This is a genomic window from Aequorivita viscosa (genome assembly GCF_900106795.1).
Lineage (GTDB): Bacteria > Bacteroidota > Bacteroidia > Flavobacteriales > Flavobacteriaceae > Aequorivita > Aequorivita viscosa.
The window spans coordinates 1-57671 of the sequence record NZ_FNNS01000021.1; the positions used below are offsets into that span (position 1 = coordinate 1).

Genomic DNA, 57671 nt, shown 5'->3' on the forward strand with positions numbered 1-57671 from the left:
CTTACTGTAATATTTGCAGTAGCATTACCACAAGGAGCATTGCCTATTACGGTGTATGTATAAGTTCCTGCAGCATCAACACTTGGGTCAAAAACACCTGTACCGCTTGTGAGAACAGGGCTCCAAGTTCCGCCAGCATCGGGTGTGCCACCTAAAACTGTAAATAAATCTAATGGATCATCATTGTTACATAAATCAATTGTTCCGTCTACACCTGCATCAGGTGCTGGATTTACGGATACTGTTACTATTGCACTATCATCACCGCACGGAGCTGTTCCCAAAATGGTATATGTATAAACTCCTTCAGGATCAACACTTGGGTCAAAAACCCCTGTACCACTTGTAAGCACTGGACTCCAAGTTCCACCAACATCGGGTGACCCGCCTAGAATTGTAAACAAATCTACTGGAGCATCGATGTTACAGCTAACTAAGGCGCTATCAACACCTGCAGATAACGAATTCGTTAAAGTAACTGTAACATTTGCACTCTTATCTCCACACGGCCAAACTCCACTAATAGTATAAGTATAAATTCCTGCGGTATCAACACTTGGGTCAAAAACACCTGTACCACTAGAAAGTGTAGGGCTCCAAATGCCTCCTGGATCAGGATTACCTTCCAAAATTGTAAATAAATCGACTGAATCATTGTTGTCACAAAGATGTATGGAAGCGTCAATCCCTGGATCAAATTCTTCGATTATAGAAACAGATACTGTCGAAGAACTAGGATCGCATAAAACAGATGAACTAACAGTGTATGTGAAAACATATGGGCTTCCCAAAACAGTCATTTCTGTAACATCCACTGTTCCAAAACCACCGTTGGTAGTTGGGAGAGGCCCTGTCCAAACACCATCATTCCAAGGAGCTCCCCCTAAAACAGTAAGCAAATCCAAAGTCTGATTAGGTGTAATAGCTGTTTCACAAAAAGCGATATTGCCGTCTTGACCCGAATTGTTTGGAGCAAAAAGAATAGCAATAACTTCAAAACGCTCTATACTTTCGCATGGAGAATCTACAGTACTCGCAAAATAAGATGTTCCATTGACTAAAGGCGTATTAGGATCTAACGGTATTGCAGATGTTGAAGTGGCATACCAATTATTTTGATCTTCACTCGTTACGAGATCGGCTATCGTTGGTGGCGATTGGGGATCATCGCAAAACTCCTGAATTCTATCACCCGTTGATACAGGAACAACACCAACATTAACAAACACATTTAATCTAGAGGTCCTACATCCTGTTATAGGATTTCCTTGATCTGCATAATACAAAGTATTGTCTACTAAAACTGTGGAAGGAGGTAAAGGGACGCCTCCTACAGGTGTGGCATACCACCTTACGTTGTTGCCAACAACAAAGAGGTCGGAGATTGTAGCGTCATTTGGGTTATCAACACAAACTCCTTGAAAATTTAGACCAACAGGCGGTCCTAAAATATCAACAACCACAGAAACCCTTGTGCCACAAACACCCGTAATATCGTCTGCATAATAAGTTCTTCCATTAATTAATGGAACTGTACTCGCGATTGGTTGTTGGGAAGTTGGAGTAGCAAACCATTGCACACCGCCTCCATTGTCGGTTGCAACAAGGTCAGCAATTAAAGGAGTTGGAATGTTACAGAATGATTGTATCGGTTCAGTTACAGAAGGACATTGCGAGTAGGAATAAAAACTACCAGCAAACAACATCAGAAAAAGTACAGAAAAGAATTGCAATCTGCTTAGGGGATTCATTTTTCGCATGAAAAGCTCATAATTTTAAGCACTTAAACATTAGATTTTTTAAAATACAATCTCTACTTATTTAAAGATATAAACGTCAATCTATTTAACTTGTAAACGTGTATCATTGGTTTCAAATTGAAATATACTTACGCCGGAATTACTATAATATCCTTGCTCATTTTTTGAATATTTAAACCACAATGTATTATATACTGTTATTTTTTCAGAAACATTTTCAAAACTATCTGGTTGAAACAGTCGCAAAAGCGTATCAAAGGTTATATCGAAACCATAACTTGACATTGTAGATGGTTCTGAGTTATATTGTTTTTTATAAATGGCTCTGAATGTTTTTTCATTTCGCATTGTCGCAACATTCGAAAATGATGGGTAAAGTAAGTTTAAAATAACAAACCGTTTTCTTGATACATCAATTTCATCAGGCATTAAAGCAGATTCCAACACCACTAATTGTATTGAATAATTAGACATTTCTTTCAGTAATGAATTGGTTGCGCTTATAAAAACACCACTTTTATCTGTGTCGAGTACAACATAGTTTTTTGATTTTTTTTGAAGCTTACCTATTAAATCATCGGCATTAAAAATTCCATTATCTTTCACTTGAACAAATCGTGCATTTGGTGTTTTAGCTGAAATAAATTCGCGGCTTTCGTTTCTACTGTCGTCATTTATCACAATAATATTCCTGTTATCTTTTGAAGCTAAATAATCTAACATTACTTTTCGTTGTTCAATAACAGACGGCACTGCTTCGAATAAATTTGAAGTTTCTTTGCCTATATTTAAATTTGAAGTCGTAACAACCGGTATATTTTCATTGACCACCGCTGCCAGGTCTTGCACACTTTTTTCGAAAAATGGAAGGATAACCGCATCGTAGGAATTCACATTGGCTTTTTCGGCTTTCGTCACAAGATCAGACGACAATTTTGAAACTCCCGTATTAACTGCATTAAACTGAAATTTAAGGCCTAACGACTTAGCTGAATCCATCGCCATAATTGCTCCTCTAAAAAAATCTCTATTATATTGAACACTTTCATTCTGGTGGTTTGCTACCCAATTTTTGTCATTAAACTCTTTTAATGAAAATGGAAGTAAAAAGATCAGGTTCTTATTTTTATCTAACACTAATGATTTTCTAAGGTCTGTATTTTCAAAATTCAATTTTGAAGTTTTAATTTGCCCGATAGCACTCTCATTGCTCACTGTTGAATTTGGAGATGGCAAAATTATCATCATGCCTGCTTGCACCGATGTTGATAATTTCGGGTTTAATGCAATTAGCTCATCGATAGTAATTCCTGCCGCTTTGGAAAGACCGTACAGGGTTTCCCCTGGCTTAATCGTATAATTAACAGCTCCACTTGAATTATATGTAACTACTTCAGCTACATAATTATTTGTTTCTTTTTTATTGTTTAATATTTCAGGAGTACTCATTTCCGCATCCGCAATTCCTGCTTCAGAAGTATGAGTAGTTGATATATTTGAATCAACAAATGTAAGCGTCTGGCCTATTAACAACTCAGGAACTGTGTGCGGATTAATTCGTTCAAGTTGACCGATTGAAATTCCAAATTTCTTTGACAATCCGTATTTAGTATCACCTGCTTGAACCACATACATTGCATCATTTGGAGCGTCGTTGATGGTTAAATTTGACTCATCTAATTGCAGTATTGCACCCACCTTTAGTACAGGAACAATTTGCGGGTTTAGACTCTCCAATGTGGCAATAGTTAATCCAAATCGTTTAGAAAGACTGTATTTAGTATCGCCAGGTTGTACTGTATATTGTGATGGTTGAGTGTTAGAAGAAGAAGGCGTTGATGATTTTGGGATAAATAAAACATCATTTTCTTGAACGCCATTTACAGCACTTGGATTATACTTTTGAATATCCTCTACTGTTACACTATAACGCTTAGCTATATCAACAAGACTTTCATCGCTAGCTACAGTGTGTTTAATCGTTGTTTCTTGCGTATTCCCGATGTTAAAACACAGAAGAACAGTAAAAAAGAAAGCGATAATTAGTTTCATATAAATCGCAGTTAAAATTTATAACTACGACCCTGAAAACTGAGATTGTTTGATTGAAACATCATTTAGTGGGGTCAAAAGTTTTTAGGTTTACTATAATGGTTGTTTTACGCTAAGGTAGCATTCTAGAGCTAAAAAAGCAATGAAATTCAGTGTTATTCTATGATTTATCTAAATTAAAAAGCTGAGTTTATTGAATTTTCCTAACGATTAAACAATAGAAAACTTCAATAAAATTTCGCTTTAAAAAGTTCAAATATTTAAATAAAATAAACTCTAAAAAACTAGGTGCAAAGATAATCTAAAAATTCGTTTCTAGGGATTTCAAAAGCACCTAAACTTTCCAAATGTGTATTATAAATTTGACAATCTATTAATTTATAATCAAGGGTTTGAAGATACTGGCATAGATGGTAAAATGCTACTTTTGAGGCATCATTAACCAAACTAAACATGCTTTCGCCACAAAACACTTTTTTGTCTGGAAGATTGATTCCGTAAAGCCCACCAACCAAATGGTTATTAAGCCAGACCTCAACAGAAACTGCGTGCCTCAATGTATGCAATGCTATATAAGCTCTTTGCATTTCTAATGTTATCCAAGTTCCTACTTCCCCATTTCGTGGCACGTTGGCACAATACGAAATTACACGTTCAAAATCCTTATTAAACGTGATTTTAAACTTCTCACTTCGTAAGGTTTTTCGTAAGCTTTTAGATACCCTGAATTTATCTGGAAAAAGAACCATTCTCGGATCTGGACTCCACCATAGAATTGGTTGGTTCCGGCCAAACCAAGGGAAAATTCCAGAATTATACGCAAGTAACAACCGTGCCGCCGAAAGGTCTCCTCCAATAGCCAGCAAACCATCTGAAGTAGCCTCTGTTGGATTCGGAAAAATTAGTTCGGAAGTTAGTTTGTACACGCTAAAGTTGCCGGGTTTATTCAATTAAAAACCCTCGAAGTATTTTAAACTCCTCGAGGGTTATCATTTATTGTAACAAAATAATCGGAAATTTCGTATTAGAAAGGAAGGTCGTCGTGTTCCTCTTCATTAAAATCATTTGCAGGTTCAAAAGCCTCAGCAGGTGGCATAGGAGGCATGTCTCCGCCAGCAGGAGCTTTTGATAAATTCTCAATTCGCCAACCTTGGATACTGTTAAAATATTTGGTCTCACCCTGTGGGTTAACCCATTCGCGACCACGAATATTAATGCTCACTTTTACGTCCTGCCCTACTTTAAATGCATTCAGTAAATCAGTTTTATCTTGTACAAATTCTATCATTATTACCTGTGGGTATTGCTCCTCTGTTGTAATAACCAGCTCACGTTTTCTAAAACCGTTATTCCCGTAAGTTTTAGTTTCATCTATCAGTTTAATTTTTCCTTGTAATTCCATCGTAAAAGTATATTAATCGTTTCTGTTCTCTATTTGTTATTTCTTATTAACCATCATTTTTTGATCCTAATAAGAGCTTCCAAGCTTTTTCTACTTCACCTTTGTTAAGAAACTCCTGTGCTTTTTTGTGAATTATGTCGACATTACCCGAATTTGCAATGCCTTTTAGCTCTTCGGAAGCACCTATAAAGGTATTAATTTCTTCTGAATTTGGAAAATCTTCAACATTACCCAAAACCCCTAGGTCGTTACCCGTCAGGATCTTACTATATCGAACTTCTTCTGGAAGCGCATCGACACCTACTCCTAATGTTGTTAATGGTTTGGCTACTTCAAAAAGACCTTCTTTTGCGCGGCTATACCAGTTTCCTCCAAGACGCGAAATAGTATCAATTTTAAAAGGATCAATAGCACCATTTTCATCAAGAACATCTTCTTTTATATGAAGTTTCACCACTTCGCATATAACCAAATTTCCTGCGCCCCCTTCTTTTCCTAACGAAATTACATCATTTACTTTACACTCCAATTGTACAGGTGCTTCAGCTACTCTGGGCGGTTTTACGATATCTGAACTAAGTTCTGTAAAACCTGCTTTTTTAAATTCATTAATTCCTTTAGCATATTCTGTTGAAGCGAGTGAAGTTTGTTGCACCATATCAAAACTCACAATATTAATTACCACTTCTGGCACTTCCAGCACATTTTCATAGCTGTGTTTTGTCGTATTGTCACGACCGCGCCTAGCTGGTGAAAAAACCAATATGGGTGGTTTTGCGCTAAACACATTAAAAAAACTGAAAGGCGAAAGATTTACATTTCCTTTTTTGTCGATAGTGCTTGCAAATGCAACTGGTCTAGGCGATACGGCACCTAAAAGGTACCCGTGTAATTTTGCCGTAGATAAATCTTGTGGTAAAATTGAAATCATAGAGCGCAAATGTACCCAAAAGATTACAGCTTATAAAAATATGGTTGTACAATAATATCAACATATTTGCCTTATATTTAAACCTAACATTTACTGTTTTCCGTTTTTTACTATTGGAAAGTGAGTAAAGGCCAATTAGAAAAGCATATTTTATGTTACGCAACAAATCACTCTCGCGCTGGGGGTTTATTTTAACTTCAATCTTTATTGTTTCTCTTATTCTGTGGAATACGTACACCTTTTTTAATCAGCTTAAGGAAAATGAACGAACCAAAATGGAGATTTGGGCGGTTGCCCATAAAGAACTGGCACAAGCCACTTTAGCTCAAAATTTGTTAGACCAAGACAACAATTTAATTGATTTTGCACTAACAATTATACAGAGCAACAGTACTACCCCAATGATTCTTCATACACTTAAAGAAGACATTTACAGTGGAAAAAACATTGATGAAGACATCCTTAAAAATGAAAAAGCACGGAATAAAAAAATCAAGCAGTTTGTTTCTGAATACGACCCTTTAGAAGTAAAACATAAAGACCAAGTTCTTGCTGTAATTTACTACGGAAATTCGCCCATAATAACAAAAATTAAATTTTATCCAGTTGCGTTGATCCTGATAATATTTCTGTTTATTTTGGCGGTATATCTCTTTTACAGGACTTCTAAATCTGCAGAGCAAAACCGACTTTGGGCAGGAATGGCAAAGGAAACGGCACATCAAATTGGCACTCCGCTTTCATCCTTAATTGGCTGGACGGAAATCTTAAAAACTGAAAATATCAATCAAGATTATGTTCAGGAAATAGAAAAAGACATTCAGCGTTTGGAAACCATTACCGATCGATTTTCAAAAATAGGATCTGTACCAAAACTCGAGCGATGCGATTTGGTTTCGGAAACAAAGAGCACATTTCATTATTTGAAAAATCGTACTTCAAAATTGATTGAATTCCAACTCAATATTCCAGAAAGCCCCATATTTGTTGATATGAATCCACAACTTTTTAGTTGGACCCTTGAAAACCTAGTAAAAAATGGAATTGACGCGATGAGAGGAAAAGGAAAAATTACAATTTCAATAGAACAAAACACCAAGCACGCGTTTGTTCGTATTACCGATACAGGCAAGGGCTTTACAAAAAGTGAAGCTAGAAAAATATTTGTTCCTGGCTATACCACCAAAAAACGAGGTTGGGGTTTAGGACTTTCTTTAGCAAAACGAATTATAGAAGAATACCATAGAGGTAAAATCCACGTTTTAAAAAGCGCTCCAAATCAAGGAACGACTATGGAAATTATGCTAAAAATTGATAGTTGAGAAATGAGTGAAAAAACTAATACGTTGCACACTGCAATTTTAAAAAATAACTGTCCCACTTGTTTTAGCACAGATGGTTTAGAACTCGTTTTCACCCAAAATGAAAAGGAAAACGCTTTTTGCTACAAACCGAATTCTAAAATAGATGAATCGCTCTATTGTAAAAATTGCAAAAATGTAATATACCCCGTAAATTGGACAACCGATATTGAGCGTGTATATAACTACAATAAAAAAATAGCGGAAACCAAAAGACTGTATCTTAAGGTAAAGCCGCTATTTTATATTTTAATTATTTCTGGCGTTGCAGTAATGGCAGCAGTTACTTATGCTCTAATTTCGTCGCTATAAATTCTGGCTGATAGCCTTTGCTAAATTTTGAAATTCATCTGAAGTCATTGCTATTTTTTTAGTAAATCGCATATCGTCCATATTGTTCAGCGGAATAAGATGTACGTGTACGTGTGGCACTTCCAAGCCAACTACAGCCATTCCAACGCGCTTACAAGGAACCGTTTTTTCAAGAGCGATAGCTACTTTTCTAGAAAACTGCATTAATTGTAAATACAGGTGTTCGCCCATATCAAAAATCTTATCGATTTCTTGTTTTGGAACGCATAGTGTGTGCCCTTTACTATTGGGGTTAATGTCTAAGAAAGCAATAAAATTTTCGTCCTCGGCTACTTTATAACTGGGAACTTCTCCTGTAATTATTTTTGTAAATAGTGATGCCATTGGTTAGTCTCTTGAAATTTCTAAGATATCAAATTTAAGAATTCCATTTGGAACTTGTATTTCGGCTACTTCACCTTTTTTCTTTCCCAACAATCCTTTTCCGATAGGGGAATCTACAGAAATTTTTCCAGACTTTAAATCTGCTTCACTTTGAGCGACTAGTTTATATTTCATTTCCATTCCGTTTGCTTGATTTTTAATCTTCACAGTAGAATGTACTAAAATTTTGCTCAAGTCTAATTGCGATTCGTCTATCAATCGGGCATTGGCAAGAGTTTCTTCTAATTTGGCAATTTTAAGCTCCAACATTCCTTGCGCTTCTTTGGCAGCATCATATTCAGCATTTTCGCTCAAATCTCCTTTATCTCTCGCTTCAGCAATAGCATTTGAGGCTTTCGGACGTTCTACATCACGTAGATTATCCAATTCATCTCTCAATTTTTTTAACCCCTCAGGTGTGTAATAAGATACTTTACTCATAACTTCATCGTTTGTGTATGCAGAACATACATATTCTATAATATAACAAAATCCCGACTCGTGGCGGGACTAACATTAATAAACTAAAAAAATCCCATACAGTGACGGGATTGTGTCAACAAATATACAAAAAATTTACTTGCTTTATATTTTGTTGTAATTTCGGCCTAAAATTTAATATTTTGAAAATAAACACCCTTTTTATACTTCTAATTTCGTTAGTCGCATTGTCTTGTTCAAAAAGTGACGTGAAGCAAAGTAAAAATCCGTACTTAACGAATCCTGTGGTTAGCATGACGTTAAATCTAAACCTTCCTGAATATAATCCGTTAAAATTTCCGGGAAATCACATAATCACTTCCCAAGGTATCAAAGGAATTGTTGTTTATTGTGTGAGCGACGATTATTATTTGGCATTTGATTTAACAGACCCGAATCACGTTCCTAATAGCTGCTCAAGAATGGAGATTAGTGGCATAATTGCAACCTGTCCTTGCCCCAATGAAGAGAATAGCTATTACATTATCTCTGGACAACACACCGTTGAACCTGACACCAAATATCCGATGCAACAATACCGCGCTGAAAGAAATGGCAATAGTATTGTTATAAGTAATTAATGCTTCGGCTTCGTTAAACAACCGTGCTTTTTCTTTGCTCGGCAACCTAACTTTGGTTCTTTACGAAATTAACATATAGTAAAACTAGACCCCGCAAATTTCGAGCGGGGTCTAAATTATTTTACTAAAATTTTATTGTAGCTCCAACTAAAAAATTGATTGTAGCCTGTGGATAATACCCAGCACCTTCTACAGTAGTAACCGTTCCTGGATTACTAAAATCATCATCCCAAGTATAAAAATATCCGTTAGAAATATAGTTCACGTTGAAGATGTTATTTACTAATCCAGAAAAGACTATTTCTTTAATCCAAGGAAGGTTATCCAATGTGTAAACGATATTTAAGTCGTTGATAAAGTAGCTATCGAGCTTAGAAGCTTCACTATCGATATTGCCCATATACTGTTCGCCAACAAACTTAGTAAGAAGTCCGAATTGTAATTTTGTTGTTGGTGAATATTCCAACATATTCCCAGCAACAACGGATGGTGAAAATGAAATATTCGTATTTCCAAGATTTACCAATTCACCATTTAGCGAAGTAACAAAATCTACATTTTTATTCGTGCTTAAGGCGATATTTGGCAGCGTTCTCAGGTTTTTAAATAGCTGAATTTCTGCATCTACCTCTAGCCCTAATCTGTAACTTTTACCGCTACTGGTTCGCAACGCTGCCCCAACATCATTCAACTCACCTGATAGCACCAATTGGTCTTTGTAATGCATATAAAATAAATTGGTATTCACCTTTGTTTTAGCTGATGCGAAACGCCAGCCTAATTCAAAATCATCTAACTTTTCTGGTGTAATAATGCCTTGCTCATAATCGTTTCGCGAAGGTTCGCGATGTGCTTTACCGTATGAGAAATAGAACTGATTCCCTGAATTCAACATATATGTTAGTCCTGCTTTCGGATTAAAAAAAGCATAATCCTCATCAATTTCCATCAACACCAAATCTGAAGTAATTCCAGTTGTATTGTAATTCAAAAACCTTCCTTGCAAGTCTCCAAAAACACTCAACTTGTCATTAAGTCTATAGGTTGCTTTTGAAAAAACAGTAAACTCACTCTTTTCGCCATTACTGTCGTAATAACGGTCTCTAATTTCAGAAGTGCTTGCATACCGTGCCCAAATAACTTCGCCATAATGGTCGCCAGTGTAGTAGCTATAAAATGCACCACCCGTAAAATCGATTTTGTTGTTTTTGTAATTCACATTTGCATTTACTGCGTAAAAATGGTTGTCTAACCAGCGACGACGGATAACATCTGTTCTATTTATTGTATCGCCCCCAATTTGAATAGGCTCGAAACCATAAGTAGTAAACTTCTGATCTTCTTTGTACTGCTCAAAATACCCTAGTCCTCGTGTATAGTTGAAAGATAGGTTTGTGCTCCAATTATTATCGAAACGTTGATTCCAAAGCAATTGATAATGATCCTGTGCATAATCGTCGATTTCATTGTCATAAAACTGAACATTACCGTCCGCGTCAGTATACATTCCTGCCGTATTAAAGGTTCTGTCGTTTTCAAGTTTTTCTGGATCCTCAAGACCGTTCCAAGATTGGTAAGTTATGTTCTTACCTCCAAAAACTAAAGCTTTTAGTAAGGTGTTGTCATCAACAAATGCTCCTTGCAGAAAATAAGATTTTAAATCGGAACTGGCTCTGTCTATGTAACCATCAGATTTGATGGTCGACAACCTTCCAGCCAATTCAAAATGTTCGGAAAGCAAGCCTGTACTGAACTTGACGTTGTGCTTACGTGTATTATAACTTCCAAACGAATTTGAAATCTCCCCATAAGCTTCATTTGAAACCGCATCGCTCAACAGATTTAAACTAGCTCCAAAAGCACCAGAACCGTTTGTAGATGTGCCCACCCCACGCTGAAGTTGCAAACTTTGAACGGAGGAGGTAAAATCTGGTAAGTTTACCCAAAATGTACCTTGACTTTCGGAATCGTTATACGGAATTCCATTTAGTGTTACATTTACACGAGAAGCATCACTCCCACGAACTCGAATATACGTATAACCCACACCAGCTCCAGCATCGCTCGTTGTTACAACCGATGGCATATAACTTAGCATATATGGAATATCCTGGCCTAAATTTCGGTTTTCGAGTTCTTCTTTGTCTAAATTTGAGTGTGTAATTGGAGAATCTGCGTTAACGCGGATGGCTTGAACTAGTACTTCGTCTAATGATTCAATTTTTGAGGAATCCTGCGCTTTTTCCTGAAGTGCTTCCTGCGCATTCGAAGTAATAAAAATTGCAGTGAAAGCTGCAGAAATCAATAACTTTTTCATTCGTAATAATTTTAAATTTTACGAATAAAAGGGGCGTTATTCTTGGTTTGTTAAATGGTTTAAATTAAAAATCCCTGAAACAATACGTCGCGTATTATTACAGGGGGTTCCTATGTGTTTTCCCTTAGCAGCATTACCTGCCCAGGTTCTTTGGGTATAATCTCAGCCAGAATGATTAACGATTTTAAATTGCAAACTTTAGATTTTAAAAAATCAAAATATTCAATCAGATATCTACAATCGTTAATCCCTTAGCACCCCTTTGAGATGTTCGGCAAAGATACAATCCTTTTTATAATTCAGTTCAACAATCTGCATTTTTAGTTTTATGACAATCGCTTTCTTTTCATTTTTGAATAAATTTGAAAATCGCTTTTTTCATTTCTATAATTTTACCATATTATTAATAAATGCGAACTTGTATCGTATTTACATTTGAAAAATGTCTGCCTCCCGAAATAAATTCACATTTAAGATAATCCTCAGCTATTTAGTTTTGGGTGTGTTATCGGTATTAGTCGCGCTTTTTTTATATTCAGAATTTGAAAAGTTAACATCACAAAACATTGACAGTTTCGGCGAGAAGAAATTTATTGAAACAGGATCGCTCATCAATCTAGTCTATGAAGCCGATGGATTTGCGAGAATAGCGCTCTTAACAGAAGAAGATAGTGACTTTGAAAAATACATGCTTAAAACAGATTCGTTATTCCTTAAAATAAAGGAAATTAAATCGCTTTCTACCAACGAGTTTCAACTAAAGCAATTAGATAGTGTTAAATCGCTTCTCATAGAAAAAAGTCAGAATATTGAGCAATTACGCATTTTAACCCTGACAAATAAAAAAGATACTTCTCTCGATGAAATAATGAAAGAAGTTCAAAAGTTAGAGGCTTCCATTGGAGTAATTTCTGTAGAAACACTTTACAAAGACCCGTCAAAACTTAGCAAGCGAGAACGGCGCATTTGGCAATCGTATGCCGAATATTTAAACAATAGTCCCGCACGCGATACGGCAACCGTAAAATCTAAAACAGTAGATTCTATGTTGGCTGCCTCGCGATACATTGTTTCTGAAGCCAAAAAAGCAAACTCACGAATTAGCAAATCTTTACTACAGAAAGAGAATGAACTTATCCGAAACGACCTTAATATTTCAGAACGGTTAAGGGAAATTATTGCCAGTTTCGATTCTGAAATAACAAAAAAGAACAAATTAGAACTTGAAAAACGTAAAGCTACCATCGAAAGAGCTGGTGCTGTTTTAAAATATGCTGGAATAATCGGCGGGGTGGCAATGCTAATTTTTTCATATTTAATTCTTTCAGACTTTTTTAGGGCAGAACGTTATAAAAAGAACTTAGAAGAATCGAAAGCCTACGCCGAATATTTATTAAAAAGCAGGGAACAACTAATTTCGACAGTTAGTCACGATTTAAAAACTCCTTTAAACAGTATTAGCGGGTATTCCGAATTATTTGAAAATTTCACCCTCTCTGAAAAACAGAAGTACTATTTGTCGCAAATAACCTCAAGCACCCACTTTATATCGCAACTCGTAGATGATTTATTAGATTTTTCTAAGCTTGAAGCAGGAAAGCTTTCCATTGAAAAAACTCCTTTTTCTTTAGAAAATATACTTATTGAAGCTGGAAATGCCGTAAAACAACTTTATCCCGACAAGCCTGTTGCATTAAAAATTTCAATTCCAGAGACATTAAAAGGTCAAATCTTCTTAAGCGATCCGCTACGCATTCGACAGATTATAAACAATTTAGTTGGCAATGCTTTTAAATTTACTGCAGAAGGAAGCGTTGAAATAAAAGTTGAATTATTAAAAACAAAGAAGCAAGTTTCTACAATTCAAATTGCTGTAATTGATACAGGAATTGGAATTTCAGAGGAAAAACAACAACTTATCTTTAATGAATTTACCCAAGCCGAATCTAATATTGCTCACAAATTTGGTGGTAGCGGTTTGGGTTTAGCAATATCCAAAAAACTTACTGAGCTTTTAAATGGAACTTTAAAAGTGCAAAGTATAATAGGCAAAGGAAGCAAGTTTACTTTAACACTCTCTCTGGAGAATTCTAAAACATTTTTTCATAAAAAACCCGAAACAGAACGTGTTGCTTTTAAAAATTTGAAAGGTGTTGTAATTGACGACGACCACAGCCTCCGTTCATTAACGCAGGAAATGTTACAACAAATGGGAGTTGAAACGCAAAGTTTTGATGGCTTGCTTAGTTTTCAAAATTCAAAAACAGATTACGAATTTGACTTTATTTTAACCGATATTCAAATGCCAAACAACGATGGGTTTTCGGTTCTAAAAAGCGTGAAACGGAACGAAGTTGATTTTTATAATAAGCAGCCAGTAATTGCAATGACGGGAAGTCGCGAACATACTAGAGAATTCTACTTAAATCAGGGGTTTGACGAAATGCTGCCCAAACCTTTTACCCGAGAATCTTTAAATAAAGTGCTGCAAACTATTTTTCCAAAGCACATAACTATATTAGAGGTGTCAAATTTTAATAAAAACACCTCAACAGAGTTAAATACAAATGATGCTAATAAAAACGGAAATTTTGATTTATCACTATTAAAATCTTTCGTGAACTCGACCGAATCACTTCGGGAAATACTCGCGCTATTTAATAAACAAACTGAAAAAGATTTGACTTTTTTAAAAGAAGCGGTTAATGAAAATAATGTAGAAGCAATTAAAGATACAGCACACCGAATGTTAACGATGAGCCGTCAAATAAAGGCTGTAAAAATTATTTCAATTTTAGAGAAAATGGAATCATACCCTGTAAATAAAATAGAAAAAGCTGAAATGGAAAGCGATTTAAAAGAATTGGAATTTTGGGCAAACGTATTGTTGAATGAATTGAAAAAGGTATAAGCTTACAATTCAATATTGTAAAGTTCCAATTTATTGTAAAGCGTTTTACGAGTAATATTTAGAAGTTTCGCAGCTTTCGTTTTATTAAAATCAGCTTCTTTTAAAGCGTTTAAAATGAGTTGTTTTTCATTAGTTTCTTTAGAGTAATCAACACTTTTAGAAGTCGATTTTTTATAAAGAATTACTTCACGCGGAATTACCTGTAATGGTATTAAATCTGAATTTGTTAACAAAACCGAACGCTTTATTACATTTCGAAGTTCACGAAGGTTTCCAGGCCAAGCATAATTTTTAAAAGCTTCTTCCACCTCTTTCGAGAGTCCTAAAACTTCCTTCCCTAACGATCTATTAGCTTCATTTAAAAAATATTCAATAAAAAGAAAAAGATCTTCTTTACGCTCGTGCAAGGACGGGATACGAATAGAAAACTCATTTAATCTATGATATAAATCTTCTCTAAAAGTTCGCTCCGAAACTGCCTTCAATAAGTCTTCGTTGGTTGCCGAAATAATACGCACATCTACATCAATTTCGGTATTACTACCCACTGGTTTTATTCTTCGTTCTTGCAAAGCGCGCAATAATTGTATTTGGTTTTCATAGGAAAGATTACCAACCTCATCCAAAAAAAGGGTTCCTCCGTTGGCAGCTTCAAAATGTCCTTTTTTATCATTTATAGCCCCTGTAAAACTTCCTTTTAAATGGCCAAAAAACTCACTTGCGGCAATTTCGTTCGGAATAGCGCCACAATCTACAGCTACAAATGTTTTATTTCGTCTATCACTGTAATTATGAATTGCTTTGGCGGCCACTTCTTTTCCTGTTCCACTTTCTCCTTCAATTAAAACACACATGTCTGTAGGCCCGACAAGTTTTAGGTACTCGTTAAATTTTTTAGAAGTTTCGCTTATTCCTTTTACAAACACTGGATTTTGTTGTACAACTTCTAAATTAGCAACCTCTTGCGAAGTGTTGTGCTCCAATTTGGTTTTAAGGACAGTCGAGTTGTTTTTTGAAGCTTCATTAATTATCATCAACAATTCTTCTGGGAGAAAAGGTTTAGAAATATAATCTAAAGCGCCCTTTTTTATTGCCATAACCGCCGTGTCAACTTCGGCATACCCAGTCATTAAAATTACTTTCGTATTTGGAGAAACTCTCTGAACGTATTCTAATAAATCCAGTCCAGAATCATCTGGCAGTTTTAGATCGGTTATCAAAAAATCGAAAGATGCACTAGACAAAGACTTGCGCCCGTGTGCTCCTGTTAACGAAATGGATATTTCAAAACCTTTGCGTTCTAAAAACGAACCGAGCATTTTTCCAAACGCAACGTCATCTTCAATTATGTGTATTTGCTGAATCATTATCGAACTTGAAAAGGTAAAAATAGCAAGTATAAACTGTGATAATCTTTAAAGTTATCACAAAAAAGGCATCCAAAATTGGACGCCTTTTCTCGAAGTATTGAATCTAAAACACTTGCAGCTTACTGCTTCTTTAATTCATTTTTAATCATTTCGCCATTAGCGTTTACATAAACCGTTGCGGTTTTAGCATCATTAGTGGCGAGATGAATTTTGTAATCACCCTGAGCATTCACATAAGCTTTTGAAATGGTCGCTCCGTTAAAGTTTTTAGCTACGGTATTTTTAACGGATTGCGGTAGTTCAGACACCATTACTTCCTTGTAATTTTGTACAGCCGTAGCACTTTGGGCAGCGATTAGTCTTTTACTAGACTCAGTTTCAACCGAAGCTTGCACTGTCTTATTTTTCGCACTTACTACCTCAGTAGCCTGTGCGTTGGCAACGGTTAAACCTCCTAATACAATGGCTGTACTTAATAGTAACTTTTTCATAGTCTTAATTTTTTATTTGATTTTTATTTTTTCCTTTTCAACTTTGATAGCTGCTTTGTATATAGAAAAATTAGTGCCAAATAATGACAGAATCACTTTCTAAAACAAATAGACTGTTTTTCAGTTAATTACTAAAATAGAAGTAAAAAAAATCAAATGAAGACTGTATAATAGACTGAACGCTTGTGTAAATATTATACAAGTTTTGTGTACTTCTTATTCAATTCTTGGAGGTTTCCGATTGGATTTTTTAAAAGCACGCTCTTTTTTAGACTTTAAACGGCGCTCAATCGCATTTTTAGAAGGTTTGGTTTTTTTGCGTTTTTTGGCAACTTTCAGATTTTCTTGAAGTAAGCTAACCAATCTTTCAATAACAATAGCCTTATTTCGGTGTTGGCTTCTCGTTTCTCCACATTGTAGCGTAAGGATGCCATCAGCAGATAATTTTGAAGATAATTTATCACGAAGTCGATCCTTCTCAATATCCGAAAGAGCTCGCGAAGATTCCAAATCGAATGCAACTTCAACTTTCGAGGCTGTTTTGTTCACATGCTGCCCGCCAGGGCCGCTGCTGCGAATGCCTTTAAAGTTGAGTTCAGTAAGAAGAATTTCGACGTCCATTAAGATTGATGTACTGGATTTAAAAGATCGTTTACGGTTTTTACAGGATTGAAGGTTATAAGTGGTACTTCCACAAAAACAGTGTTCCAATTTGCCATGGCTCCATTCCACAATCCAGGAAGTTCTAATGCCTTTATAGGCTCTCCCTGATATGATTTTTCCGAAATAAAACCAGCATTTGGGTCTGCAAACTCTAAGAGATTGAATTTGTCTCCTTTATAATTACGAACCCCACAAACTAAGTCTACCGGATTAAAATGCGTTGCCTTTGAAACCAACGCTTTTTGCTCTGGATTATCAATGTTAATCTGCGACATTTCCACGATTTGATATGAAATTGCCCCGTTTGTATTTTTTACAATAAACGGTCCTCCCCCTGGAGCTCCTGTGTTTTCCACTACTCCACAAATTCGGATAGGACGTTCCAGTATTTTTAATAAAGCAACCTTATTATTAGAAATCGTTTCTATTTGCAATTCTTCCGAAATAAAACTTGAAGCTTCGTTTCGTAATTCTTCCGAGGGGTTTTCAGCTTTTAACTTTGCTACAAAATGAAAAATTTGTTGCTGAAGTTTAATTAATTTTCCTGCCAACACCTTTTTCTGAAAAGCTATGGTTTCCACAAAGCTTTCGGAAACTACATTGTCTATATTCTTAATAAAGATGATATCGGCATCTATTTTGTTTAAATTTTGAAGTAAAGCGCCGTGGCCTGAGGGTCGAAAAAGCAAATCTTCATTTTGATCAAGGAATAGTTTGTTATCTAAGGTTGCTGCAACTGTATCGGTTTCCTGATTCTGAAACGAGTAGGAAATATTGAATTCTGTATTGGTTTCCTCCTTTATAAACTTTTGAATTTGATTGTATCTCTTCTGGAATTTCTTTTCGTGCTCTTCGGAAACCGTAAAGTGTAAATTCGCCACTCCGTTAGAAGTTGCATAAAAAGCAGCTTCGTATAATTGTTCTCCAAAGGCGGTGACATAACCGGTTTCCTTTTTATGAAATGGCACTAGTCCTTTTGGTGTATGGCTAAAGTTTAAGCCTTCATTACTTAGCATTTCGTGTACAAACAACAAATTTCTCTTTCCTTTTTCGAAGCGTTGGAAGTCCGGAAATTTTTGAGTCAAGTTTTTGAAAACCATTTCTGAAAAAGCGAATTTTTCAACTGAATCGAAAAAGGTTTTCAAATCCTTATTTTCAGATTTTTCTAAGAAAACGTCTATGTTTTCGTTTGCGTCATAATTTTCTAGAAAACGATGTAGCAACTTAAACATTCGTGTTGCAGCGCCTGAAGCAGGAACGAATTTCAGTAAATCTAAGTTGTCTTTTTTGTTTTCAAAAAGTTCAGCAAATTCTTGTTGCTCTTTTTCTGAGAACACTTTAATACCGTTATGTATAGATGCAGCTCCCACAACATTCGCAAAAGGAATACCCGTTTTAAAAATTTCAAGTTGACGTTCTATTTCTTCCTCTGAAATTCCTCTAGCCTTTATTTGTTGCTTGTTTTTTTCTGTAAACATTTTCTGAATGTAATTTTAATCCTTCTAAAGTCTATTAACCCTCAAGTTATTGAAACATATAAGTATACTATTAATTTTCTGCTTTGCTGACTACAAGTCATAAAAAAAGGGAGAGTCTATATTTTGAAAGCGCTATTTAGCTCATCACAATACTAGTCTCCACTCTCTTAACCTACTCCATTCCAAAAATGACTTAATACCGAGTCAATAAAAACCTACAAGAAGTAAATGGAGTAATATTTTTAAACGTATGTAAAATTATGAAAATAATAGAAACCACTGACTTTAACTACTATAAATAAACTTTTAAAAATTAACTTTGCGTTCTATGAAAAATCGAAAGTTAAAAAATAGCGAACTCGAGCGCATAAATCCTGAAGAATATAAGGTTACCAAAAAAACGCCGCTTATTATTATTTTAGACAACATTAGAAGCCTAAACAATATTGGATCTGTTTTTCGTACTGCGGATGCGTTTTTAGTGAAGAAAATTTATCTCTGTGGCATTACTGCAAAACCACCACATAAAGACATTCAAAAAACTGCTTTAGGCGCTACGGATAGCGTAGATTGGGAATATGTTGAAAACACACTAGACTTAGTTGAAAAACTTAAAAATAAAGGCGTTTTCATTGCTTCTATTGAACAAGCCGAACTTTCCGTAGACCTTAACGATTTTTCTGTACAAGAAGACTTGACATATGCTATAATTTTTGGAAACGAAGTGAAAGGCGTACAGCAAAAAGTAGTTTCGGCAAGCGATACGGTAATTGAAATCCCACAATACGGAACCAAGCATTCGCTTAATATTTCAGTAAGCGTGGGTGTTGTTGTTTGGGACCTTTTTGTAAAACTGAGGGGAACCAAAAGTCGGTAGTTCGTAGTCAAAATTTTAAAAAACAATTTTCCTTTATATTATTTTCTCAAAAAAACCGATTTGTCAATAATTCTACGTGAATCAAGACAATGCTAAAAACCCCAAGTACAATAGCAAATTTTAAAATATTGTGTAAAGCCATATAATGTATCTTGTTTTTAGAATACCATAAAACTGTAAGAAACACTAGCAAGCCTAATATACTTGCATAAAAGTAGTACTCCATATACCCAATTTCTGATTTAAATTTTGTGATAAGAAGTACAATGGGCACCAATGTTAACACACTTAAAATTGTTAACATTACCTTTGATGTTTTTTCACCATAAACAACAGGTATAGTATTGTAACCGTGTGTTAAATCTCCTTTGATGTTTTCAAGATCTTTCACCAATTCGCGCATTGCAATTAATAAAAAAACAAAGGTGGCGTGTACGAAAATTACGATATCGAAGTTGCCATAATGAATAAATATTGCAAAAAAAGGAACTACAGCAAGAATTGCAGCTGTAATATTTCCTATGAACGGATATTTCTTTAATTTATGTGAATAAAACCAAAGTACAAAAATATAAATTGAGAAAAAAAGCACGGCTTTAAACGAAACATAGCTCGCAAAAACAACCGACAAAAAGTTAAGTACAAAATAAGCCGAAAGCTTGGTGCGCTGACTCACCAGTTTATCTAACATTGTTTTTCGTGGACGATTTATTAAATCCTTCTCACTATCGTAAAAGCTATTAATAATGTAACCACCAGCAATTGCAGATGAAGATGCTAAAACGAGCATTAATAAATTCACATCAAACAAGACTTGTCTCACAGGCAAGTCGGGTGCTAAAATGTAAATGCTTGTAAGGTATTGTGCTATTACAATTATTAAAATATTATAACCCCGAACTACCGAAAACAGACTGAAAAACTTAAGAAGAAAGAGTTTTTGTTTTCGTGAGAGCATAAAATATACAGTTGAAAAGAGAAATAGAAGTAAAAACCACTGTAACTTCTCGAAGGGTATCGAGATCATCAGAATCTGAAATTACTAAAAAAATTGGTTTGCACCCTCAAGCACATTGCATTACGGTGCGCACCAAATCTAACTATCTAAAAGTTATAAACTACTTCGAGCTTATAATCTTTTAATGCTTGCCTGGCCTTATCAATATCTTCAGTAAAGCCTAACATATAACCGCCACCGCCAGAACCGCATAGTTTTAAATAATATGCGTTGCTGTCTATTCCTTTTTTCCAAAGTTTATGGAATTGTGCAGGAATCATCGGTTTAAAATTTTCCAACACTACTTTCGAAAGTTGTTTGATATTGCCGAAAAGTGATTTTACATCACCCATAAGGAAGTCATCTACACAGGCATCAGTATGCTTTACAAACTGATCTTTTAGCATATTCCTAAAACCTTCCTGCTTCATATTTTCCATAAAAATCTGAACCATTGGCGCAGTTTCTCCAGTGCTACCACTATCTAACAAAAACACCGCGCCTTTCCCATTTTCTGTTTGAGAAGGAATTCCTGCGGGCTCAATATTGTTTCCAGAATTAATAAGAATAGGCAAACTTAGATAACTGTTTAACGGATCTAAACCCGAAGACTTTCCGTGGAAAAAAGATTCCATTTCGGCAAATATTGCTTTCAGCTTTAACAGTTTGTCGCGTGTAAGGTTTTCTAGAACCGTAATTTTATTATTTGCGTATTTATCATATACTGCAGCCACTAATGCGCCGCTACTACCCACGCCGTAACCCTGTGGAATACTACTATCAAAATAAAGCCCTGCTTTTACATCGGCTTCCAAAGATTCCATGTCAAACGAAACTAATTCTGGTTTTTCTGTTTGCAGCGTTTTTAAGTATTCTGCCAAACGTTTTAAACTTGCGTTAGAATTGTGAGTAGCAATTGTATGATGCTCATCTATTTTTAATGCTCCTTTATAGAAATTGTAAGGAATAGAGAGTCCTTTGGAGTCTTTAATAATTCCGTACTCGCCGAAAAGAAGAATTTTTGAATAAAATAAAGGACCGTGCATATGTTTTTGGTTGTAGTTATAGATGTATAAATTTCAATTTAGGAATCTAAACATCAGGCAAAGATACGAATTTTAACAATTCGGACGAAAAAAATATTTTCTAAAATTATAAGTTTTCAAATGCAATTGTCTGTTATAAAAGAGAGTATAGAATATTCATCAATTCATTGTCGCACCAAAACCAACTTGATCAACAATAAATTCTTTGTTTTTACAGAAATCGGCTAATTCCAATTTAATAAACTGTAAAACGGTCTCAGCTTCCCATTCAGGATAAAGTAAGTGAACATTTGCACCCGCATCGAGTGTAAAACAGGCTAAGCTGTTTGTCTTCTTTCTAAATTCCCAAATGCGGTTTATTATTTCTAATGTATTCGGTTTCATTAAAATAAAATAAGGCATAGAAGTTAGCATCATTGCGTGTAGCGATAAAGCTTCACTTTCTACTATTTTTATAAATTCCGGAATATCCCCATTCTTTAGAATTGGAATTAATTTTGACAGATTTGATTGCGCTTGTTCAAAACGCTGTTCTGCAAAAGGATGTTTGTGCATTAAATCGTGCCCAACTGTACTGCTGACTTGCTTTTCGCCTTTATCGACCAATAAAATGCAATCTCTATAATTCGAAAACTTTGGATGAATTTTGAATGGAAATTTTGTTCCGAAGAGATTGCTACTTCCCTCTATTTCGGGATGTACGCCCCAAACAATTAGCGGTCCTTCCAAGCTTCGGCACGCACTTCCTGATCCTAACCTAGCAAGAAAAGAAGCTTTTTGAATTTCGGCTTCACTCAGGGATTGACCATCCATACCCGATTGAAGCTGAACCTCCATATTGACTAAGCACAGTGCTAAAGCGCTCATTCCACTTGCAGATGAAGCAATGCCGCTACTGTGCGGAAAACTATTTGAAGTTTCAATTCTAAACTTATAATCTTTCAGAAATGGTAAATACACTTGAACCCTTTCAAAAAATTTCAAAACTTTTGGTTCGAAGGATATTTCTCTTCTTCCGTCAAGAAATACTTCAAATTGAAACTTACTTGAAGCATTTACTTTTTCAAAAGAAAGCTTCGTATTTGTGTGGCAATTACTTAATGTAAAGCTAATTGAAGTATTTTTCGGGAGTTGTTCACCGTATTTCCCCCAATATTTTACCAAGGCGATGTTACTGGGGCTCTGCCAAGAAACACTGCCTTTTTCAAGATTTAAAGAATATGGTTTTGGGATAAATTTTGCTTCCAACATATATTAGCTTTTCAACTCGCAAATATAACAAAATGCGGGTGAGTTGGAATTGAGCGTAAATTTTAGAGTTTTCTTGAAACACCCCTTAATTGAAACCCGCTTAGTCTTTCTTTTTTAGATATATTTGAGTTTCATTTTAGCAATATTTTATGGAATTATCTAAGTTTCTTGCTTCATTAATCCCTTTTAAACCCGACGAGTTGCAAGACATTGTTTCGCATTTTGAAAAGGAAAATATTCCAAAAAACACAATGCTAATCGAGCAAGGACAGGTGAGTAAAAAACTGTATTTCATAGAAAATGGAATGGGCAGAAGTTATTACCTTAAAGAAGACGGTAAGGAAGTTACTCAGTGGTTTTTTGGAGTAGGTAAATTTATGAGCAGTGTGGATAGTTTTTTTCAACAAATTCCGAGTATATATTACCTAGAAATTTTGGAAGATTCTACTGTGTATTCAATTTCAAATGAAAATATGGATCTTCTGTTTTACAAATACCATAAAATGGAAAAATTAGGGAGGTTAGTTTCTATTGAAATGCTTACCAAGGTTGTAAATAAGCTAAATGCAATTCAATTTCAAACGGCTCGTGAACGCTATGAATATATGTTGGCCGAATTTCCAGATATTTCATACCGCGTGCCGCTTGGCCATATAGCTTCGTATCTTGGAATGACACAAGAAACGCTAAGCCGCATAAGAAAATGAAGACTTAAGACCGCTGCGCTGAAAGACGTAAGATCTAAGACAAATCCTTGTTTACAAGTCATTTTCATATAAATACGTTCTTTTGCTGTGCGCTCTGTGCCTCCGCGGCATAGACATCATTACGTCCAAAAGTCCTATAGTTTAATGTCTTTCATTTTAAGCCATTTAGCTTTAGGTAACTTCAAAACCGTTTTTGACATAAGTCAAAAGAAAACCCCTTTATTCGCCTTATCTTCGCAGTGTAATTAAAAAATCATTACCAATGCAAATCAATAAAGTCGTTTTTAGCTTTCTTTTTTTCAGCATTGCTGGATTATTTTCAATAAGTAGTTTTTCCCAGCAATTGGATCCTGTACTTCAGGACTTGATTACCAAAGGAGTTAATAAAAGTCAAACGGTAACCATTAATAACATTGAGGCAGAACAAGCTAAGCTGGACCAGCGATTGGCAAAATCGGTATTCATTCCAAAGGTGACATTAAATGGAAGTTACACGCGCTTAAATGATGATTTAAAATTTGATGAGGACACTCAAAATTTATTGATGGCCACACAAAAACTGGTGATAAAAGAAGCAGCTGGACTACCTTTTAATGCACCGTTTCCAGATAATATTCCGTTAAGAGAAACCCCAAATCTTCAGGACAAGAATATTTTAAAATCATCTGTAGACGTAGATTGGGTACTCTTTAGCGGACTTGAGGCCACAAATGCCATCAAGGCCAGCAAGCACAAAGAATCTTCAATAAATTATTTAGGAATGGCAGAAAAAGACAAACTCGCCCTTAAAATAATTGAAACCTATGACAAACTCGCATTAGTGTATGCTTCAGAAAGTGTATTAAACACTTCGGAAAACTACCTTAACGAACAAGCACATTTTGTTAGAAAAGCCATAGAAAACGGTCTTGCCACACCAATCGACAGAAAAAAAATTGAATTGGCACAACAGCAATTGGCAGGAAAAAAATTAGAGTTTGAACACAATAAAGTTCTTCTTATTGAAGCCTTGAATCAACTCACTGGTGAAGATCGAGATAATTTACGAATGCTAAGGCCAACATTGGAATCATTTAGACTGAGTGCTGTTTCTAGCACTGAAAAACGGAACGAAATAAAAGCGCTTGAAGAGGCTGAAAAAGCAACTATTTACAAATCGAAAATGGAGCAAAGTCATTTTATTCCAAAAGTTGCGGTAAAAGGACATTACGAGTTTATTGACAATTACCTTTCCCTGCTCGACCCAAAATGGTTTGTGGGCGTTGGGATTCAGTGGAATGTTTTTGATGGAAATCAATCACATTTAAAAGCCAAAAAATCAAAATTGGAAAGTCAGATATATCGAGAGCGAATCGAGGAAGCCGAAGAAATGATTGACTTAAGTATTGTGAAAGCAGAGCAGGCATATCAATCTACCTTACAAAATTCCGTAATTGTAGAAAAAGAAATCGAGTTGGCAACCGATACGTATGAAATGGTGAATAAGCAACACAAAAACGATTTAGCCTCGATAAATGATGTATTAGACGCCTTGAACGATTTGGAAAAAGCAAATTTTAAACTGCAAGAATCTTATTTTGATCAGCGAAGAGCCGTAACACAACTGCTACACGCCAAAGGAGCTTTACAGTATTAATACCACTCAGAAAAAAATTATATAAAAACCTTTCGACTTCGTTCAAGGTGACAAAACTAAAACCACTAAAATGAAATCAACAAAAACAATACTAATCGGTCTATTTTCCTTGCTAGCTCTAAGTTCTTGCGGGAATGACAAGATCACTTCCGAAAGAGGTAAAGTTAAGTTTGAAACTATCTCGCTTAGCAGCAAGCTAGGTGGACGGATTTCAAAAATATATGTAACCGAAGGACAAGAAGTTAAAAAAGGAGACACTTTAGCCTATATCGACATTCCAGAAGTTGTTGCAAAAATGATGCAAGCCGAAGGTGCTATTACCGCAGCCCAAGGACAGTTAAATATGGCGTTTAACGGCGCTACCTCGGAACAACAAAGCCAGATAGACCAACAGCTTAACTCTGGGAAAGCGCAACTTAAATTCGCTCAAGAATCATATAACCGTATGTATAATATGTATAAAGATTCCTTGATAAGCCAGCAACAATTTGATGAAGTTAAAATGAAACTGTCAATGGCTCAAGCACAAGTAGATGCCTTAACGGCGAAGCAATTGGAAGTAAAAAAAGGCGCGCGTCAAGAACAAATAGAACAAGCTCAAGGTCAGTTAGATCGTGCTTTAGGAGCCAAAGAAGAAGTAGCTTCTGCTTCTGAAGAAAAGTATTTAATAGCCCCAACCAATATGTCTGTTGAAACCATCAGCCTTGAGGAAGGTGAATTGTTGACTCCTGGCTACAGCCTGTTTAATGGCTATAAAAAGAACAGTGTTTATTTTAGGTTTACGATTCCTGAATCAAAAATCTATGACTTCAAGCCAAATCAAATTCTAACATTGGAAAATCCTTATACCAAAAAAGAAATACAGGGAAAAATAGTTGCTATAAATCAGCTTGCTCAATACGCCAACATTACCAGCACAGCACCTTTATATGAATTGGATGAATCTATTTATGAATTGAAAGTGGTTCCGACAGAAAATGTTGAAAACGAAACATTTTATCTGAATGCAACCATGCTGATTAAAAAGAAGTAAGCTTTTATCGATAATGACTTAGGTTAATATTCAAAACAAAACGAGAAACAACGAACCTTTTAAGTCCTATCTAGAATGAAAATCTAAATTATGAATAAGTTTTTAAAATTAGTTCGTGTAGAGTTTAAGCGCATTTTTTCAAATGATGTGCTACTTGCCATTTTTTTTGGGGCGCCAATTCTATATGGATTTTTGTTTGGGTATGTGTACCAGCAAGCGAAAGTTGTGGACTTACCTATTGTAATTATCGATCAAGACCGCAGCCCTACCACCGATAAAATCATTGATGCCTTTGGAGATAATGAAGGATTGTTAGTTAGTGATGTACGCTACTCAGCTGGAGATATTATAGCAGAAATGCCGACAAAACAATATGCTGCCGTAATTACGCTACCCAGTAATTTTGAAGCCGACGTTTTTCAAAAAAGACACCCTGAAATCCGAGTGGATTTGAACATGGCCAATATTCTAAACGCCAATACCGCCAGCGTTAACATACAATCTGTTTTAATGACACTAAACGCTGGGATGGAAATAGAAGCTCTTAAAAAACAAGGCTTGCATCCAGCTCAAGCTTTCAGTTCGTACGAAAGCTTCAAAATCAATTTCAACAAACTTTATAACTCCACTGGGAATTATGTAACTTTTATGTTGCCCGGCTTGTTGGGTGCAATTATGCAACAAATTATTTTCTTGGCAATGGCTTTGGTTTTCTCAAGGGATTTTGAAGATGGTTATTTTGGAAAATTGATAAGGGAAAGCAAATCGTCCTTATACCATATCGCACTTAAAGCAACGCCGTTTTTACTGATGCTTCCGTTAATATGGATGGCCGTCGGTTTATTTTTTCCGTACTTTAATATAGCTGCCAACGTCTTTAACTTCCCAATGTTGGTTTTGGTAACACTATTGACCTTAGCATCGATGGCTATTGGAATGTTGTTTTCTATCGCCATCCCGAGTCAGTTAAAAGCTACTGAACTTTTGATGGTAATTTCCACCCCTGCATTTATTTTAAGTGGTTTCACTTGGCCAACTATGGCAATTCCTTCCGCGATTACAAATATTGCCCAATTCATTCCGCTGACACAGTTTTTAAGTGGATTTAGAAAAGTTGCGTTCTATGGTGGAAATCTATCTTCTATTAAATCGGAGATAGGAATGTTGTCACTTATAGCAATAGTTTCTTTTGTGTTTATGGTAATTTTGCTTCAGATAAAAATTCATCGGTTTGAAAAGAAAAGTAAAACCACAATTGAAGGCATAGAATCGTAAGCGAAGTAACACGAGTATAAAAACACAAACAACTTTCAAGAAATTTTATATCAAAAAACCCTATCTTTCACGAAAGTTTGAAGCCAATAAAAAAATCTTTAAAAATAAAACCATGAAAAACTTAATCTTTCTTTTCGTCTTGGCATTATTCACCTCGGCTGTGCAAAGCCAATCATTAACCGAAAAAGAAATTACGGGTACTTGGCAGGTTGTGAGTATTGCCGATGAAGGAACTAACCCTAAGGAAGCTCAAGAAATGGTTTTTGCTTATATAGACCTTTATCCAGACCATACTTTTCAACTAAGAATGAAAACTGCAAAAGGGCATATAAACACCTTTAAAAATGCCACTTGGAGTTTTGACGAAGCTACACAAACTATAACGAACTCAGATGGCCGTTTCCCGATTATTGTTTCAAAAATTAATAGTAAAATAATTTTTGAACTGTCTGGAATAGGAATGAAACTTGAAGTTGTAATGCCTATGTAATTCTTTAGGCTCAAAAAAATAATTACCCTTTTACAACAGCAAGTGGAGTTAATTCTACTTTAACCTTAACCAAATCTTCTTGTAAAGCCATTACCTCTTTAATATCCTTATAAGAACTCGGTGCTTCATCCAAATCCTTTTTATGACGAAGCGCATGTAGCACGCCCATATCTTTCAACTGAGCGACTTCCTTTTTAAGGTCCAGACTTCTCCGAGCTTCAGCACGGCTCATTACTCGTCCTGCCCCGTGCGAACAGGAGTTAAAAGAAAGTGGATTCCCTTTTCCTTTTACCAAATAAGAACTTGTTCCCTGAGAACCGGGAATCATCCCCCACTCTCCCTTTTCGGCACGAGTGGCTCCTTTTCTGTGAACCATCAATTTTTCTCCGAAATGAGTTTCCCAAGCGGCAAAATTATGTGGTTTATTGATAAAGTTTGAAAACTCTACCGATGGCACAAACTCCGCAAATGCATCTTTTACTCGTTCCATCATCAACTTTCGGTTTTGTAAAGCAAACTCGATGCAGTAATTCATTTCTTTGAAGTAATTATCGTATTCTACTGTTCCCCGTAGAAAATATGACAAATCCTTAGGTACATCATCGCCTCGTTTTTTAGTTTCTTTCACTGCTTCTTTATGGTAGTGGTTGGCTACAGTATATCCAATGTTTCGCGATCCAGAATGCACCATAATCCAAATATATCCATCAGAGCCTTTTTGAATTTCAATAAAATGATTTCCACCGCCCAAGGTTCCCACTTGATATCTTCCTCTCTCATATTCTTTAGAAACAATCGGCAAATCCTCCTTCAATTCTGGCATCCATGTATCATCTTGTTTTTCTTTGTGATGGTTAAACCCAACAGGTACAGTTTCTCTGATTCTGCTCATTATCTTCTTTAAGTCATCCAAATCCACTTCCGTCAGATTGGTTCTTAAAGAACACATACCACACCCAATATCCACGCCAACCGCATTTGGAATAATGGCATCTTTAGTGGCCAAAATTCCGCCAATAGGCATTCCATACCCTTGATGGGAATCGGGCATAATGGCGATATGCCTAAACGCAATTTCCAAATTAGCCAAGTCCTTCGCCTGCTGAAGGGCGCCTTCTTCAAGTTCATCCAACCACAATTTGATTGGAATCCGCTCTGTTTCAATTTTCTGTATCATAAATTTAATATACGAATGTTTTAGACTAAAAACAAGCCTGTAAAATAGGCGTAAGTCCACCATTCAGACAAGTTCGAGATGATGTGTTTTTATTTAGTTTGGAGCCTTTGTGCCACCGCGAATTGCACTAACCCACCGGACGGACAGGTTTACACGAAATTGTTTTTTTCTGAAAAAGGTGGCGTAACCTGTGCGTCTGAGATTTCACAAGTGTGACAGATCTTCAGTCTGCTATGATTGTCATTTTACAGAAACCAAAAAGAGATTACGAGGCCTATTCGATTAATTTTAAAAAACTAAAGGAATTTGGCTAAAGCCATTATCGTATTCCGCTAATAACCTATGAATAACCACGGCGCTTTAGTCCGTGGATAAAAAGTGAGCACACGCATTGGCTTTAGCCAAACCAGTTTACGCGGTGGAAGAGGGCACGATTTCTAGACTATTTCTCAAACTCATGAATTATAAATCTCTAAGTTTCCAAACACCTCAACTCATCACCCTCTACCGAACCACCAATAACGGCATTCTTCTATTTCTGATCAACAAATCGTTGGTCACACTTCCCTATTCCTTTGTACCTTTGAGAAAATTCAAATTCCATGAGGTATTTACCAATTCTACTACTCTTTCTTATTTCGTGTAAACAAGAAACCAAAAATCTTTCTGCTCAACAAATTATTGATAAAGCAATTGAAAATGCGGGAGGCGGCTTATATGAAAGCTCTGCTATCCAATTTACTTTTCGCGATATTCAATATACAAGTCGCCGAAATAATGGAATTTTCCAACTCACCCGAAGTTTCAAAGATTCCTTGGGCGAAGTAAAAGATGTGCTTACCAATTCGGGCTTTAATCGATATAGGGATTCTGAAATAGTAAGCTTAACCGACTCAATAACCACTTTATATTCCAATGCTGTAAATTCGGTTCATTATTTTGTACAATTACCGTATGTATTGAACGATGATGCGGTTCAAAAAGAACTGGTTGGCGAAACCGAAATTAATGGTAAGAAATATTACAATATTGAGGTCACATTTAAACAAGAAGGCGGTGGTACAGACCATGACGATGTTTATATGTATTGGATCAATAAAGAAGATTTTACCCTAGATTATTTCGCATATAAATTTTACACGAATAAGGGTGGTATTCGCTTTAGGGAAGCATATAACCAAAGAACCATTGGCGGACTTCGTTTTGCAGATTACAGGAATTACAAAACTGAACCTTGGGAATCTGTAGATTTAAAAAATTTGGGTGAATTGTTTGAAACAGGGAAACTCGAACTGCTTTCAGATATTAAAACGGAAGATATTTTGGTGGAAAACTAAACATTGAATTGAAATTTAAAGACTTTTTTAATCCCTTAATTTCAACTGTCCTCTTTTTTACCAATTAAATGGGCGTAGGCCTCCATTCCGTTAGTGCGCTCAAATAAAACCTTTAGAACTCCAATTATTGGTAATGAAATGATAGCTCCCACCATTCCCCATAAGGTTGAAAACAAAATAACCCCGAATACTGTTGTAAACGGATTTAGGTTAATTTCCTCGCCAATGATCCAAGGAGTAAGGATATAATTTTCAATGAGTTGCGCAGCTGCAATTACACCAATAACGATGAGTGCTGGGGTTGTCCCGGAATATAAAAACGCCAAAACAACCGCAATACCACCGCCAATAAGGTTTCCGACATACGGAATTATTGAAAATAAAGCTGCGAATAGGGCTAAAAAGAGCGCATAAGGAACAGACCCTAAAGTAAAACCAAGATAATAAATAGCGAATAGAAACAACATTATTTTACCCTTTCCGAGTAAATAGCTACTAATAATTTTTGAAGAATTACTTAAAAGATAACCCATCGATTCTGGCTGTGAAGTTAGCTTCTTAAAAAACCCGATGAACATTTTTTTCTGCATCAGGAGCAAAATAATATATATAAAAATGATAAACGATTGGGATAATAAAGTCATTACACTCGCTAAAAACGAACTTGCCAAGCCCTCTGCCTTTTGAACTAACCGCTTATTATTTTCAATGTAGTTTTGGTAATCCCAGTTCAATCGCTCGTTTGCCCATTGTGATAGGTTGTTCAGTTTTTCGCTGGCTTTATCTTTAATCGTAGGCCACTCTCCAGCAATATTATTTAACTGCGAACCTATTAACCAAGAGAGCAACAAAAAAATTATTAGCATTAAAAGCACAGACAACGTAATAGACAACCAGTTGGGCATTCCCCATTGTTTAAATTTCTGGGTGGGCTTGTCCAGTAATATTGCAACAATAGCAGCAACTAGCAATGGCAAAATAAGGCTGGCACCTACATAACATACGGTGAGCACTCCCCCTACAATTAAAAGGGATTTTATTAAATAACTTCCTGAAATGGCTATTTTGGATACGCTCAAAGTAGAATTTTTATATGAGATTTAGAATAACACCTCGCTGTACGTAAAGTTAACGGAAAATTGTGGAAACTGTTCAATTTATTGTTGACTGATTTAGCGTAATTAGTATTTTATACAAATATGTGCGAGTGGACGTAAATGTAAAGACTCTTTCATTTTTTTGATTAATACATCGCAATTAAACTGATTTAAAAATTATCTGGGTTCTTAATTATCTCGTGGGCTCTTTTAATATGCGCTTCCATAGTATCAGGTTTTATCTTCTCCAAAAGGTTCATCATCATACTCATTCTCTGGTTATTTTTAAAATGTTCCCTTTTTTCTTTTAGAAAATTCCAATAAAGTGAATTGAACGGACAGGCCTTTTCTCCTGTTTTTTCATTCACGTTATATTTACAAGATTTACAATAATTGCTCATTTTATTGATGTAACTCCCGCTAGAAATATACGGTTTGGTAGCGACGATTCCACCATCTGCATATTGGCTCATCCCCCTGGTATTGGGCATTTCTACCCATTCTATTGCATCTATATAAATTCCTAAGTACCAAGCATCAACCTCATCGGGATGAATTTGTGTGAGCAGGGCAAAATTTCCTGTAATCATTAACCGCTGTATGTGATGGGCGTAGGCATTGTCTAAACTTTGCGTAATGGCATTGTGCAAGCAATTCATTTTGGTTTTACCGGTCCAAAAAAAGTCGGGTAGTTTATGCTGATTTTCAAGTTTGTTTAGGCCACTATAATCGGGCATTTTCATCCAATAAATTCCGCGCATATATTCCCGCCAACCCAAAATCTGCCTAACAAAACCCTCTACTTGCGAAATATCTATTTCAGGTTTTCTAGCGTAATACGTTTCAATCACTTTGCTTACAACCTCTTGAGGAGAAAGCATTTTTGTATTCATTGAAAAAGAAAGTCTTGAATGAAATAAAAACGCTTGATCGGTATGCAGTGCGTCTTGATAATCGCCAAAATGAATTAACAAATTATCGCAAAAGTAATTTAGAACTTTTAGGCTGTCTGCTCGTGATGTAGGCCAATTAAAGGACTTTGCATCAATACTTCCAATGGTTATAATTTCTTGCTGTTCAATCTGTTTTACAATTGAAGAAACATCTTTCCGGAAACCCCTCTCGTGCGGAATTTCTGGTTTGCCATTCCATTTTTTTCGATTGCTTTTATCAAAATTCCACTTGCCACCTTCGGGGTTTTTATCAGTTTCCATTAAAACTTCGTGCTTCTTTCGCATATCCCGATAAAAATACTCCATTGTCATTTCCTTCTTTCCTTTGTAGAAATCGGCCATCTCTGTGCGGGTGGTGTAGAAATGTTCTGTATCAAACGCTTCACTTTCAATTTTTAGGTTATCACAGAATTTTTTGATTTGTAGGTCTAAGCGATATTCATCGGGCAATTGATATTCAAATTTTTCAATGCTATGTTTTTCGATTAAAAAATTAAGGTTTTCAACTAAATCCTGCTTGTTTGCTTCTGAATCTATTTCATAATAAACAACTTGATGACCGTTGTTTTTAAGGTGTTCGTAAAAATTGCGCATTGCAGCAAAAAACCCTACTATTTTTTGAATATGATGGGTTGCATAATCGGTTTCCTGACGCATTTCAGCAATAAAATAAAGGGTATCCCTTTCGGTATTTGAATACCAAGAATGTTTGTGATTTAGTTGGTCTCCTAGAATGAGTCGTAGTTTTTTCATTTAATTTTCTGTTGAAAAAGAAGTTTATTTCTTCCAGGTTTTTTGATAAGTCCCATCAGCATCGTAACGTTCTGCTTGTTTTTTAATGTTAAACTTGCGGTCTCGCGGGTCATTGCCCACACCACTATTGTACATCCAGTTGCCCCAATTGCTATGCACATCATAATCTACAAGCATACTTTCAAAATAGGCTGCACCAATGCGCCAATCCTGCAACAATTCTTTTGCCCAAAAGCTATTTACATTTTGTCGTCCGCGATTGCTCATAAAACCGGTCGCCGCAATTTCTTTCATGTTGGCATTTACAAAAGGTTCCTCCAAATCACCTTCAATCCACTTTTTAAGTATACTGGGGTCGCTGTTCCATTCTAAATTTTTCTGGGAAATACCTTTTAACTGAAAAATTTTAGATCCGTGTTTAAGCGATACGTATTTAAAATAATCACGCCAAAGTAATTCGAAGATTAGCCAATAAGTACTTTGGTTTGCTACTATTTCTTTCTCGAATCTTTTTACTTCTTCATAAATGAATCTTGGTGAAACACTGCCGTTTGCGAGCCAAGCTGAAAATTTGGAACTATAATCGGTGCCCAACAGCCCATTTCTTGTTTCTTTATATTCTTCTAAATTTTTTGTTTCCCAAAAGTATTCTTGTAGACGTTGTAATGCAGCATCTTCGCCTCCGGAAAATGGAAATGCAGAACGTGGATCTATTTCAAAATCTTCAAGTCCTAAGTCATTTAGTGTAGGAATTTTGGTGCGATTTTCAATAAGGTTGTTTTCTTGCTTAACTTCAGGATTTTCTTCACAATTTCGAACCTTCGCATTTGCTTCTATCTTATTTCTGAAATTGGTAAATACTTCTGGGATTTCTGAAAAGTCATTATATGGAATATCGTCTGGATGAAATAAAAACTGATCATACGTTTCAATAAAGGCGCAACCTTTAAGTAATTGCTGCAGGTTTTTGTAAACGGCAACTTCTTCAGAAGTCCATTCGCGTTGAGAATAAATGGTTTCAACCGTATACTCTTCAACAAGCTGAGGCAAAACAACTTCTGGCTTATCGTGATATACCGAAAGACTAACATTAAGTTTTTGAAGATTCTTACGAAGATTTTCAACTGTTTCAATTAAAAATTTAGCTCTGAATTTTTCAGTCTTTTTAAAACCATATTCCGTGGTTTCAAAATGTCGTGGGTCAAAGCAATATACTCCAATTACCTTTTCATTTTCATTTACAGCTTTTAAAAGCGAATGGTTGTCGTGCACCCTAAGATCCTTGGTAAACCAAATTAAGGCTGTAGATTGTTTTTGTTTTTCAGGCATTTTTTACTACAATATATTACGTTTTCCCAATCCCGTTCCCATTTTTTTCGCCAAGAGAATGTAAATCCGCAAGTAGGACAAGTTTTCTGTGGAAGATTATATTTTTTATTCATGGCATGCTAAGCCTAATTTCCTTTAATCCGTTTCCATAGGTCTGACAAAAGCCTTTTTGCTTCACTCCTGTCTTTAGGTTCTTCAGTAACAATTATCTGGTCATCAACTTTATCCAATCTAAAACTGAAAGCAAATTTTCCAACACTTTGGTCTACGCTCATCATCCCAAAACGTAGGTCATTTAGATAGATTCCGTCGTTCTTTTCTGAAACGGTATACCAACCTTGCGTAATTCCGATAAGTTGTTGCACTTTATCTTCATCTGCCAAATCTCCTAAGGCTTCGTGATTTTTTGGATGTGGGAAAAACTGTATGGGTTTGGTGTCGAAAAATGAATAATCGCCTATTAAAAAAGCGTCTTCAGTTTCAATATTTGCTGTCCATAATATTGTGTTAAACGGACTTGGTTTTGTTTGTATTTTAGAATACGCAATGTTTTGGGTTTGTAGCGCGTCTTTAAATTTAAAATAAGTAATTCCCTTTAAAACAATGGTTAGCACCATATAACAACTACTTACAATTAACCCCAGATTATTGAATTTTCGTCTTTTTATACTGCCGCGTTTCTGAAGCATTGCCAATATCAAAAATGTGAGAAATGGCAAGGTGTAAAGTGGGTCGATTACGAAAATATTTTTAAACGCCAGCCGAATATCCAAAGGCCAAAAAAGCTGTGTTCCCCACGTTGTATGTGCGTCTAACATTGGATGTGTGACGAAACACAGAAACCAAAACAAAAACCATTCGTTCAGGCTCGCTCGCTTATCCCAGAGCGAGAGCATCCAAGCGAATAATAAACCAAAACTTACTGAGAAAAAGATAGAATGTGTAAATCCGCGGTGAATTTCTAATGCGTTAACAGTATCTGTAAAATGACTTGAAAGCACGTCCAAATCTGGGATGGTGCCAGCAATCGCACCCAAAACCATGGCTTTATTGCCAATTTTTTTTCCTAAAACCGCTTCTCCAACAGCAGCGCCTAAAACAATTTGTGTGACTGAATCCATTCTAAAAAGTTAATCTACAATCTCCATTTTTTTCAATAGAAAAGAGGCATTCATATTTTGACAGATTCCGGGTTTGAAGGTGTAATCGAAAAAGAGTTCGTCGTTTTCAATACGTGCATCAAAGAAATAGTTTTTTACTTCTCGTAATTCTTCAGCAGCAACACAAAGACTTAAATCGTGGGTGGCAATAATTCCTGTAGAATTACTGGCAACAAGTTTTTCAACAAATTTTCGGGAACCGATGGCTTTGTCTGTGCTATTTGTTCCTTTTAAAATTTCGTCCAGAATAATAAAATAGCGATCGGTTTTTATTTCGTCAACGATGAATTTTAAACGTTTCAACTCACTAAAAAAATACGATTCATCATCGGTTAAACTATCTGTAGTCCGCATACTTGTAATGAGCTTTATCGGGTTGTATTCGGCTTTTCTGGCACAAACGGGCACGCCCATATTTCCCATTACAATTTGAAGCGAAACGGTTCTTAAAAACGTGCTTTTTCCAGCCATATTTGCACCGGTGATAATGAAAAATTCTTCTGAATTAATCAAAATATCGTTGCGAACCATAGTCGATTCGTTCAGTAAAGGATGTCCTGCGCCTTTTACTTTTAACACGGGGATTCTATCGTTAATTTCTGGAAAAACATAGGTGGGATGATTAAATGCATAATTGCCCAAACTATTATATGCGTCAAAAAACGTAATAACGTCAAACCACATTGGCACACTTTCTTTATGAGCTAAAATCCAGTTTTCAATATTGTAGCTCTGCCGCAAATCGCGCAACATAAATCCGTTTGCAACTACACCAATAAGCATGTTGCTTCGCTGGTCTAACGAATCTAAATGCTTGGCAAATTTCTTTAAAACAGACGAAGCTTTCGTAGACGAATTCACTATTTGTTTCTTCTTCTTAGAAAGTAATTCTGACGAAAAATCTTGTGTTTCTATTTCTAGAATAAGCTTATGAAATTGTTCGAATGTGCTTTGAATTTTTGAGGTGTGCGAAGAAAGTTCGTTTACTTTTTTAAGATAAATTCCTGATATTCCAATACCCAAAAAGAACCATCCCCCAATGGCATAACCCGAAATTAAATCGAGGTAGTATAAAACAAACAATCCAACCGAAATTATTGAAAATACAGGCGCAACAAACGTAATCCATTTTGGCACAAAGGTTTTATAGTCTTTTAACCAATCGGTAACTTCGGTTGTGGGAACTTCTGTTTTAACCAATGAAGCGATTGCTGAAAACTGTTGGCGCCATTTCGACATTTTGGACAATTCGCTTATGGCTTCTTGTTTTTTGGGAATATTATCAATGGAATTTTCGGTAAACAGATTTGCGAGAAAATCTGAACCACTGTCTAAAGCTGTTCTATTTATATATTGAAAAAAGGAGCCTTTCCCAAAAAGATCGATATCCTGACTGTAGTAATGGCGCGGGTCTGCATACTTTTCACCTGAAGGCAAATGGTGAAAAGCCCGAGCGAGGACTTCCAGTTCTACCTCGTTTTGCGCTATCATTGCTTTTTTCAAATCGCGCTGATATTGCAATTGGCTATGTTTTGTAACTAAAAAAATAAACACTGCTATTGCAACAAGAACAATAGGAAGTATAATTTTTACATTGCCGAAGAAGAAATAAATCCCGAAACACGCCATTAAAAACACTAACAGTCGCAGGGTACTGGACATAGCGAGTTTTCGTTTTAAAGTTTGTAATTCTGCAGCGTGAATTTCTATCTGCTGTTTATAAAAATCTGAGGATTCGTTCATTTATTATTTTTTAGACCTACAAGGTCTTTGAGACCTTGCAGGGTTACCAATTCAAGAAGCCCTGCTAAAAAAGCTAGGAACTCCTTGTGGGAAGTATTAGTTCTTCCTTCAAGGTTTTCAAAACCTTGAAAGTTTACATTTTTTCAAGTGCTGCCTGAAGTTTTTTGGTAAGCCCTTTCACTACTAAATCATACGAATGGTCTATCAATTCCAAAATTAAATCGGGTGGCAAATTTCCTTCTATTTCTACAGTATTCCAATGTTTTTTACTCATATGATATCCAGGCAATATACGTCCGTCGTATTCTTCACGAAGTTCTATAGCTCTTTCTGGATTGCATTTAAGGTTTGCGGTTGCAGGATGAGAATTTATTCCAGTTAGTGCAAATACCTTCCCCATTACTTTAAAAACCAATACTTTATCGTCAAAGGGGAATGATTCGGTAACTCCTTTTTTGGCAAGACAATAATTTCGGAATTCTTCAATATTCATAACGTTGAATTTTTGAAACTTAAAAGAACCATTCTAGCTGCTCTTTTGCTTGTAAAATAACGGCCTAAATTACAATTAATTTTATCGATTAAGCCCAGAAAAGAGGTTAGTATGATAATAGATTGTTATAGGGAAACGATATTGTTTTTAATTAAAACACATCTTTTTCAGGGTAAGCACAAGTGGGTTTAAAAATAATCGTGTATGTTTCAGTAAATTTGTACATTTCAAGTTGAATTTATTCTGAAATGATATATCGTTTCTTTTTGGCTATTTTTCTTTTAACTGCAACTTCTTGTCAGTTTTTTGAAACCGAAAAAATTTCTTCCGAAACTATTTTAGAGGATGAAATGGAAGCTATTAATTGGAAAGATATAGATCAATATCCCACGTTTCCAAGTTGTGATAGCGCATTAGACAAACCTGAGCAAAAGGAATGTTTTATTACCACAATTAGCACTCACCTTTATCAAGATATTAGTCAGAAAGACATGATTGCTGTTCGAGAAGTTTATGATACAATTAAAGTGAGATTCGAGATTGGCAGTTCTGGTCGACTTTCAATCCTGGAAATTGAAATTGATTCATTACTCGAAAAAGAATTTCCCGATTTGGAAATGGTAATTATGAAAAGTATAGACTCGCTGCAACCCGTTGCCCCTGCTTACAAGCGTGGTATTCCAGTTAGAACTCAATTTACCCTTCCTGTAATAGTTCAAACCAACTAATTCCGGCAAAACGATATTACAGGAAAGATGTTTCGTGCATTAACCGACTCAATCTGAAAATCGGCAATTACAACATAAACTTATATCCTAAAGAAAAATCAAGAGGCGTTTCTTTGTTGGAATCCAAATTTAAAGCAACGAAATCGTGATATCCTAGCGTTATAAAGCCTTTTCCAACTCTAATATCTGCTCCTACTCCAAATGAAAGAGGCGAACCAAAATTTGTTGCCGAATCATTTACAATATAAGCTCCATCGTCTGAAATTGATTCAATTTCGTTTTTAACAAAGGTGAGCGACGCAAACTTTGCATTTACATACATTTCAAATCTTGAGGATTTTATAAACTTAAAACGATAATTTAAGTTTAGTTGCGAAGCAGAATAGTTAGTATCATCACTTTCAAATGTATGCCTAAAACCTAAAACAAAAGAGTGTCTTTTAAGTTTTACAGGATCTATCAATTCTAAATCTAGACCGGCTACAGCTTGTTTTGTGTTTTCTACGTTAATGGTATAAATACTATTTGTAACTCCACCATAAACACCAAGTCGAAGTTTTAAGTTAGGGTCGACTTTTGGATCGACAAAATTAGTGTCTTTTATCGCGTTATATTCAACAAAAAAACGTTGAAGGCTAGGAAGGATTAAGTAAACTTTTTCGGTTGAAACGGGAGCGTCAGACGTGTGCTCTTCAAGCACTTCAATGTACTCGTGCTGATAGCGTTTATTCTTTTTTGTATCTTTTAATTCGGTTATATAATCGCCCTTTTTCAGAAAATAGCGGTAGTCTCTTTTACTGCCGTAGTAAAGCAGTTCTAATTCACCTTTAACCTCCGAATTTAAACTAAGAGACTCACCATTAACAACATACTGTTCCTGTGCTTTCAGCGACGGAAATACAAAAAAAATAAAGCAAATAATTGTGGGGATAATAGATTTCATATTGGGGATTTTAATGTACGGTTAAAGATAAATAATTATTTTAATCGGCACATTTTTTTATTAACACAATTTTAATAATTCCTGTCCTTCCAAACATAACTTCCCTTAAAACTACCTAATACAATTCGTACCGTAATTACGGCATAAACCAATGGCATCCATTGAAACTTAATTAATGAAATACGCCGATTAAAAAACATCCCAGCCTTTTTAATTACAGCAAAATCGGTAAGTGCTTTTAGGTAAAAGAGAATAACAAATTGCACCCAATATTCAGGTAAAAGAAAAAGTAAAACAGGAATTGTTAACAGTAAAACATTCATTAAAAAAACCAATACACCCAGAAATATGGAAAGTGGGTTTTTCTGCTTAGAAGTTTTTGAAGCCCAACGAATTCTTTGCGATATAGCATCCTTCCACGAAGCTTGAGGTTTTGTTAAAACAATCCGTTGTCGCGATTTTAAAAAAGCAATTTTACCCTTGAAAGCTTTTTGCATTTTTTCCATCAAAAAAATATCATCACCGCTACTTATATGATCATTCCCCTTAAACCCATTTACTTTTTCAAAAGCGTTCTTCTGATAAGCCAAATTGGCGCCGTTGCAAAGAATGGGCCGTTGTAAACCAAAACTACCAATAGTTACTGCTTGTAAACTCAAACCATCCAAAAATTGAAAGTTTTCCAAAAAGCTATTATCTGTTTTATACAAAACCGGGCCACAAACCATCACTGGCAAGCTTTCTTGCTGAGCTTTCAGCTTTTGAAAATATGCATCAAGACTAGATAACCAGTTTTCAGAAAGTTCGCAATCTGCATCGGTTGTAACTATCCATTGGTATTTTGCATTTTTTATTGCTTCGGTAATAGCATCTTTTTTAGGTGATTTTGAAATCAGTTTATTCTGAATTAACCGAATATTAAGTTCGCTTGTAGCCTTAGCTTTCATAATAATTTCGACCGAATTGTCCTCAGAAGCGTCATTGACAAAAATCACTTCGAATAATGTTGAAGGATACTTTAAATTGAAAATGCTTTTTAAAAGCGAAGGAAGGTTTTTCGATTCATTTCTAAACGGAATTACTATACTGAAACGAGTTTTTGACAGATTTTCTTCTGAATGAAACATCGGAACTTTATTGAAGCCATAAACCAAAATCATCATACAGATAAAGTACAGCCCAAAAAGTATCAAAAATAAAGTAATCATTAGCTGTTTGGTTTATAAGTAAGCACGTAAAAAGCTCCCAAAATTGAAGGTACTACGAAGTTGAAAATCCACATTGCCAGAACGGTTGATAACACAATTAAATCTGAAACACCTATATACGAAAACAACCAAACCGCAACTCCTCCACGAACTACAACATCAAAAATAAAAATTGTAGGCACTATGGAAATTAAAAAATACATCGAAAAAATCAGTGCCATTGCGGTTATAAATGAAGTTTCAGCACCAAAAAACAACAGCAGCCAGAAAAACATAAAGCTAAAAATAAGATACCGACTTACAGACATTACCACGACACTTATTTTTAAAGCATTAGGCAAATTCTGAAAAAACTTAAAGATGTTCGCGATTGAAAATCCTTTCAAAAACAATTCTTTATCCCTGAAATAATAAACAAAAACAACACTAAATATTCCCCCGATTACAACGAAGCATACAGCTCCAAAGGAATAAGACACTTTATAATTGAAAAGAAAGTATGACATTCCAACGATCCCAAACAATACAGTTGCGGCCAATTGCGCAGTGTTTGAGAAAAAATTGAGCAACAATATTTTTTTTCGATCTGATTTCTGAAAAAACAATGCTTTTGCGCCATATTCGCCTATTCTATTAGGTGTGGCCAAAGAAACGGTCAATGAAGCCAAACTCTGTTTTAAAGCAGTTTTAAAAGCTATTTTATGTACGGTAGAAGCTAGGGTTTTCCACTTTAGGGTTTCCAAAGCCCAATTAAGAGCTGCCAAAAAAAGAAAAACGAACAAGAAATAGCTCGCAGAAATTCCTTTAGCCCTGATTCCGTTGAGAAATTCTAAAAAGTTTAAATCTGGATTATTTTGCAACCTATAAAAAACATATCCGAAAGTAACTACGAGCACCAAAACTTTGGCGGGGGCAAGCAGATATTGTTTAGTTTTGTGAGGTGCAGCCATTGGGCTAAAATACGAACGAAATTGTTTGCCCCAACCTTAAAGGGAGCAAATTCAAGGAAAGAAAGAACTTCTCTTTTTTGGCTGGGGTAAAATTTTCAAATCAATGAAATCAGAAAGAATTATTTTAGGAATTGACCCTGGGACAACCATAATGGGTTTTGGAATTATCAAAATTGTAAAAAAGCAGATGCAATTTATTCAGTTAAATGAACTTCAGCTTAAAAAATACGATGATCATTATTTAAAATTAAAACTCATTTTTGAGCGTACCATTGAACTAATAGACACTCACAATCCTGATGAAATAGCCATTGAGGCACCCTTCTTTGGTAAAAATGTTCAATCCATGCTAAAACTCGGTCGAGCACAAGGCGTGGCAATGGCAGCGGGACTTTCACGTGAAATCCCTATTACCGAATACTCTCCAAAAAAGATAAAAATGGCAATTACCGGTAACGGAAACGCTAGTAAGGAACAGGTTGCTAAAATGCTGCAAAGCTTATTGAGTTTAAAGGAACTTCCTAAAAACTTAGATAGTACCGATGGGCTAGCTGCTGCAGTTTGTCACTTTTACAATTCAGGGAAAATTGAAACTGGTAAAAGCTATTCAGGTTGGGCCGCCTTTGTTAAACAAAATGAGGATAGGGTTAAAAAAAAGTAACAGTGTGCAGTTTCAGTTGGCAGTAGTAGTATTAAATGGGCCAAAGCAGTTATATTTTTAAATCCCTCTGTGCCCTTCGTGCCTTTGCGGTGAATATCTTAATTTCGATTAATCCAATCCTCCACAATATCTCTTATTTCTTGGTTCTCTTGTAATCTAATTATTTGCAGATCTACTTGCCTCTTCAAATCACTTTCTAAAGGAAAAAGAAAACCATAATATTGAGGTTCAATTCGTTTTTTACTCAATACATAGTCATCTTTTTTATCAGTTTCAAAAATATATTGCAACGGAATTTCATCATAAATAACTGCATCCACTTTTTTGTCCATTAACTTTTCGTATGCTTCAGACACATCGTTTACAGGCACTGGGATACCTTCAGAATTTCGGATTTTATCAATAATTTTCTTATAATTTGGAACTGCCACTTTTTTGTTTTGTAAATGATTAAGGCTCGTTATTGTTTTATCTTCACTTGAAGTTTGTGAAAAAGTAGTAGCTATTCCTGCAACAAAAGAGGTCGCTAAAATAAGCGAAATCACCATCCAGGATCCTATTACAAACCTACCCATGGGCGTACGGGGCGCATAATCACCATACCCTACCGTAGTCATTGTTACAACCGCCAACCACACTCCCGAACCAATACCTTTGATAAATCCTTCGCCATAATCTTCTGGGTATTTTCGACCTTCAATGATCCAAAACAGAAAGCCAACAATTGATAATATTATTAACAAACCCATAACAGCATACAGAAATGTTGTAGATAAAAAAGGTTTTATAACGCTCCAAAATGAAGTTTCTAAAACGGGTGCCAAAATTGCCAGCTCTGTATTGTAATAGGGTTGCGAAAAGTTAACCAATGCCGCTCTGGAAGAATTGATTGTTATGGGCCCAATAAGAATATCCAACTCGTGTTTATCTATGGCTTTTATTCCGCTTTCAACAGATGTAAACTCTATTAATTCATAGTTTTTATTAAGACCGAAAGCAATTTCCTTCCAAATGTCTATTACAATTCCTTCTTCTTTTTCATCGTGAAATACAAAGGGTTCAGAACCCGCATAACCCACTTTAAGCTTCACACGAACATCTTGTCCAAATACCATTGAATTAATCAATATTGTAAAGAAAAAGAACCAGAAATATTTTTTCATATAAAGCAAAATTTAGCTAAAACTTTAGTCTCCATTATTATCAGAAAGATAAGCTACATCGGTAAATTTATAGGTATTTTTGAACTTACAAAAGGAATTCGTTGATGGATTTAGGATGGATAATAGTGACTCTAGAAGCCGTTCAATGATACTTTCAATTTAAAATAACATGCATACATCTAAAAATAGATCGAACTCATTTGGAATCTATATCCACATTCCTTTTTGCAAACAAGCCTGCCATTATTGCGATTTTCATTTTTCTACTTCAATAAAGAAAAAAGCCGATTTAGTAAACGCTATTTGCGAAGAATTACGCCTTCGAAAAAATGAATTGACTGGCAAGGTGAAAACAATCTATTTTGGAGGTGGTACGCCTAGCTTGTTGACTTCGGAAGAATTACAACAGATTATCACCGCTATTCAAACTAATTATACCATCTCCGAAAACGCTGAAATCACCCTCGAAGCCAATCCAGATGATCTTATCGATGTCGGTCTGAGCGCAGTCGAAGACCTCAAACCAACAAAGTTAGCAATACTAAAAAAAGCTGGAATCAACAGATTAAGCATCGGCATCCAATCCTTTTTCGAAGAAGATTTAAAATTGATGAACCGTGCTCATAATGCTTCCGAAGCTTTAAATTGTATTAAAGAAGCTAAAAAGCACTTTCAAAACATCAGCATCGATTTAATATACGGAATTCCGGGAATGACCAAGGAACGATGGAAAAAAAACCTCAAACTTGCTTTGGAATTGGACGTGCCGCATTTATCCTGTTATGCGCTGACCGTTGAACCAAAAACAGCATTAAAGAAGTTTATTGACAAAGGAATTGTTCCACCAGTTGATGAAGAAGCAGCCAAACAGCATTATGAAATCCTCTTGGAGGTTACCGAAAAAGCTGGATATGATAATTATGAATTCTCCAATTTCGGGAAATCGGGTTTTGAATCCAGAAACAATACAGCTTATTGGGAAGGAAAGCCCTACTTGGGCATCGGTCCTTCCGCCCACGGTTATAATGGGAAAAGTAGAAGTTGGAATGTGGCGAACAATACAAAATATATAAAAAGCATTGCCGCTGGCGAATTGCCTTTAGAAAGTGAAATCCTATCGAATGAAGATAAGTACAACGAATATATTATGACCGGCCTTCGAACGAAAAAAGGGGTTTCTCTTAATAAAATAGAAACAGAATTCGGAAAAGAATTTCTAGAATATTTAATGAAACAAGCTGCAAACCCGTTAAAAAACGAACTTTTAATTCTCGAAGAAGAAAGCTTAAAAATCTCAAAAGAAGCGAAGTTTTTGGGCGATGGAATTGCGAGTGATTTGTTCAAGGTTTAGTAGTATCGAGACCCCGAAGGTTTAAAAACCTTTGGGGCCTCTTAGGGGGCTAAAGCTCAAAAATTGTATCTTTAAATTAAAAATTTTACACTTGTGAAAGCCAGCATTCAATACAACGGAAAAACCATAGAAGTCGATTTTTCCAAACCTTTAGACATTTCGATTCCGCTACAAGCATCTGAACAAAATCCGTTGGCTTGGTATCAAGAGAAACCCGTTGTAAAACCGGTTACTATGGGCGATTGGATAGGGAAAGTTTCTGAGGGAGGTTCTGTAAATTTCAATAATGTGTTTTTCAATCCGCATGCGCACGGCACGCATACCGAATGTTTTGGCCATATTTCGAAAGAATTTCATTCGGTGAATAACGCTCTAAAAACCTTTTTCTTTTTAGCTGAAGTAATTACTGTTCAACCTAAAAAAATAGGTGAAGACGAAATTATTTCCAAAGAAAGCATCTCAATAGCTTTAAATGGAACTACGCCCGAAGCCATCGTAGTTAAAACGTTGCCGAACGATACTTCCAAAAAATCAAAACGTTGGTCTAATACTAATTGGCCCTATCTTGATGAAAAGGCAGCTCTTTTTTTAAGGGAAATTGGAGTGAAGCACCTCTTAATCGACCTGCCATCTGTTGATAAGGAAATGGATGAAGGCAAACTTTTGGCACACAAGGCTTTTTGGAATTATCCTGAGAATCCTCGGCATAATTGCACTATTACCGAAATGATTTATGTACCCAATTCGATTGCCGATGGAAGTTATTTGCTAAACCTTCAAATGGCGTCATTTGAAAATGATGCATCTCCGAGTAAACCGGTTTTGTATAAAGTTTGTTAGACTCCAAAGGATTTAAAAACCTTTTAGGTATAGAAAGATAAGAACGTATTAAAAATCATTACGGCTCAAATTTATTAAATCAATGAAAAGCATTTTAAAACTTGAGGAATTAGCCCAGTTCATTTTGGGAATTGTCCTTTTCGCCCAACTAGACTATGCTTGGTGGTGGTTCCCGGCGCTTATCTTTCTTCCCGATATTGGAATGCTGGGATATGTTTTCAATACTAAAACAGGAGCATTTGTCTACAATCTTTTTCACAGTAAAACTATCGGCATTGCATTTATTCTTATCGGAATGTTCTATTTGGGTGATATATTTACCTTGATAGGAGTGATTCTGTTTTCACATTCCGCTTTGGATAGGATTTTTGGGTATGGTTTAAAATATTCCGATGACTTTAAGAATACGCATTTAGGGAGGATTGGAGAATAGCGTTTTATTAGTTGACAAAGAAGTTGATGAGGGCAAACTTTTAGCGCATCGAGCCTTTTGGAATTATCCCGAGAATCCTCGTCACAATTGCACTATTACCGAAATGATTTATGTACCCAATTCGATTGCCGATGGAGGTTATTTGCTAAATCTTCAAATGGCGTCATTTTAGAATGATGCTTCGCCAAGTAAACCGGTTTTGCATAAAGTGCTTTAGACCCCAAAGGTTTTTAAAACCTTTGGGATCTATGGGAATCAATCTGTTTTATAATGAAGTTCCTTTTTCAAGTCACTCACTCTTTGCTTTACGAGGTTTCGCATGATACCTGTTTCACCAAATTGTTTTAGATAATTCTCATAATAATCCAAAACCGTGTTTTTGTCTTTAAAATAATTGTCGGCTGCAACGGCCAAATAATATAACGCCCTTTCATTATTTGGATTATTTACCAATGATTTTCGAAGCGCGGCCATCTCATTTTTGTAATCTCCTTCTCGCTTATAAACGGTCGCCAATTCCATATATTCATTAGATAAAGGAGTTTCTAATAACCCTATAGCAATATTGAAATGTTGCTTCGCCTTTTCATATTCTTTCATTGCTTTGTAAAGAAATGCAACTTCGTGATGCCATTTTGGGTTCTGGTTGTCATATTTCTGAAGTAGAATTTGGTATTGCTCCAAAGCTTTTTCAAACTGCATAGTTTTGGTGTAAGCATCGGCAAGATTTTCGTGTAATGAAATATAGCTTTCCCCTTTCGAAATCAATAAGTTAAAAGTGCCGATTGCCTCGTGAAATTCTTGAGAATAAAACTCTTTCAACGCACGTAAGGTTAGAAATCTCGAACTATTTTTATCCAAAGTCAATCCATTTTCAATATAAGGAGCGGCCGCATCAAACTTTCGATTTTCGATATAATTTCTTGCAATTTTATAGCTTGCATTGATATTTCCTTCATCCATCGAATAAACTTGTAGAAATAAATCAATTGCTGTCGAATCCTTTTGAAACTCTTTCACGAGGCCTCTTTCATATACAAAATTAGGATTGTTTGGAAAACGGAATTGTAGGTTTTGAAGAATACTATCGGCTTGTTTATAATGTGAAACCCTAACCAATAATTTGACGTATTCAAATTGGGTTTTAGGATTGGCGCTGCTTTCTGAAAGCGCTCTCTCAAAATATCGCTGTGCTTCGGTGTTGCGTCCTAAAGCTTCATAACTTTTCGCAGCTTCCCGAAAACGGTTTGCTTCCAGGTAGTATGGAATTGCTTTGTTGTACTCCCCTATTTCAAACAGACTGTCTCCTTTTTTAGTAACAGTCAAAGCCGAAACGGATTGGGCTTCGGCTGTAAAAGAAAATAACACAAGTGAAACAATTAGAGCGTATTTCATTGGCTAAGTAGTTTGATTAAACCTAACAGGTCTTCGAGACCTGTTAGGTTTATGAAAGTTGTAAATTTATTCCACAATATTAAAAACAATCGGCAAAGAGTACAAAACGCCAACTTTTTCACCTTTTTGCTCACCCGGCTTCATTTGTGGCAGTAAATTTACTACGCGCATAGCTTCCGTCTCTAATTCTGGATGTTTTGCTCGAGCTCGAACATCAGTAACATTTCCAGTTTTATCAATTTTAAATTGAACAGCAATCCGCTGTCTTCCTGAAAGATTCAAATCATTGGCAATACTCGTATTGAAATTCGAATTTATTGATTCTGCTATTTTGGAAGACATACATTTTCTCATAGTTTCATTATCGCCAGAACAACCTGGGTAAGTTGGCACTTGGTCGATAACGGAATAAGGAACGTCTGTAACTGGATCTCCTCCCATTATGGTATCAATTTGTACAGTAATATTTTCTTTCTCTTGATTTATTCTATATTCTTCAATTTTGGCTTCCTCCTGCTCTTTGATTTTGTTCAATATTTCCGCTTCCGATTGTTGATCGGTATCAACTTTTGGATTGTCACTACAAGCTGTGTAAAACAACATGCTAAAGATTATCGGCAACAGTAGTAAATACTTTACCTGTGCTCCTTTTTGTGATTTAGATTTTTGTAACATAATGATTCGTTTTTTGATTAGTGACTGCTTAAAAAATGTATTGACAAATGAAATTTGCTCGGTTTGAAACACTTCGGAAAGAAGGTTTTGATAGTATTGTTTTTTGTCTTTATCACGTGTTATTTCAGAATCGGCTATGTACTCGTGAAGCGTGGCGATTCTATTTTGGAACATATAAACCAATGGATTAAACCAAAATACAATGCGAAGTAGTTCAAAATACAGCAAATCCAGAGAGTGTTTTTGCTGAATGTGAACTTTTTCGTGCGCAATGATGCTGGCTTTGTTTTCTTGGGAAATGTCCTTGCCTAAATATATTGTGTTGAAAAGTGAAAAAACAAGATCGGTTTCGGGAAGAAGTATCAACGAAGTTCCTTTTATATTCTCCCTTGTTCCTGAAACTCTCAGTTTAAATATTTTCAAAAGTTTAAGGCTGAAAATAAATGAGGTGGCTAAAATTCCTATAATCCAAAGACTATTTAATGTCGATAACCAAAATGTTGCGTCACTCCCGGCTTCCAAAGCAGTGTTTCCAAGAATTACGGCTGGTAATTGAATAACGTATTCCTGTGGAATATTCTGCTGAAGAAAATCCAAACTTACATAGGGTAAAACGATACTCAAGATTGGGGTGAGTAATAGATACACTCTATTCAAATTGAAAAAAGTTTCCTTCTTTAAAAAGAGATCATAAACTGCGAGGAACAGCAGTTGAAAAACGAGTATTTGTAGAATAGTATGTATCATTTTTCAGGATTTTCAGAATTAATTTCTTTCATAATAGCTTCCATTTCCTGAATACTGACATCGTTTTTCTTCATAAAAAACGAAACCATACTTTTAAAAGAACCTTGGAAATAACCGTCCATCAACTTGTTCAAAGACTGATTGCTGTACTCCGATTTTTTCACCTTCGGAAAATAAACATGTCCTCTCCCTTCTTTTCTATAATCGACAAAATCCTTGTTTTCCAAAATTCGAACAATAGTAGAAACTGTGTTATAGGCAGGTTTGGGCTCTGACAATTTTTCAATTATGGAAGCGACATTGGCTTCTCCCAAATCCCACAGAATTTGCATTATGTCTTCTTCGGCCTTAGTGAGTTGTTTGATTTTTTTTGACATGAGATGTTAGATGTTAAATGCTAGACAACAAATGTAACTAAGTTTTTAGTTTAAACTAGTTTTTTAGTTGTTAAAATTTATTTGACAAAAAAAGGTTCCAAAGATTTTCCGAAATCTTTGGAACCTGGATAGTATGTTGTGATTTAAATTAGTTTAGATCCAAACTGTTTTTTCTGCTATTCCAGATTTTCGGTGTCCTTCTGGTAGAGCATCATCATATTTCCCTAGATAGAACAGGCCGATACAGCTTTCGCCCGCTTCCATTTCAACAAGATGGTGGAAATGCTTGATAACGCCAGGTGAAGCCCAATAGGATCCGATTTTCATTTCGGAAGCAGTGAGCCACATATTTTGAACAGCCATAGCCGTTGCGGCAATTTCCTCCCATTCTGGAATACTTTCCTTTGGGTCTCGCTGATAACATATAGCAATTACACAACCCGCTTTTACGGGATTATTTTTAAATTTTTCATACGTAAATTCAGAAAATTTTTCTGTGGTTTCTTTGTAGGTTTCTGCCATAAATTCAGCCAACTTCACTTGAGATTCGCCGTAAAAAACCTTAAATCGCCATGGCTCTGTGCGTTTATGGGTAGGCGCCCAATTCGCAGATTCTAAGATGCTTAACACCTCTTCTTTTGTGATGGCTTCATCATTATATTGCGCTGGGAATACCGAACGACGGTCTTGGATAATGTCTTTAATCATAGTGTATTTTTTGACGCGTGAAGATACTAAAACTTAGTCTGCTTTAAAAGCAATCTATTGTTCGTCCCATTTCAGAAAATCATTCTCTGTTAGCGGTCTTAGAATACGTATAAAATAAATTACCGAATGGCCCCTTCTGGGAATTGCACCTTATTTGGAGCTGCATTTAATAATGGTAAAACGCCTTTTAAAATACGGTTACGTCGTCCTGTGGTATCTGTAGGTTGAACAGGATATGAAATAACTGCTTCCATCCACGCGTAAGAATTATTTCTAAAATATACTGCTGGTTTCCACTTCTCTTGTTTCAGTTTTGAAAGATTTGGATAACGATCTAAAAAATCCTTTGTAGCAACTTCTAACAAACATTCTTCTACAAATTGCAGGTCACTTGTAAAGGCAACTTGAATGGCAGTTTCATTCCAAATAAATGGAGTTTCAGGTCCTGAATAATTAATAATTTCTTCTCTTAAAATTAAACTATTAGGAAATCGAACCACTCTACCGCTTCTTCGGTCGTTGACTAAATAATCTCCACTACATTCCAGTATCGAAGTATCTAAATAGCTTATTTCAACCACATCACCCCGAAATCCTTTAATTTGAATACGATCGCCAACTAGATATGAACGACGAAAAACCAAATAAACCCACGCAATAAATGAAGTTATAGGCGCTTGTAGCGCAAAACCTAAAACTAAAGACAGTAAACCGAATGTGGCGGCCGCAGCAAGTAGATTCTGAAACAGAAAAGAAGCAACTACGATAAGGCTAAAAACAATGGCAAGAAATCGGGTAATGCGCAATAAATTATAACGATCTCCCTCGTTATGCGTTTGAGCGATAATTATTCTTGCAACGATTTTGCTTGACAGAAAAATCATTGTTATAATAAACAAACTAAGACTTAATTTCTGAAGTAAAGGAGTGTACTTATACCCGAGCCAAGAGTTAAAAACGTCTAGATTCACCAAATAATATATGGCGACCAACAATGCGGCAACTATTCCATAAATAGTAATCCAATAACCTGTTTTTTGATCTTTCATAAACATTCGATTCTACGTTAAGTTGCAAATTAATACTTCTGTTTGAAATAACAGCTTCATACAATTTAAGAATATACCTTGTTACAATCTATTTTTCTATGTGTTTATCTGAAAAATTATTCTGCAAACAAATTAATTGCAACCTGAAGTATTGCTTTAAAAATTGAAAAATGCTAAGTAAGAGATAACTTTTCAGCCTAAAGTTCCCAACCTAGCGTTGTCCTTATAACGTAATCATCATACGAGGCGCCTTCAACTGGCTTATTATCGTAATTATAATTAAAGCCTAATTTCACAAAAAGATCCAGCGGCAAATCATATTTTAAATCAATTTTAAAGTCGGTTCGAATCCTGTTTTTTTCGGTCAAGCTCGGATATGTGGTAACGCCAGACACTAGGCTAAAATCGTTAAAGTCGAATAAATTAATCTCTAGTGCCAAATACGCTTCTCCACTATTTCGGTTTTCATCGACTGTATCTTCATACGCTTCACTATTCCAAGCAATACCCAAAGCTCCCGCTAAAAACATTTGGTTACTATGAATAAAATATCTTCCAAAACCAAGCTTATTCGTCATTCTAAGTTTTAACTTTTGTTCACTATTAGAAAGATATTCAGATTGGACGGTTAAAAAATTATCGCCTTTCAAGAAGTAGTTAAATGATAATTCCCCGTACGTTCGCTGAATTTCTTCAACATCATCTTGATTGCTTCTAACGGAATTAAATGTGGTGCCAATGCTGTAATAATCTGAAGTATACCCTAATGATCCTCCTAAATTCAGTTGACTCAAATTACTTGCTTTCGTAAAGTTATACCCAAAAGATACTGAAGCATTTAAACGAGAAACAAATTCGTCTTTAACTGGTTTTATAAACACAATCTCACTTAAATAAACAGGGGTGTTATTATTGAACGAAAGGCTACTCGAATCGCTGTTTGCACTTAAGCCTTTGGTTTTGGTTCTTTCGCCATTTGTAGTTGTAATCAAAAAACTTTCATCACTCTTTATGGATTTAACCTTTTTCCATTTCACCTTTAAATCACTACTACTATAAGGTGTTTTGATGGTTATTACGCCACGATCCATTTTTTTAATTTCCCCAATAATCCTATCGCCGTTTGCTAAAACTAAAGTATCGTTCTGAGAAAAAAGAGCACTTGAAAATAGCAATAAAAGACAGAGAAATATAAGTTTTAAATTCATTTTAAAGCAGTTTTATAGACATTTTAATTCTTCAGCAAAAAAACACATAAATCCTCAAATCTCCTTCGTTAACCAATTGTTTCTTTGAAATGGGTATTTAACCCTTCGAATTTTTCAAGTAATCCTAATTAACGTAAATTGCGGCGTATCTAAAAATTTTAAAATTATGGAAGGCGATAAAATGATGAATTATATAAATGATGTTTTAAAAAATATGCCAGAAGGTTGGTTAAGTACAACAACACACCGACTTGATATTTATAATGAAGCGTTGGCTAAAACTCAATTTTTACAAGAATTTGAAAAGTTATTTATTACTGCAAACTCAGAAACAGAAGCGTTAAATAAATTACCCACGGCCTACGATTACATCCGACTCGGCCACCCGTTGTCGTGTGTTTTGGAATGGGCAATTGCCAAGCTTCACCACCTTAACCCAGAAAGCGTAATCAGTTTTTCGTCGAAAACGGTTCCTATTTTATCGGTTCTAAGAAAGAATTTATTAGCCAATAAGAAAACTCAGATAATCTACACCAAAAGCTTACCTGAATATTTCGATACTGAATTGATAAGGAATGTTTATGGTTATAATTTTGAATTGAAAAAGGTCGAAAGCCAAGCAAACATTTCAGAATTTGACGGAAGTATTGTATTTGTTTCGGAAGAAGATAAAATTGGAAATATTTCGCTAAACCCAATAATTGATTTTTACATCAATCTTCATTCACAGCTTGGAAGTATTTTAATAGTAAATGGCGACCAAAACGCGCATTATATTTCAGACATTCAGCACGTGAGAAGAAGAGAAACTATTGCAATGACGCCAATTAATAGTTACGCAGCCTTAAAATCGCTTGTTGAAAAATCATCAATAAATATAGTATCAGGTAGTATTGAAGCAAACAAAACGCTTGTATTAGATTCGCTTAAGCAGATTACGGGAACAATAGCTAAGCCACTTGTTGCATCCAGTGGATTATCGATTCAGTATGCGATAATGATGGGACTCGTTCACGACGCCGAAGAAAACCACAAAGGGAAAGCTATCAAGTTTATTGTTCCACCAAATTGCTATGGAGGCACAAACGACCAAGCGAGACGTGTAGCTGCTTGTCTTGGCAATGTTGAAGTAGTTGATTTACCTGTAGATAGGGATAACGATATGGTTAGAAGCATTGGAATCATTTTAGACGAGATAGCGAAACAAGACGCAATTCCTTACATAATTGCTGAAATTCCGACAAACCCAAGAGTTGAAGTTCCAAATCTTGAAGACTTAAAAAACGCATTAATCAAAGAACGTAAAACCTTAAATGGAGAAATTGCGATAGATCCTGTTTTCATTTTAGATCAAACATTTTGTCCTAATTTTCATTTTTTAGGTGAAGGCGAAATTCTTTCAACTATGAGAGCCATTTCATATGCAAGTGGATCGAAGTTTCCAAGTGGAGGGCTTTGTACAGCCGGCTACGTTGTAGGAAATCAAAAGACGGACTCCTTAATGGAGAAGATTGAGCTTCATTTAAGTCTTTGTGACAATGAGGCCACATCACTTCAATATGAAATATTAGCAAAGCAATTGCCTTCCATGAATCAAAGGATTAAGGATGCTTATAAAAACACACGTGAATTTGTAAACTTCATACAGGAAACTTTACCACAAGCAAAAATAAATTTTGTTTCAGAAGAGTTAGCACAACAAGGCTTTACACCATCTGTATTTTCATTAGACCTCCCTACAAAAGGAAATACGGATGAAGAAAGAGAGGCACATAAGAGAGCGTTGAACCTGAAGTTAATCAACTTAATGATTACTGAAATTCCTAATGAAAGTAAGTTTTGTGTGAGCTACGGGCAGTTGAAAGGCTGTTACTGGACAATACCAGCCACATCTACTCAAGGAACAACAAAAGAAGGGGACAAAGATTATATTGTTCGCGTATCCGTTTCACCCGATTTGGATCTTGAACTTCATAAAAAGGTTTTTAAGAGATTTGTTGACAACATTTAAGCATAACCCAATGTAAAAATTAGTAAAGCCACAACTTAAAAAATTGTGGCTTTGTTACCTCTAACTATTAACAACAATTTTTGCATAATCCTGAAATCCTACAACTTTTGGACTTGATCCCCCAACGGGCTATTCAAATTAATTTTTTAAAATAAAAAAATCCCTCAATTTCTTGAAGGATTCTTCCTAGTAGCGGGAACAGGACTCGAACCTGTGACCTTCGGGTTATGAGCCCGACGAGCTACCTACTGCTCTATCCCGCGATATAGATTTTCAATATTTCATTCTTAGCTTTTAACTTTCGGTTCATAATGCCGATAGAAATATTGGACTGCAAAGATACAAAGGATTTCCATTATAACAAGTCTTGACCACATAATTTTTAAAAGTTTTAAAAGATATAAATTTTGAAATGCAATCTTTCTTATCTTTAAATAATGAAAAAGCCTCTTAGAACACTATCATACGCACTCTTATCTGCTGGATTTGTAGCTATTATCATCATTTTTACCACAAACTTGATCATTGAAAACAAGCTTAAAAACTATGTGAAAACAGCGTTACCAGAAAACTTAGATGCACTTTACGAATCACTTTCAGTAAATGTATTAAATGGATCTGTATCTCTAGGAAGTCCGTCGCTTACAATTCGAAACCAGAAAGACAGCATAAAGCATACTTTTATAAATGCGGAAAAACTCAAGATTTCCGGAATAAGCTATTGGAGCTATTTGATAAATAATGAAATAAAACTTGATGAAATATTTATTGAAGACCCAGAAATAAAGTTTTACAAAGACAGGAAAAAATCGGACAAAGACAGTATTTCACAAAAGTCTCTTGAATTAGACAAACCAATTTATTTGGATTTATTGAAAATAGATAAAGCTAAAATTTCAATTTATGAAGCTGGAAAAGATTCAATTAAACTCTCTACAAAAAAATTATTTATAAAAGCGGGAGAGATTACTGTGAATAACAATACTTTAAAACAAAAAATCCCTTTCAAATATGAAAATATAGAAGCCATAGGTGACACAGTTTTTGTTAAAGCGAGTGATTTCGAAAACTTGACTATAGCCAACTTTTCATTAAAAAACAATAATGCTATATTCAATACACTAGAATTTAAGACTAAATATTCTAAAGCTAAACTCACGGAGATTATTAAAGTTGAACGCGACCATTATAATCTTGCGCTTAAATCGCTTTCTGTAAATTATTTTGATTTCGGATATACTAACGATAAACTCTTTACAAAAAGTGGAGAGATTGTTCTGAATAGCCCTACTCTTCACATTTTTCGTGATAAACTGGCTCCAGACGATTTATCAGAAAAGCCACTTTACAGCAAATCACTTCGAGAGTTACCCTTTCAGCTTACAGTTGATTCAATAAAAGTAAACAATGGTTATCTTGAATATGAAGAAAAAGTAAATAAAGACAATAACGGCGGGAGCATAAACTTTAAAGATTTAAATGCTACTTTCTTAAATGTTAGCAACACTTATAAAAGCCCTATAAAAACAGAATTAAACATAAACGCACTATTTATGGGTAACACGCCCTACACTACAAAATGGACTTTTGACGTTCAAGATCCTAGTGATAGCTTTTTATTTGCAGGGAGATTAGGGGTTTTGGAAGCAGAAAAAATGAACAGTTTTACAGAACCTAATTTAAAGGTAAAACTAGAAGGTAAAGTAGATAAGGCTTTTTTCACTATTGATGGAAACCACAGCACATCGAAAACCAATATGAAAATAAACTATTCGAATTTTAAAATAAGTGTGCTTAAAAGTAATGGTGAAAAGAAAGATAAGTTTCTCTCTACAATTGTGAATGTTTTTGTTTCAAAAAACAGCGATAAAAAAGATAGCCAATTTAAAGAAGGATCGGCTGAAGCTACTAGAGATAAAACTAAATCGATATTCAACTTTATTTGGATTAGTGTGAAGAACGCGCTACAAAAGTGTGTAACAATTTAATGAATAAAACGCTCATTATTGAAGTTTACTGCCCGATACTGCGGACATTAAAATCAGTTAGCTCACCATTAATAAAGGCGACTTCAATCTCTAACGGGTTACAGCACACCTCACAATCTTCAATATACTTTTGATTGGGTATTGATGAGTCCAGTAGTACTGAAACTGACTCCCAACAGAACGGACATTGAAAAAAATGCTCTTTCATAATAACTGAAATGGTTTTTTAAGACAAGGAATCTAACGTTTCTTGAAGCACTTCCCAGTCTTGCATTAATTTTTTAAGTTGCTTTTTCTTTTCTTGATATTTATCAAAAAAATGAGGCTTGGCTATTGTTTCTTCATAATTAACAAGTAATTCTGTATCAATTTCAGCAATTTCCTTTTCTAAAGAAGCTATGGAAGCTTCCACGTTGCTCAATTTATTTTTAGTGGATTTTAGTTTTTTCTGAAGCTCATACTCCTCACCTGCAGTTCGATTTTCTTTTCCTTGCGTAGAGGTCGCCACAGTACGTTTTTCTGCTTCTCTAAGGTTATCAAGATTACGCTGTTCAAGGAAATAATCTATATCACCTAAATATTCCTTTATTTGATGATCTTTGAATTCGTATACTTTATTGGTTAAACCTTGAAGAAAATCCCGATCGTGAGAAACCAGAATTAAGGTACCTTCGAAGCTTTTTAGTGCATCCTTCAATACATTTTTAGATTTTATATCAAGGTGGTTCGTAGGCTCATCCATAACCAAAACATTAAACGGTTGAAGTAGTAATTTTGCAAGAGCTAAACGGTTTCTTTCACCCCCACTCAACACTCTTACATATTTTTCTACTTCATCACCTCTAAATAAAAAAGAGCCTAAAATGTCTCTAACCCGGCTACGGTTCTTCTCGTTTGCCGCATCGATCATTGTATCTAGAACAGTTTTTTTTCCATCTAAATGGTCTGCTTGATTTTGGGCAAAATACCCTATTTGCACATTATGCCCAAGACTAAGTTTTCCACCGTGGTCTATTTCGCCTACAATAATTTTTGCCAAAGTAGATTTCCCTTGACCGTTTTGGCCTACAAAGGCTATTTTAGCCTCTCTTTCAACCATTAAATCTACACCTTGCAGCACTTGATTATCACCGTAGCTTTTTGAAATATTTTCAGCTTCAATTACCACTTTCCCAGGCGTAACCGAAATTGGAAACCGCAACGTCATAACGCTATTATCATCTTCATCGACCTCAATGCGATCAATTTTATCAAGTTTTTTTATAAGCGATTGTGCCATTGTAGCTTTACTCGCCTTAGCTCGGAATTTATCAATCAGTTTTTCAGTTTGTTCTATTTGTTTTTGCTGAT

Annotated in this window: 53 protein-coding genes, 1 tRNA gene and 1 pseudogene (1 of these 55 running past the window's edge); 19 read left to right on the forward strand and 36 right to left on the reverse strand. The window is 35.4% G+C overall.

From position 1 onward, the window contains the following. From BLW28_RS11830 to BLW28_RS11850, 5 genes are all read right to left on the reverse strand, one after another. On the reverse strand, window positions 1-1751 hold a 1751-nt coding region (locus BLW28_RS11830), incomplete at its 3' end, for a hypothetical protein (RefSeq protein ID WP_143036874.1). A 90-nt stretch (window positions 1752-1841) separates the two neighbouring features. Then, on the reverse strand, window positions 1842-3812 hold the full coding sequence (locus BLW28_RS11835; protein WP_073220218.1) for a LysM peptidoglycan-binding domain-containing protein: 1971 nt from the start codon (window positions 3810-3812) through the stop codon (window positions 1842-1844). Between the two features lie 284 nt (window positions 3813-4096). Then, window positions 4097-4738: a leucyl/phenylalanyl-tRNA--protein transferase gene (gene aat / locus BLW28_RS11840; RefSeq protein ID WP_073220215.1), complete on the reverse strand. Its 642-nt coding sequence runs from the start codon at window positions 4736-4738 to the stop codon at window positions 4097-4099. Between the two features lie 98 nt (window positions 4739-4836). Further along, on the reverse strand, window positions 4837-5214 hold the full coding sequence (locus tag BLW28_RS11845; RefSeq protein ID WP_073220213.1) for a DUF3127 domain-containing protein: 378 nt from the start codon (window positions 5212-5214) through the stop codon (window positions 4837-4839). A 46-nt stretch (window positions 5215-5260) separates the two neighbouring features. Further along, complete coding sequence (locus BLW28_RS11850; protein WP_073220211.1) at window positions 5261-6145, reverse strand: flavin reductase family protein; 885 nt, start codon at window positions 6143-6145, stop codon at window positions 5261-5263. Between the two features lie 152 nt (window positions 6146-6297). Here BLW28_RS11850 and BLW28_RS11855 point away from each other — a divergent pair, with 152 nt between their 5' ends. Both BLW28_RS11855 and BLW28_RS11860 read left to right on the forward strand, forming a co-directional pair. Then, window positions 6298-7467 carry a sensor histidine kinase gene (locus BLW28_RS11855; RefSeq protein ID WP_073220208.1) on the forward strand — a complete coding sequence of 390 codons (1170 nt, stop codon included), beginning with the start codon at window positions 6298-6300 and terminating at the stop codon, window positions 7465-7467. A gap of 3 nt (window positions 7468-7470) precedes the next feature. After that, window positions 7471-7818: a hypothetical protein gene (locus BLW28_RS11860; RefSeq protein WP_073220205.1), complete on the forward strand. Its 348-nt coding sequence runs from the start codon at window positions 7471-7473 to the stop codon at window positions 7816-7818. Here the strand turns inward: BLW28_RS11860 and BLW28_RS11865 are convergent. Both BLW28_RS11865 and greA read right to left on the reverse strand, forming a co-directional pair. Then, the gene (locus BLW28_RS11865; RefSeq protein ID WP_073220203.1) at window positions 7813-8202 is read right to left on the reverse strand and encodes an HIT family protein; all 390 of its coding nucleotides are present in this window, start codon (window positions 8200-8202) and stop codon (window positions 7813-7815) included. The two genes, BLW28_RS11860 and BLW28_RS11865, sit on opposite strands and share 6 nt — an antisense overlap. A gap of 3 nt (window positions 8203-8205) precedes the next feature. Beyond that, window positions 8206-8682 carry a transcription elongation factor GreA gene (greA, locus tag BLW28_RS11870; RefSeq protein ID WP_073220201.1) on the reverse strand — a complete coding sequence of 159 codons (477 nt, stop codon included), beginning with the start codon at window positions 8680-8682 and terminating at the stop codon, window positions 8206-8208. 182 nt (window positions 8683-8864) lie between these two features. Between greA and BLW28_RS11875 the strand changes: the two genes are divergently transcribed. After that, a complete protein-coding gene (locus BLW28_RS11875; protein WP_073220199.1) occupies window positions 8865-9302 on the forward strand; it encodes a hypothetical protein in 438 nt (145 codons plus the stop codon). Between the two features lie 124 nt (window positions 9303-9426). Here the strand turns inward: BLW28_RS11875 and BLW28_RS11880 are convergent, their stop codons facing one another. Next, window positions 9427-11619, reverse strand: a complete 2193-nt coding sequence (locus BLW28_RS11880) for a TonB-dependent receptor (RefSeq protein ID WP_073220196.1) — start codon at window positions 11617-11619, stop codon at window positions 9427-9429. 442 nt (window positions 11620-12061) lie between these two features. Here BLW28_RS11880 and BLW28_RS11885 point away from each other — a divergent pair, with 442 nt between their 5' ends. Continuing rightward, the gene (locus tag BLW28_RS11885; protein ID WP_073220193.1) at window positions 12062-14530 is read left to right on the forward strand and encodes a hybrid sensor histidine kinase/response regulator; all 2469 of its coding nucleotides are present in this window, start codon (window positions 12062-12064) and stop codon (window positions 14528-14530) included. Between the two features lie 2 nt (window positions 14531-14532). Here the strand turns inward: BLW28_RS11885 and BLW28_RS11890 are convergent, their stop codons facing one another. From BLW28_RS11890 to BLW28_RS11905, 4 genes are all read right to left on the reverse strand, one after another. Continuing rightward, window positions 14533-15897, reverse strand: coding sequence for a sigma-54-dependent transcriptional regulator (locus tag BLW28_RS11890; protein WP_083540773.1), 1365 nt, complete (start codon window positions 15895-15897; stop codon window positions 14533-14535). Window positions 15898-16019: 122 nt separating this feature from the next. Further along, complete coding sequence (locus BLW28_RS11895) at window positions 16020-16391, reverse strand: hypothetical protein (protein WP_073220191.1); 372 nt, start codon at window positions 16389-16391, stop codon at window positions 16020-16022. A 216-nt stretch (window positions 16392-16607) separates the two neighbouring features. Then, entirely contained in the window at window positions 16608-17012 is a 405-nt protein-coding gene (gene arfB, locus BLW28_RS11900) for an alternative ribosome rescue aminoacyl-tRNA hydrolase ArfB (protein WP_073220189.1), read from the reverse strand. Next, complete coding sequence (locus BLW28_RS11905) at window positions 17012-18532, reverse strand: DUF4301 family protein (protein ID WP_073220186.1); 1521 nt, start codon at window positions 18530-18532, stop codon at window positions 17012-17014. The genes arfB and BLW28_RS11905 overlap by 1 nt, the downstream gene beginning before the upstream one ends. A gap of 328 nt (window positions 18533-18860) precedes the next feature. Between BLW28_RS11905 and BLW28_RS11910 the strand changes: the two genes are divergently transcribed. Then, window positions 18861-19409: an RNA methyltransferase gene (locus tag BLW28_RS11910; protein WP_073220183.1), complete on the forward strand. Its 549-nt coding sequence runs from the start codon at window positions 18861-18863 to the stop codon at window positions 19407-19409. A 46-nt stretch (window positions 19410-19455) separates the two neighbouring features. Here the strand turns inward: BLW28_RS11910 and BLW28_RS11915 are convergent, their stop codons facing one another. From BLW28_RS11915 to BLW28_RS11925, 3 genes are all read right to left on the reverse strand, one after another. Further along, complete coding sequence (locus tag BLW28_RS11915) at window positions 19456-20367, reverse strand: geranylgeranylglycerol-phosphate geranylgeranyltransferase (RefSeq protein ID WP_073220181.1); 912 nt, start codon at window positions 20365-20367, stop codon at window positions 19456-19458. 146 nt (window positions 20368-20513) lie between these two features. Beyond that, window positions 20514-21452: a mevalonate kinase family protein gene (locus BLW28_RS11920; protein ID WP_073220178.1), complete on the reverse strand. Its 939-nt coding sequence runs from the start codon at window positions 21450-21452 to the stop codon at window positions 20514-20516. A 159-nt stretch (window positions 21453-21611) separates the two neighbouring features. Beyond that, the gene (locus tag BLW28_RS11925; RefSeq protein ID WP_073220175.1) at window positions 21612-22703 is read right to left on the reverse strand and encodes a diphosphomevalonate decarboxylase; all 1092 of its coding nucleotides are present in this window, start codon (window positions 22701-22703) and stop codon (window positions 21612-21614) included. 149 nt (window positions 22704-22852) lie between these two features. Here BLW28_RS11925 and BLW28_RS11930 point away from each other — a divergent pair, with 149 nt between their 5' ends. The 5 genes from BLW28_RS11930 to BLW28_RS11950 all read left to right on the forward strand — a co-directional run bounded on the left by BLW28_RS11930 (window position 22853) and on the right by BLW28_RS11950 (window position 27844). Further along, entirely contained in the window at window positions 22853-23410 is a 558-nt protein-coding gene (locus BLW28_RS11930; RefSeq protein WP_073220172.1) for a Crp/Fnr family transcriptional regulator, read from the forward strand. 262 nt (window positions 23411-23672) lie between these two features. Continuing rightward, complete coding sequence (locus tag BLW28_RS11935) at window positions 23673-25046, forward strand: TolC family protein (protein WP_073220169.1); 1374 nt, start codon at window positions 23673-23675, stop codon at window positions 25044-25046. Between the two features lie 70 nt (window positions 25047-25116). Beyond that, window positions 25117-26079, forward strand: coding sequence for an HlyD family secretion protein (locus BLW28_RS11940; RefSeq protein ID WP_073220165.1), 963 nt, complete (start codon window positions 25117-25119; stop codon window positions 26077-26079). Window positions 26080-26169: 90 nt separating this feature from the next. Beyond that, a complete protein-coding gene (locus BLW28_RS11945; protein ID WP_073220163.1) occupies window positions 26170-27354 on the forward strand; it encodes an ABC transporter permease in 1185 nt (394 codons plus the stop codon). Window positions 27355-27466: 112 nt separating this feature from the next. After that, window positions 27467-27844 carry a lipocalin family protein gene (locus BLW28_RS11950; RefSeq protein ID WP_073220160.1) on the forward strand — a complete coding sequence of 126 codons (378 nt, stop codon included), beginning with the start codon at window positions 27467-27469 and terminating at the stop codon, window positions 27842-27844. Window positions 27845-27866: 22 nt separating this feature from the next. Here the strand turns inward: BLW28_RS11950 and BLW28_RS11955 are convergent, their stop codons facing one another. Then, the gene (locus tag BLW28_RS11955) at window positions 27867-29021 is read right to left on the reverse strand and encodes an RtcB family protein (RefSeq protein ID WP_073220157.1); all 1155 of its coding nucleotides are present in this window, start codon (window positions 29019-29021) and stop codon (window positions 27867-27869) included. A gap of 602 nt (window positions 29022-29623) precedes the next feature. Between BLW28_RS11955 and BLW28_RS11960 the strand changes: the two genes are divergently transcribed. Then, window positions 29624-30358, forward strand: coding sequence for a DUF6503 family protein (locus tag BLW28_RS11960; protein WP_073220153.1), 735 nt, complete (start codon window positions 29624-29626; stop codon window positions 30356-30358). 41 nt (window positions 30359-30399) lie between these two features. On the opposite strand, the gene BLW28_RS11965 is transcribed toward BLW28_RS11960, so the two are convergent. The 7 genes from BLW28_RS11965 to BLW28_RS11995 all read right to left on the reverse strand — a co-directional run bounded on the left by BLW28_RS11965 (window position 30400) and on the right by BLW28_RS11995 (window position 37886). Then, window positions 30400-31437 carry an AI-2E family transporter gene (locus tag BLW28_RS11965; protein ID WP_073220149.1) on the reverse strand — a complete coding sequence of 346 codons (1038 nt, stop codon included), beginning with the start codon at window positions 31435-31437 and terminating at the stop codon, window positions 30400-30402. Between the two features lie 188 nt (window positions 31438-31625). After that, on the reverse strand, window positions 31626-33161 hold the full coding sequence (locus BLW28_RS11970) for a cryptochrome/photolyase family protein (RefSeq protein ID WP_073220147.1): 1536 nt from the start codon (window positions 33159-33161) through the stop codon (window positions 31626-31628). A gap of 24 nt (window positions 33162-33185) precedes the next feature. Further along, window positions 33186-34490, reverse strand: a complete 1305-nt coding sequence (locus BLW28_RS11975) for a DASH family cryptochrome (RefSeq protein WP_073220144.1) — start codon at window positions 34488-34490, stop codon at window positions 33186-33188. Next, a complete protein-coding gene (locus BLW28_RS11980; RefSeq protein ID WP_073220141.1) occupies window positions 34457-34603 on the reverse strand; it encodes a DUF2256 domain-containing protein in 147 nt (48 codons plus the stop codon). Before BLW28_RS11980 ends, BLW28_RS11975 begins: the two co-directional genes overlap by 34 nt. 12 nt (window positions 34604-34615) lie before the next feature. Further along, a complete protein-coding gene (locus tag BLW28_RS11985; RefSeq protein WP_073220138.1) occupies window positions 34616-35611 on the reverse strand; it encodes a metal-dependent hydrolase in 996 nt (331 codons plus the stop codon). Between the two features lie 9 nt (window positions 35612-35620). Next, complete coding sequence (locus BLW28_RS11990) at window positions 35621-37393, reverse strand: MutS-related protein (protein WP_073220135.1); 1773 nt, start codon at window positions 37391-37393, stop codon at window positions 35621-35623. A gap of 133 nt (window positions 37394-37526) precedes the next feature. Further along, window positions 37527-37886, reverse strand: a complete 360-nt coding sequence (locus tag BLW28_RS11995) for an MmcQ/YjbR family DNA-binding protein (RefSeq protein ID WP_073220132.1) — start codon at window positions 37884-37886, stop codon at window positions 37527-37529. 248 nt (window positions 37887-38134) lie between these two features. On the opposite strand from BLW28_RS11995, the gene BLW28_RS12000 reads away from it, so the two are divergent. Next, entirely contained in the window at window positions 38135-38614 is a 480-nt protein-coding gene (locus BLW28_RS12000; RefSeq protein WP_073220129.1) for a hypothetical protein, read from the forward strand. A gap of 67 nt (window positions 38615-38681) precedes the next feature. Here the strand turns inward: BLW28_RS12000 and BLW28_RS12005 are convergent, their stop codons facing one another. From BLW28_RS12005 to BLW28_RS12015, 3 genes are all read right to left on the reverse strand, one after another. Beyond that, entirely contained in the window at window positions 38682-39557 is an 876-nt protein-coding gene (locus BLW28_RS12005; protein WP_073220126.1) for a hypothetical protein, read from the reverse strand. 71 nt (window positions 39558-39628) lie between these two features. Continuing rightward, window positions 39629-40765, reverse strand: coding sequence for a glycosyltransferase family 2 protein (locus BLW28_RS12010; RefSeq protein WP_073220124.1), 1137 nt, complete (start codon window positions 40763-40765; stop codon window positions 39629-39631). Next, a complete protein-coding gene (locus tag BLW28_RS12015; protein ID WP_073220121.1) occupies window positions 40765-41715 on the reverse strand; it encodes a lysylphosphatidylglycerol synthase domain-containing protein in 951 nt (316 codons plus the stop codon). Before BLW28_RS12015 ends, BLW28_RS12010 begins: the two co-directional genes overlap by 1 nt. A gap of 103 nt (window positions 41716-41818) precedes the next feature. On the opposite strand from BLW28_RS12015, the gene ruvC reads away from it, so the two are divergent. Further along, window positions 41819-42376 carry a crossover junction endodeoxyribonuclease RuvC gene (ruvC, locus tag BLW28_RS12020; RefSeq protein WP_073220118.1) on the forward strand — a complete coding sequence of 186 codons (558 nt, stop codon included), beginning with the start codon at window positions 41819-41821 and terminating at the stop codon, window positions 42374-42376. Between the two features lie 98 nt (window positions 42377-42474). Here the strand turns inward: ruvC and BLW28_RS12025 are convergent, their stop codons facing one another. Then, window positions 42475-43539 carry a transporter substrate-binding domain-containing protein gene (locus BLW28_RS12025; RefSeq protein WP_073220116.1) on the reverse strand — a complete coding sequence of 355 codons (1065 nt, stop codon included), beginning with the start codon at window positions 43537-43539 and terminating at the stop codon, window positions 42475-42477. Between the two features lie 169 nt (window positions 43540-43708). On the opposite strand from BLW28_RS12025, the gene hemW reads away from it, so the two are divergent. The 4 genes and pseudogenes from hemW to BLW28_RS16005 form a co-directional block, all read left to right on the forward strand. Further along, window positions 43709-44890, forward strand: coding sequence for a radical SAM family heme chaperone HemW (hemW, locus tag BLW28_RS12030; RefSeq protein WP_073220113.1), 1182 nt, complete (start codon window positions 43709-43711; stop codon window positions 44888-44890). A gap of 93 nt (window positions 44891-44983) precedes the next feature. Continuing rightward, entirely contained in the window at window positions 44984-45730 is a 747-nt protein-coding gene (locus BLW28_RS12035) for a cyclase family protein (RefSeq protein WP_073220108.1), read from the forward strand. A gap of 82 nt (window positions 45731-45812) precedes the next feature. After that, a complete protein-coding gene (locus tag BLW28_RS12040; RefSeq protein ID WP_073220105.1) occupies window positions 45813-46163 on the forward strand; it encodes a DUF4260 domain-containing protein in 351 nt (116 codons plus the stop codon). Between the two features lie 10 nt (window positions 46164-46173). Further along, window positions 46174-46335: pseudogene (locus BLW28_RS16005) on the forward strand (cyclase family protein); the annotation flags it as partial. A gap of 83 nt (window positions 46336-46418) precedes the next feature. Here BLW28_RS16005 and BLW28_RS12045 read toward each other — a convergent pair. From BLW28_RS12045 to BLW28_RS12070, 6 genes are all read right to left on the reverse strand, one after another. Further along, the gene (locus tag BLW28_RS12045) at window positions 46419-47558 is read right to left on the reverse strand and encodes a tetratricopeptide repeat protein (protein ID WP_073220103.1); all 1140 of its coding nucleotides are present in this window, start codon (window positions 47556-47558) and stop codon (window positions 46419-46421) included. Between the two features lie 66 nt (window positions 47559-47624). After that, the gene (locus BLW28_RS12050) at window positions 47625-48980 is read right to left on the reverse strand and encodes a M56 family metallopeptidase (protein ID WP_073220100.1); all 1356 of its coding nucleotides are present in this window, start codon (window positions 48978-48980) and stop codon (window positions 47625-47627) included. After that, window positions 48977-49345 carry a BlaI/MecI/CopY family transcriptional regulator gene (locus BLW28_RS12055; protein WP_073220227.1) on the reverse strand — a complete coding sequence of 123 codons (369 nt, stop codon included), beginning with the start codon at window positions 49343-49345 and terminating at the stop codon, window positions 48977-48979. Before BLW28_RS12055 ends, BLW28_RS12050 begins: the two co-directional genes overlap by 4 nt. Before the next feature lie 165 nt (window positions 49346-49510). Then, window positions 49511-50065, reverse strand: a complete 555-nt coding sequence (locus BLW28_RS12060) for a nitroreductase family protein (RefSeq protein WP_073220095.1) — start codon at window positions 50063-50065, stop codon at window positions 49511-49513. Window positions 50066-50184: 119 nt separating this feature from the next. Further along, window positions 50185-51114, reverse strand: a complete 930-nt coding sequence (locus BLW28_RS12065; protein WP_073220093.1) for a mechanosensitive ion channel family protein — start codon at window positions 51112-51114, stop codon at window positions 50185-50187. 197 nt (window positions 51115-51311) lie between these two features. Then, window positions 51312-52322, reverse strand: a complete 1011-nt coding sequence (locus tag BLW28_RS12070) for a DUF481 domain-containing protein (RefSeq protein ID WP_073220090.1) — start codon at window positions 52320-52322, stop codon at window positions 51312-51314. Window positions 52323-52488: 166 nt separating this feature from the next. Between BLW28_RS12070 and BLW28_RS12075 the strand changes: the two genes are divergently transcribed. Further along, entirely contained in the window at window positions 52489-54333 is a 1845-nt protein-coding gene (locus BLW28_RS12075; RefSeq protein ID WP_073220087.1) for a PLP-dependent aminotransferase family protein, read from the forward strand. 190 nt (window positions 54334-54523) lie between these two features. On the opposite strand, the gene BLW28_RS12080 is transcribed toward BLW28_RS12075, so the two are convergent. After that, a tRNA-Met gene (locus BLW28_RS12080) sits at window positions 54524-54596 on the reverse strand. A gap of 174 nt (window positions 54597-54770) precedes the next feature. On the opposite strand from BLW28_RS12080, the gene BLW28_RS12085 reads away from it, so the two are divergent. Next, a complete protein-coding gene (locus BLW28_RS12085) occupies window positions 54771-56321 on the forward strand; it encodes an AsmA family protein (protein ID WP_073220084.1) in 1551 nt (516 codons plus the stop codon). A 25-nt stretch (window positions 56322-56346) separates the two neighbouring features. Here BLW28_RS12085 and BLW28_RS12090 read toward each other — a convergent pair whose 3' ends face one another. Further along, window positions 56347-56529 carry a CPXCG motif-containing cysteine-rich protein gene (locus BLW28_RS12090; protein WP_073220081.1) on the reverse strand — a complete coding sequence of 61 codons (183 nt, stop codon included), beginning with the start codon at window positions 56527-56529 and terminating at the stop codon, window positions 56347-56349. 18 nt (window positions 56530-56547) lie between these two features. Continuing rightward, window positions 56548-57671: the 3' portion of an ABC-F family ATP-binding cassette domain-containing protein gene (locus BLW28_RS12095; protein ID WP_073220079.1), read on the reverse strand. The gene runs 793 nt beyond the window's last position; 1124 of the gene's 1917 nt are visible here — the last part of the coding sequence; its start codon lies beyond the right edge, outside the window — the gene reads right to left on this strand; the stop codon is at window positions 56548-56550.

What these genes read in the sequence shown, in the direction of transcription:
- BLW28_RS11835 (WP_073220218.1), bottom strand. Translation starts at nt 3,812, where the DNA reads ATGAAACTAATTATCGCTTTCTTTTTTACTGTTCTTCTGTGTTTTAAC.
- BLW28_RS11845 (WP_073220213.1), bottom strand. Translation starts at nt 5,214, where the DNA reads ATGGAATTACAAGGAAAAATTAAACTGATAGATGAAACTAAAACTTAC.
- BLW28_RS11850 (WP_073220211.1), bottom strand. Translation starts at nt 6,145, where the DNA reads ATGATTTCAATTTTACCACAAGATTTATCTACGGCAAAATTACACGGG.
- BLW28_RS11855 (WP_073220208.1), top strand. Translation starts at nt 6,298, where the DNA reads ATGTTACGCAACAAATCACTCTCGCGCTGGGGGTTTATTTTAACTTCA.
- BLW28_RS11860 (WP_073220205.1), top strand. Translation starts at nt 7,471, where the DNA reads ATGAGTGAAAAAACTAATACGTTGCACACTGCAATTTTAAAAAATAAC.
- BLW28_RS11865 (WP_073220203.1), bottom strand. Translation starts at nt 8,202, where the DNA reads ATGGCATCACTATTTACAAAAATAATTACAGGAGAAGTTCCCAGTTAT.
- greA (WP_073220201.1), bottom strand. Translation starts at nt 8,682, where the DNA reads ATGAGTAAAGTATCTTATTACACACCTGAGGGGTTAAAAAAATTGAGA.
- BLW28_RS11880 (WP_073220196.1), bottom strand. Translation starts at nt 11,619, where the DNA reads ATGAAAAAGTTATTGATTTCTGCAGCTTTCACTGCAATTTTTATTACT.
- BLW28_RS11885 (WP_073220193.1), top strand. Translation starts at nt 12,062, where the DNA reads ATGTCTGCCTCCCGAAATAAATTCACATTTAAGATAATCCTCAGCTAT.
- BLW28_RS11890 (WP_083540773.1), bottom strand. Translation starts at nt 15,897, where the DNA reads ATGATTCAGCAAATACACATAATTGAAGATGACGTTGCGTTTGGAAAA.
- BLW28_RS11895 (WP_073220191.1), bottom strand. Translation starts at nt 16,391, where the DNA reads ATGAAAAAGTTACTATTAAGTACAGCCATTGTATTAGGAGGTTTAACC.
- arfB (WP_073220189.1), bottom strand. Translation starts at nt 17,012, where the DNA reads ATGGACGTCGAAATTCTTCTTACTGAACTCAACTTTAAAGGCATTCGC.
- BLW28_RS11905 (WP_073220186.1), bottom strand. Translation starts at nt 18,532, where the DNA reads ATGTTTACAGAAAAAAACAAGCAACAAATAAAGGCTAGAGGAATTTCA.
- BLW28_RS11910 (WP_073220183.1), top strand. Translation starts at nt 18,861, where the DNA reads ATGAAAAATCGAAAGTTAAAAAATAGCGAACTCGAGCGCATAAATCCT.
- BLW28_RS11915 (WP_073220181.1), bottom strand. Translation starts at nt 20,367, where the DNA reads ATGCTCTCACGAAAACAAAAACTCTTTCTTCTTAAGTTTTTCAGTCTG.
- BLW28_RS11920 (WP_073220178.1), bottom strand. Translation starts at nt 21,452, where the DNA reads ATGCACGGTCCTTTATTTTATTCAAAAATTCTTCTTTTCGGCGAGTAC.
- BLW28_RS11925 (WP_073220175.1), bottom strand. Translation starts at nt 22,703, where the DNA reads ATGTTGGAAGCAAAATTTATCCCAAAACCATATTCTTTAAATCTTGAA.
- BLW28_RS11930 (WP_073220172.1), top strand. Translation starts at nt 22,853, where the DNA reads ATGGAATTATCTAAGTTTCTTGCTTCATTAATCCCTTTTAAACCCGAC.
- BLW28_RS11935 (WP_073220169.1), top strand. Translation starts at nt 23,673, where the DNA reads ATGCAAATCAATAAAGTCGTTTTTAGCTTTCTTTTTTTCAGCATTGCT.
- BLW28_RS11940 (WP_073220165.1), top strand. Translation starts at nt 25,117, where the DNA reads ATGAAATCAACAAAAACAATACTAATCGGTCTATTTTCCTTGCTAGCT.
- BLW28_RS11945 (WP_073220163.1), top strand. Translation starts at nt 26,170, where the DNA reads ATGAATAAGTTTTTAAAATTAGTTCGTGTAGAGTTTAAGCGCATTTTT.
- BLW28_RS11950 (WP_073220160.1), top strand. Translation starts at nt 27,467, where the DNA reads ATGAAAAACTTAATCTTTCTTTTCGTCTTGGCATTATTCACCTCGGCT.
- BLW28_RS11955 (WP_073220157.1), bottom strand. Translation starts at nt 29,021, where the DNA reads ATGATACAGAAAATTGAAACAGAGCGGATTCCAATCAAATTGTGGTTG.
- BLW28_RS11960 (WP_073220153.1), top strand. Translation starts at nt 29,624, where the DNA reads ATGAGGTATTTACCAATTCTACTACTCTTTCTTATTTCGTGTAAACAA.
- BLW28_RS11970 (WP_073220147.1), bottom strand. Translation starts at nt 33,161, where the DNA reads ATGAAAAAACTACGACTCATTCTAGGAGACCAACTAAATCACAAACAT.
- BLW28_RS11975 (WP_073220144.1), bottom strand. Translation starts at nt 34,490, where the DNA reads ATGCCTGAAAAACAAAAACAATCTACAGCCTTAATTTGGTTTACCAAG.
- BLW28_RS11980 (WP_073220141.1), bottom strand. Translation starts at nt 34,603, where the DNA reads ATGAATAAAAAATATAATCTTCCACAGAAAACTTGTCCTACTTGCGGA.
- BLW28_RS11985 (WP_073220138.1), bottom strand. Translation starts at nt 35,611, where the DNA reads ATGGATTCAGTCACACAAATTGTTTTAGGCGCTGCTGTTGGAGAAGCG.
- BLW28_RS11990 (WP_073220135.1), bottom strand. Translation starts at nt 37,393, where the DNA reads ATGAACGAATCCTCAGATTTTTATAAACAGCAGATAGAAATTCACGCT.
- BLW28_RS11995 (WP_073220132.1), bottom strand. Translation starts at nt 37,886, where the DNA reads ATGAATATTGAAGAATTCCGAAATTATTGTCTTGCCAAAAAAGGAGTT.
- BLW28_RS12000 (WP_073220129.1), top strand. Translation starts at nt 38,135, where the DNA reads ATGATATATCGTTTCTTTTTGGCTATTTTTCTTTTAACTGCAACTTCT.
- BLW28_RS12005 (WP_073220126.1), bottom strand. Translation starts at nt 39,557, where the DNA reads ATGAAATCTATTATCCCCACAATTATTTGCTTTATTTTTTTTGTATTT.
- BLW28_RS12010 (WP_073220124.1), bottom strand. Translation starts at nt 40,765, where the DNA reads ATGATTACTTTATTTTTGATACTTTTTGGGCTGTACTTTATCTGTATG.
- BLW28_RS12015 (WP_073220121.1), bottom strand. Translation starts at nt 41,715, where the DNA reads ATGGCTGCACCTCACAAAACTAAACAATATCTGCTTGCCCCCGCCAAA.
- ruvC (WP_073220118.1), top strand. Translation starts at nt 41,819, where the DNA reads ATGAAATCAGAAAGAATTATTTTAGGAATTGACCCTGGGACAACCATA.
- BLW28_RS12025 (WP_073220116.1), bottom strand. Translation starts at nt 43,539, where the DNA reads ATGAAAAAATATTTCTGGTTCTTTTTCTTTACAATATTGATTAATTCA.
- hemW (WP_073220113.1), top strand. Translation starts at nt 43,709, where the DNA reads ATGCATACATCTAAAAATAGATCGAACTCATTTGGAATCTATATCCAC.
- BLW28_RS12040 (WP_073220105.1), top strand. Translation starts at nt 45,813, where the DNA reads ATGAAAAGCATTTTAAAACTTGAGGAATTAGCCCAGTTCATTTTGGGA.
- BLW28_RS12045 (WP_073220103.1), bottom strand. Translation starts at nt 47,558, where the DNA reads ATGAAATACGCTCTAATTGTTTCACTTGTGTTATTTTCTTTTACAGCC.
- BLW28_RS12050 (WP_073220100.1), bottom strand. Translation starts at nt 48,980, where the DNA reads ATGATACATACTATTCTACAAATACTCGTTTTTCAACTGCTGTTCCTC.
- BLW28_RS12060 (WP_073220095.1), bottom strand. Translation starts at nt 50,065, where the DNA reads ATGATTAAAGACATTATCCAAGACCGTCGTTCGGTATTCCCAGCGCAA.
- BLW28_RS12065 (WP_073220093.1), bottom strand. Translation starts at nt 51,114, where the DNA reads ATGAAAGATCAAAAAACAGGTTATTGGATTACTATTTATGGAATAGTT.
- BLW28_RS12070 (WP_073220090.1), bottom strand. Translation starts at nt 52,322, where the DNA reads ATGAATTTAAAACTTATATTTCTCTGTCTTTTATTGCTATTTTCAAGT.
- BLW28_RS12075 (WP_073220087.1), top strand. Translation starts at nt 52,489, where the DNA reads ATGGAAGGCGATAAAATGATGAATTATATAAATGATGTTTTAAAAAAT.
- BLW28_RS12085 (WP_073220084.1), top strand. Translation starts at nt 54,771, where the DNA reads ATGAAAAAGCCTCTTAGAACACTATCATACGCACTCTTATCTGCTGGA.
- BLW28_RS12090 (WP_073220081.1), bottom strand. Translation starts at nt 56,529, where the DNA reads ATGAAAGAGCATTTTTTTCAATGTCCGTTCTGTTGGGAGTCAGTTTCA.